Origin of the sequence: Pseudomonas sp. TH10 (assembly GCF_016651255.1) — a bacterium.
Taxonomy (GTDB): Bacteria; Pseudomonadota; Gammaproteobacteria; order Pseudomonadales; family Pseudomonadaceae; genus Aquipseudomonas.
Map to the genome: position 1 here is coordinate 1 of NZ_JAEKEG010000173.1, position 42844 is coordinate 42844.

General features: G+C 61.1%; 35 protein-coding genes and 3 pseudogenes. 9 read left to right on the forward strand and 29 right to left on the reverse strand.

Annotation, left to right across the window (positions count from 1 at the left end; genetic code table 11):
- The 3 genes from JFT80_RS22745 to hemE form a co-directional block, all read left to right on the forward strand.
- Window positions 1–1271, forward strand: a 1271-nt coding sequence (locus JFT80_RS22745) for a glutamate synthase-related protein (protein WP_242483034.1), incomplete at its 5' end; no start/stop codon positions are given.
- 33 nt (window positions 1272–1304) lie between these two features.
- Window positions 1305–2723 (forward strand): FAD-dependent oxidoreductase, encoded by a 1419-nt coding sequence (locus JFT80_RS22750; protein WP_039757038.1) that lies wholly within the window; start codon window positions 1305–1307, stop codon window positions 2721–2723.
- A gap of 248 nt (window positions 2724–2971) precedes the next feature.
- Window positions 2972–4039, forward strand: a complete 1068-nt coding sequence (hemE, locus tag JFT80_RS22755) for a uroporphyrinogen decarboxylase (protein ID WP_007909440.1) — start codon at window positions 2972–2974, stop codon at window positions 4037–4039.
- 124 nt (window positions 4040–4163) lie between these two features.
- Here the strand turns inward: hemE and JFT80_RS22760 are convergent, their stop codons facing one another.
- Window positions 4164–5438 carry an MFS transporter gene (locus tag JFT80_RS22760; protein ID WP_201149582.1) on the reverse strand — a complete coding sequence of 425 codons (1275 nt, stop codon included), beginning with the start codon at window positions 5436–5438 and terminating at the stop codon, window positions 4164–4166.
- Between the two features lie 118 nt (window positions 5439–5556).
- Between JFT80_RS22760 and JFT80_RS22765 the strand changes: the two genes are divergently transcribed.
- On the forward strand, window positions 5557–6459 hold the full coding sequence (locus JFT80_RS22765) for a LysR family transcriptional regulator (protein WP_201149584.1): 903 nt from the start codon (window positions 5557–5559) through the stop codon (window positions 6457–6459).
- A 66-nt stretch (window positions 6460–6525) separates the two neighbouring features.
- On the opposite strand, the gene JFT80_RS22770 is transcribed toward JFT80_RS22765, so the two are convergent.
- The 20 genes and pseudogenes from JFT80_RS22770 to JFT80_RS22865 all read right to left on the reverse strand — a co-directional run bounded on the left by JFT80_RS22770 (window position 6526) and on the right by JFT80_RS22865 (window position 24589).
- A complete protein-coding gene (locus tag JFT80_RS22770; RefSeq protein ID WP_201149586.1) occupies window positions 6526–7752 on the reverse strand; it encodes a beta-ketoacyl-ACP synthase in 1227 nt (408 codons plus the stop codon).
- Complete coding sequence (fabG, locus tag JFT80_RS22775; RefSeq protein WP_201149588.1) at window positions 7752–8480, reverse strand: 3-oxoacyl-ACP reductase FabG; 729 nt, start codon at window positions 8478–8480, stop codon at window positions 7752–7754. The genes JFT80_RS22770 and fabG overlap by 1 nt, the downstream gene beginning before the upstream one ends.
- Window positions 8473–8937, reverse strand: a complete 465-nt coding sequence (locus tag JFT80_RS22780) for a hotdog family protein (RefSeq protein WP_122841495.1) — start codon at window positions 8935–8937, stop codon at window positions 8473–8475. Before JFT80_RS22780 ends, fabG begins: the two co-directional genes overlap by 8 nt.
- Window positions 8934–10130, reverse strand: a complete 1197-nt coding sequence (locus JFT80_RS22785; RefSeq protein ID WP_201149589.1) for a beta-ketoacyl-[acyl-carrier-protein] synthase family protein — start codon at window positions 10128–10130, stop codon at window positions 8934–8936. Before JFT80_RS22785 ends, JFT80_RS22780 begins: the two co-directional genes overlap by 4 nt.
- Window positions 10127–10648, reverse strand: a complete 522-nt coding sequence (locus JFT80_RS22790) for a hypothetical protein (protein ID WP_201149590.1) — start codon at window positions 10646–10648, stop codon at window positions 10127–10129. Before JFT80_RS22790 ends, JFT80_RS22785 begins: the two co-directional genes overlap by 4 nt.
- Window positions 10648–11372 (reverse strand): annotated as a pseudogene (locus JFT80_RS22795) (class I SAM-dependent methyltransferase). The gene JFT80_RS22790 and the pseudogene JFT80_RS22795 overlap by 1 nt, the downstream one beginning before the upstream one ends.
- Window positions 11369–12616 carry an NAD(P)/FAD-dependent oxidoreductase gene (locus JFT80_RS22800; protein WP_201149592.1) on the reverse strand — a complete coding sequence of 416 codons (1248 nt, stop codon included), beginning with the start codon at window positions 12614–12616 and terminating at the stop codon, window positions 11369–11371. The pseudogene JFT80_RS22795 and the gene JFT80_RS22800 overlap by 4 nt, the downstream one beginning before the upstream one ends.
- Complete coding sequence (locus JFT80_RS22805) at window positions 12603–13763, reverse strand: sodium:proton antiporter (RefSeq protein ID WP_201149594.1); 1161 nt, start codon at window positions 13761–13763, stop codon at window positions 12603–12605. Before JFT80_RS22805 ends, JFT80_RS22800 begins: the two co-directional genes overlap by 14 nt.
- Window positions 13760–16102 (reverse strand): MMPL family transporter, encoded by a 2343-nt coding sequence (locus JFT80_RS22810; RefSeq protein WP_201149596.1) that lies wholly within the window; start codon window positions 16100–16102, stop codon window positions 13760–13762. The genes JFT80_RS22805 and JFT80_RS22810 overlap by 4 nt, the downstream gene beginning before the upstream one ends.
- The gene (locus tag JFT80_RS22815) at window positions 16086–16697 is read right to left on the reverse strand and encodes an outer membrane lipoprotein carrier protein LolA (RefSeq protein WP_225569311.1); all 612 of its coding nucleotides are present in this window, start codon (window positions 16695–16697) and stop codon (window positions 16086–16088) included. Before JFT80_RS22815 ends, JFT80_RS22810 begins: the two co-directional genes overlap by 17 nt.
- Window positions 16694–17119: a thioesterase family protein gene (locus JFT80_RS22820; RefSeq protein WP_201149598.1), complete on the reverse strand. Its 426-nt coding sequence runs from the start codon at window positions 17117–17119 to the stop codon at window positions 16694–16696. The genes JFT80_RS22815 and JFT80_RS22820 overlap by 4 nt, the downstream gene beginning before the upstream one ends.
- On the reverse strand, window positions 17112–18656 hold the full coding sequence (gene hutH / locus JFT80_RS22825; protein WP_201149600.1) for a histidine ammonia-lyase: 1545 nt from the start codon (window positions 18654–18656) through the stop codon (window positions 17112–17114). Before hutH ends, JFT80_RS22820 begins: the two co-directional genes overlap by 8 nt.
- Window positions 18637–19578, reverse strand: a complete 942-nt coding sequence (locus tag JFT80_RS22830) for a glycosyl transferase (protein ID WP_201149602.1) — start codon at window positions 19576–19578, stop codon at window positions 18637–18639. The genes hutH and JFT80_RS22830 overlap by 20 nt, the downstream gene beginning before the upstream one ends.
- Window positions 19575–20309, reverse strand: a complete 735-nt coding sequence (locus tag JFT80_RS22835; RefSeq protein WP_122841675.1) for a glycosyltransferase family 2 protein — start codon at window positions 20307–20309, stop codon at window positions 19575–19577. The genes JFT80_RS22830 and JFT80_RS22835 overlap by 4 nt, the downstream gene beginning before the upstream one ends.
- Before the next feature lie 43 nt (window positions 20310–20352).
- A complete protein-coding gene (locus tag JFT80_RS22840) occupies window positions 20353–22035 on the reverse strand; it encodes an acyl-CoA synthetase family protein (protein ID WP_201149604.1) in 1683 nt (560 codons plus the stop codon).
- Entirely contained in the window at window positions 22032–22577 is a 546-nt protein-coding gene (locus JFT80_RS22845) for a hypothetical protein (protein ID WP_201149605.1), read from the reverse strand. Before JFT80_RS22845 ends, JFT80_RS22840 begins: the two co-directional genes overlap by 4 nt.
- A complete protein-coding gene (locus JFT80_RS22850; RefSeq protein WP_201149607.1) occupies window positions 22574–22828 on the reverse strand; it encodes an acyl carrier protein in 255 nt (84 codons plus the stop codon). The genes JFT80_RS22845 and JFT80_RS22850 overlap by 4 nt, the downstream gene beginning before the upstream one ends.
- A 9-nt stretch (window positions 22829–22837) precedes the next feature.
- Window positions 22838–23098: a phosphopantetheine-binding protein gene (locus JFT80_RS22855; protein WP_201149609.1), complete on the reverse strand. Its 261-nt coding sequence runs from the start codon at window positions 23096–23098 to the stop codon at window positions 22838–22840.
- Entirely contained in the window at window positions 23079–23888 is an 810-nt protein-coding gene (locus tag JFT80_RS22860; protein ID WP_201149611.1) for a 1-acyl-sn-glycerol-3-phosphate acyltransferase, read from the reverse strand. Before JFT80_RS22860 ends, JFT80_RS22855 begins: the two co-directional genes overlap by 20 nt.
- Entirely contained in the window at window positions 23864–24589 is a 726-nt protein-coding gene (locus JFT80_RS22865; protein WP_201149613.1) for a beta-ketoacyl synthase chain length factor, read from the reverse strand. The genes JFT80_RS22860 and JFT80_RS22865 overlap by 25 nt, the downstream gene beginning before the upstream one ends.
- Window positions 24590–24944: 355 nt before the next feature.
- On the opposite strand from JFT80_RS22865, the gene JFT80_RS22870 reads away from it, so the two are divergent.
- The gene (locus tag JFT80_RS22870; protein WP_201149615.1) at window positions 24945–25715 is read left to right on the forward strand and encodes a ParA family protein; all 771 of its coding nucleotides are present in this window, start codon (window positions 24945–24947) and stop codon (window positions 25713–25715) included.
- 94 nt (window positions 25716–25809) lie between these two features.
- On the opposite strand, the gene trxC is transcribed toward JFT80_RS22870, so the two are convergent.
- Window positions 25810–26244, reverse strand: a complete 435-nt coding sequence (gene trxC, locus JFT80_RS22875; RefSeq protein WP_201149616.1) for a thioredoxin TrxC — start codon at window positions 26242–26244, stop codon at window positions 25810–25812.
- 112 nt (window positions 26245–26356) lie between these two features.
- Here trxC and JFT80_RS22880 point away from each other — a divergent pair.
- Window positions 26357–26515 (forward strand): annotated as a pseudogene (locus JFT80_RS22880) (type II toxin-antitoxin system HigA family antitoxin); the annotation flags it as partial.
- Window positions 26516–26521: 6 nt separating this feature from the next.
- On the opposite strand, the gene selO reads toward JFT80_RS22880, so the two are convergent.
- The 5 genes and pseudogenes from selO to JFT80_RS25690 form a co-directional block, all read right to left on the reverse strand.
- A complete protein-coding gene (gene selO, locus JFT80_RS22885) occupies window positions 26522–27985 on the reverse strand; it encodes a protein adenylyltransferase SelO (RefSeq protein WP_201149618.1) in 1464 nt (487 codons plus the stop codon).
- A gap of 48 nt (window positions 27986–28033) precedes the next feature.
- On the reverse strand, window positions 28034–31384 hold the full coding sequence (mscK, locus tag JFT80_RS22890) for a mechanosensitive channel MscK (protein ID WP_201149620.1): 3351 nt from the start codon (window positions 31382–31384) through the stop codon (window positions 28034–28036).
- Between the two features lie 34 nt (window positions 31385–31418).
- Window positions 31419–33161 (reverse strand): potassium/proton antiporter, encoded by a 1743-nt coding sequence (locus JFT80_RS22895; RefSeq protein WP_201149622.1) that lies wholly within the window; start codon window positions 33159–33161, stop codon window positions 31419–31421.
- Window positions 33162–33300: 139 nt separating this feature from the next.
- Window positions 33301–34173, reverse strand: a complete 873-nt coding sequence (locus JFT80_RS25685; RefSeq protein WP_374091446.1) for a methyl-accepting chemotaxis protein — start codon at window positions 34171–34173, stop codon at window positions 33301–33303.
- Window positions 34156–35031 (reverse strand): annotated as a pseudogene (locus tag JFT80_RS25690) (MCP four helix bundle domain-containing protein); the annotation flags it as partial. The pseudogene JFT80_RS25690 and the gene JFT80_RS25685, both read right to left, overlap by 18 nt.
- A gap of 281 nt (window positions 35032–35312) precedes the next feature.
- On the opposite strand from JFT80_RS25690, the gene JFT80_RS22905 reads away from it, so the two are divergent.
- The 3 genes from JFT80_RS22905 to JFT80_RS22915 all read left to right on the forward strand — a co-directional run bounded on the left by JFT80_RS22905 (window position 35313) and on the right by JFT80_RS22915 (window position 37879).
- A complete protein-coding gene (locus JFT80_RS22905) occupies window positions 35313–35543 on the forward strand; it encodes a hypothetical protein (RefSeq protein ID WP_201149626.1) in 231 nt (76 codons plus the stop codon).
- Entirely contained in the window at window positions 35540–35842 is a 303-nt protein-coding gene (locus JFT80_RS22910) for a cell division protein ZapA (RefSeq protein ID WP_201149628.1), read from the forward strand. Before JFT80_RS22905 ends, JFT80_RS22910 begins: the two co-directional genes overlap by 4 nt.
- 99 nt (window positions 35843–35941) lie before the next feature.
- Window positions 35942–37879: a methyl-accepting chemotaxis protein gene (locus JFT80_RS22915; RefSeq protein WP_201149630.1), complete on the forward strand. Its 1938-nt coding sequence runs from the start codon at window positions 35942–35944 to the stop codon at window positions 37877–37879.
- A 201-nt stretch (window positions 37880–38080) separates the two neighbouring features.
- On the opposite strand, the gene JFT80_RS22920 is transcribed toward JFT80_RS22915, so the two are convergent.
- Together JFT80_RS22920 and putA are read right to left on the reverse strand one after the other, a co-directional pair.
- The gene (locus tag JFT80_RS22920; RefSeq protein ID WP_201149631.1) at window positions 38081–39883 is read right to left on the reverse strand and encodes an acyl-CoA dehydrogenase; all 1803 of its coding nucleotides are present in this window, start codon (window positions 39881–39883) and stop codon (window positions 38081–38083) included.
- A 213-nt stretch (window positions 39884–40096) separates the two neighbouring features.
- Window positions 40097–42844: bifunctional proline dehydrogenase/L-glutamate gamma-semialdehyde dehydrogenase PutA (gene putA, locus JFT80_RS22925; protein WP_201149633.1), on the reverse strand; the 2748-nt coding region annotated here is incomplete at its 5' end.

Here is a 42844-nt window from a genome sequence, read left to right on the forward strand (position 1 = left end):
ACCTGCGCGGAAAAGTGCGGGTACAAACCGACGGCGGCCTGAAAACCGGGCTCGACGTGATCAAGGCCGCAATCCTCGGCGCTGAAAGCTTTGGCTTCGGTACCGCGCCAATGATCGCCCTGGGCTGCAAATACCTGCGCATCTGCCACTTGAACAACTGCGCCACCGGCGTCGCGACCCAAAACGAGAAGCTGCGCAAGGATCACTACATCGGCACCGTCGACATGGTGGTGAACTTCTTCACCTACGTCGCCGAAGAAACCCGTGAGTGGCTGGCCAAGCTGGGCGTGCGCTCCCTCGAAGAGCTGATCGGTCGTACCGATCTGCTGGACATCCTCGAAGGCCAGACCGCCAAGCAGCAACACCTGGACCTGACCCCGTTGCTCGGCAGCGATCACATCCCGGCGGACAAGCCTCAGTTCTGCGGTGTTGAGCGCAACCCGCCATTCGACCAAGGCCTGCTGGCCGAGAAAATGGTCGAGATGGCGACCTCGGCGATCAACGACATGAGCGGTGCCGAGTTCGACCTGGACATCTGCAACTGCGACCGTTCGATCGGCGCGCGGATCTCCGGCGAAATCGCGCGCAAGCACGGCAACCAGGGCATGGCCAAGGCGCCGATCACCTTCCGCTTCAAAGGCACTGCGGGTCAGAGCTTCGGCGTGTGGAACGCCGGTGGCCTGAACATGTACCTCGAAGGCGACGCCAACGACTACGTCGGCAAAGGCATGACTGGCGGCAAACTGACCATCGTGCCGCCCAAGGGCAGCGTTTATAAGACTCAGGAAAGCGCCATCATCGGCAACACCTGCCTGTACGGCGCCACGGGCGGCAAGCTGTTCGCCGCCGGCACCGCAGGCGAGCGTTTTGCGGTGCGTAACTCCGGTGCTCATACCGTAGTCGAAGGCACGGGCGATCACTGCTGCGAGTACATGACCGGCGGTTTCGTCTGCGTCCTGGGCAAGACCGGCTACAACTTCGGTTCAGGCATGACCGGCGGTTTCGCCTACGTGCTTGACCAGGACAACAGCTTCGTTGACCGGGTCAACCACGAACTGGTGGAAATCCAGCGCATCAGCGGCGAAGCGATGGAAGCCTATCGCAGCCACCTGCAAAACGTGCTGAACGAGTACGTCGCGGAAACCGACAGCGAGTGGGGTCGTGAACTCGCCGAAAACCTCGATGACTACTTGCGCCGTTTCTGGCTGGTCAAACCGAAGGCGGCGAGTCTGAAATCTCTGCTCTCCAGTACTCGTGCCAACCCGCAGTGATATGCGCCTGAAGAGTTTGATGAGGTTTTGAAGATGGCCGAACGTCTCAGTAACGACTTTCAATTCATCGATGTCGGGCGCAAAGATCCGAAGAAGAAACTGTTGCGTCAACGCAAGAAAGAGTTCGTCGAAATCTACGAACCGTTCAAACCCCAGCAGTCGGCCGATCAGGCTCACCGCTGCCTGGGTTGCGGCAACCCGTATTGCGAATGGAAGTGCCCGGTGCACAACTTCATTCCCAACTGGCTGAAATTGGTGGCCGAGGGCAACATCCTCCAGGCCGCCGAGCTGTCGCACCAGACCAACACCTTGCCGGAAGTCTGCGGCCGGGTGTGCCCGCAGGATCGTCTGTGCGAGGGTGCGTGCACCCTCAACGACGGCTTCGGCGCGGTGACCATCGGTTCGGTCGAGAAGTACATCACCGACACCGCATTCGCCATGGGCTGGCGCCCGGACATGTCCAAGGTCAAGCCGACCGGCAAGCGTGTTGCGATTATCGGCGCGGGCCCGGCCGGTCTGGGCTGTGCCGACGTACTGGTGCGTGGCGGCGTGACCCCGGTGGTATTCGACAAGAACCCGGAAATCGGCGGCCTGCTGACCTTCGGTATTCCCGAGTTCAAGCTGGAAAAGACTGTGTTGAGCAATCGCCGCGAAGTCTTCACCGGCATGGGCATCGAGTTCCGTCTCAACACCGAAGTCGGCAAAGACGTGACCATGGAGCAACTGCTCGCCGAATACGATGCGGTGTTCATGGGCATGGGTACTTACACCTACATGAAGGGCGGCTTTGCCGGTGAGGACCTGCCGGGCGTTTATGACGCACTGGACTTCCTGATTGCCAACGTCAATCGCAACCTGGGCTTTGAAAAGTCGCCGGAAGATTTCGTCGACATGAAAGGCAAGAAGGTTGTGGTACTCGGCGGCGGCGACACGGCGATGGACTGCAACCGCACGTCGATCCGTCAGGGCGCCAAGTCGGTGACCTGTGCCTATCGTCGTGACGAAGCGAACATGCCCGGCTCGCGCAAAGAGGTGAAGAACGCCAAGGAAGAAGGCGTGAAATTCCTCTACAACCGCCAGCCAATCGCCATCGTCGGCGAAGACAAGGTTGAAGGCGTGAAGGTGGTCGAGACCCGTCTCGGCGAACCGGACGCCCGTGGCCGTCGCAGCCCTGAGCCGATCCCGGGCTCCGAAGAGATCATCCCGGCTGACGCCGTGGTCATCGCCTTCGGTTTCCGCCCGAGCCCGGCGCCGTGGTTCGAACAGTTCGAGATCCAGACCGACAGCCAGGGTCGCGTCGTTGCGCCTGAGCAAGGTCAGTACAAGCACCAGACCAGCAACCCGAAAATCTTTGCCGGTGGCGACATGGTGCGCGGTTCCGACCTGGTGGTGACGGCAATCTTCGAAGGCCGCAATGCCGCCGAAGGGATCCTCGACTACCTGGGCGTCTGATCACTTTCCAATAGCTTGAAATGCAATACCTGTGGGAGCTGGCTTGCCAGCGATGCAGACACCTCGGTTTGTCAGATTGACCGAGATGGCGCAATCGCTGGCAAGCCAGCTCCCACAGTGTTTTTTGGTGTGGCCAAAACCGCACTCCAGCGCGACAAATTGACCCGATAGACAAAAGGCTGACCTGCAACCGTGCCTTTTGCGTCGCGCTCTGAGAAAATGCCCGCACTTTTTTTCCGGATGCCGACATGACTGCCCTGAAGAACGACCGTTTCCTCCGCGCCCTGCTCAAGCAACCCGTAGACGTCACCCCCGTGTGGATGATGCGCCAGGCCGGCCGCTACTTGCCGGAATACCGCGCCAGCCGTGCCCACGCCGGTGATTTCATGAGCCTGTGCATGAATCCGGAATTCGCCTGCGAAGTCACCATGCAACCGCTCGACCGCTATCCCCAACTGGACGCGGCGATCCTGTTTTCCGACATCCTCACCATCCCCGACGCGATGGGCCAAGGCCTGTACTTCGAGACTGGTGAAGGCCCGCGCTTCAAAAAAGTCGTCAGCACCCTCGCTGATATCGAAGCCTTGCCGATTCCTGATCCGCACAAAGACCTTGGCTACGTGATGGACGCCGTCAGCACCATTCGCCGCGAGCTGAATGGCCGTGTGCCGCTGATCGGCTTCTCCGGCAGCCCGTGGACGCTGGCCACTTACATGGTCGAAGGCGGTTCGTCGAAAGATTTCCGCAAGACCAAAGCGATGCTCTACGACAACCCGCAAGCCATGCACCTGCTGCTGGATAAACTGGCGCAGTCGGTGACCTCGTACCTCAACGGCCAGATCATGGCCGGCGCGCAAGCGGTGCAGATCTTCGATACCTGGGGCGGCAACCTGTCGGCGGCGGCATATCAGGAGTTCTCGCTGGCCTACATGAAGAAAATCGTCAGCGGCCTGATCCGCGAAAACGACGGTCGCAAGGTGCCGGTGATCCTCTTCACCAAAAACGGCGGCCTGTGGCTGGAAAGTATCGCCGAGGCTGGCGCCGACGCGCTGGGCCTGGACTGGACCTGCGACATCGGCAACGCCCGCGCCCGCGTTGGCGACAAGGTTGCCCTGCAAGGCAACATGGACCCGACCGTGCTCTACGCAAAACCGGAAGCGATCCGCACCGAAGTCGGACGCATTCTGGCCAGCTACGGCAAGGGCAGCGGCCACGTGTTCAACCTCGGCCACGGCATCACCCCTGAGGTTGATCCTGAGCATGCCGGTGCGTTCCTGCGCGCGGTGCATGAACTGTCGGCGCAGTATCACGAGTGATCGCCACACCATAAAACACGCCCGGCCAAATGCCGGGCGTTTTTGTTTGGAACACGATCAAAAGATCGCAGCCTGCGGCAGCTCCCATACTGTAGGAGTTGCCGAAGGCTGCGATCTTCTGCTTTTAAGCTTTAACACCACCCAGCGGCGGCAATTTCGCCAACTTCAATGCCACCAGCAGCGCAATCACCAGCAAGGTACCCACGAACAACCCGATCCCGTTCCAGCCACCCAGGTGCCAGAACACCCCACCCGCCGTGCCGGCAATGCTCGACCCAGCGTAATAACTGAACAGATACAACGACGACGCCTGCCCCTTGGCCTTGGTCGCGCGGCGGCCGATCCAGCTGCTCGCCACCGAATGCGCGCCGAAGAAGCCAAAGGTGAAGATCAGCATGCCGATGATCACCAGCGGTAAAGGTGTGAACATGGTCAGGGCGAGGCCGACGAACATCAGCGCAATCGTCGCCCACAGCACCTTGCGCCGCCCCAGCTTATCGGCCAGCGAACCGATCTTCGCTGAGCTGTAGATCCCCGACAGATACACCACTGACAGCAAACCGACGAACACCTGATCAAGCTGATATGGCGCAGCCAGCAAGCGGTAACCGATGTAGTTGAACAGGGTGACGAACGCGCCCATCAGCACGAACGCTTCAAGGAACAGCAGCGGTAGGCCGGCATCGCGAAAGTGCATGGTGAAGCCATCAAGCAGGCTGCGCGGGTGCAGCGAGCGCGAGCGGAAGTTGCGTGACTCCGGAAGAATTTTCCAGAACACCGCCGCCGCAATCATCGCCAGACCGCCGATCACCAGCATCGCCGTGTGCCAACTGACGAAGTCGATCAGCACGCCGGTGATCAAGCGCCCGCTCATCCCGCCAATGGCGTTGCCGCCGATGTACAAACCCATCGCCAGGCCAATGTGCTGCGGGTGAATCTCTTCGCTCAGGTAGGTCATGGCCACCGCCGCCAGGCCGCTCAACGACAGGCCGATCAACGCGCGCATGATCAGTACGCCTTCCCAGCTCGGCATCATGGCACTGGCCATGGTGCACAGCGCCGCTGCGAACAGTGCGGTGACCATCACCGGCTTGCGTCCGACCCGATCGGAAATGGGCCCGGTGATCAGCAGGCCGATGGCGAGCATGCCAGTGGCCACCGAGAGAATCAGGCTGCTCTGGGCTGCATTGATCGAATATTCGTGGGACAGCAGCGGCATCATCGGCTGCACGCAATACAGCAGGGCAAAGGTCGCGAAACCGCCGCTGAACAACGCCAGCACCGTGCGCATGAACATCGGCGTGCCTTTTTCGATGTAGATCTCTTGCAGCTCGGCGACGACATCGTCCACCGCAGCAGGCGGGACTTCATGGGCCAGGGGGGCGACAGCTGTTTTCACTTCAGACCTCGGAGGACACGGCCAGGCAGGCAATGAAAAAATCATATAGCTGGCTAATGTTTCTATCCAATATATTGTTCGACCTGTTTGATAGCTTTAACGACCTAATGGGGTTTTCATGGAATTGCGTCATCTGCGCTACTTCATCGCCGTTGCCGAAGAACTGCATTTCGGCCGCGCCGCACAGGTGCTGGGCATCTCGCAACCGCCCTTGAGCCAGCAGATTCAGGCACTGGAGCAAGAGGTCGGCGCGCGGTTGTTTGAACGTACCAATCGTCGGGTCGAACTCAGCGAGGCGGGTCGGTTGTTTCTGCAGGAGGCGCGGCTGGTGCTGGCGCAGGTCGATAAAGCTGCCGACGTCGCCCGTCGGGCGCAATTGGGCGAGCTGGGGGAGCTGAAAATCGGCTTTACCTCATCGGCGCCATTCAACTCGACCATCCCCCAGGCGATTTTCGCATTCCGCCAGCGCTTCCCGGCGGTGCATTTGAACCTGCGGGAAATGAGCAGCACCCAGGTGGCGGACGCGCTGGTGGATGAGTCGATTGAAGTCGGCATCATGCGCCCGCTGGGGCTGCCGGATTCCCTGAGCGTAGTCGAGCTGATGAGTGAACCGCTGGTGGCGGTACTCAGCTCCAAACATCCGCTGGTGAACGGCAGCGAGGAGGGGTTGTTCCTGTCAGCCTTGGCCCTCGAACCTTTCGTGTTTTTCCCGCGCAGCTACGGCAGCGGCCTTTACGCGCAACTGCTGAGCCTGGCCCGCGACTCCGGTTTCAGTCCGCACTTCGCCCAGGAGGCTGGCGAGGCAATGACCATTATCGGGTTGGTGGCTGCAGGGTTGGGCGTCTCGGTGCTGCCGGCGTCTTATCAGCGGATGCGGATTGACGGAGTGGTGTACCGGCCCTTGCTCGATCCGGCGGCGGTGTCGGCGGTCTGGCTGGTGCAGCGCAAGGACCAGAAATCGCCGATGGCGCGGGCGTTTGTGGAGTTGTTGACGAGGAAGGTCGAGCCGCTGCAAGCGTGACTGCCTTGGCTTGAGTTCACTCCGTAGGAGCTGCCGAAGGCTGCGATCTTTTGATCTATATGTGTTTCAAGACCACCGCCGAAAAATCAGCGAAGTATTCACCCCGCCAAACGCAAAATTATTGTTCATCACATACTGATTACTCATCTGCCGGAATTCGCCGCGCAGGTAATCGAGCTTGCCGCAGTGCGGGTCGATGTCGTCCAGATTGAAGGTGTGGGCATACAGGTCGCGGTTGAGCATTTCAATGCTGAACCACGACTCCAGCGCCCCGCAGGCCCCAAGGGTGTGACCGAGAAAGCTTTTCTGCGAGCTGATCGGCATGTGTTCGCCGAACAAACTGCTGGTCGCCAGTGTTTCGGCAATGTCGCCCTGTTCTGTAGCGGTGCCGTGGCCGTTGACGTAGCCGATGGCGTCCGGCGTCAGCCCGGCGTCTTCCAGCGCCAGTTCCATTGCGCGGCGCATGGTGACTTGCTCGGGGCGGGTGGTGTGCTGTCCGTCGGCGTTGCTGCCGAAACCGACAAGCTCAGCGTGTATGTGCGCGCCGCGGGCGAGGGCGTGCTCCAGCTCCTCGAGCACCAGCATGCCGCCGCCTTCACCGATCACCAGGCCGTCGCGGCCTTTGTCGTAGGGGCGCGGGCTGGTCTGTGGGGCATCATTTTTCAGGCTGGTCGCATAGAGCGCGTCGAAGACCATGGCTTCGGTCGGGCACAGTTCTTCGGCGCCACCGGCGAGCATCAACGGCAGGCGACCGAACTTGATCGCCTCGTAGGCGTAACCGATGCCCTGACTGCCACTGGTGCAGGCGCTGGACGTCGGGATCAGACGCCCGGTGAGGCCGAAGAAGATGCTGATATTGGCGGCAGTGGTGTGCGGCATCATCCGCACGTACGAGTTGGCGTTGAGGCCCTCGGCCACCGAGTTGAGCAGCATGTTGCCGAACGCTTTGATCTCGTCGGTGCTGCCAGTGGACGAGCCGCATGCCACGCCCATGCGTCCGTCCTTGATCGATTCATCGCCCAGCAGCCCGGCATCGGCCAGCGCCTGCTCCGCAGCACCGACCGCCAGCCGCGAGACCCGGCCCATGCTGCGCAGCTGCTTGCGCGTCCAGTGCGACGGCACGACAAAATCATCGATCGGTCCGGCCAGACGCGTGTTGAGTTCACTGAAGCGATCCCACTCATCCATCCGGCGGATGCCGCTGCGGTTGGCCGCAAAGTTGCCGGCGATGGTCTCCCAGTCGCTGCCCAGCGAGGTGATGCCGGCCATGCCGGTGACGACGACGCGCTTCATCAGCACAAGCCTCCATTGACGGCCAGAACCTGGCGGGTGATGTACGACGCTTCCGCCGACATCAGGAAATTCACCGCACCAGCGACCTCTTCAGGGGTGCCCATGCGTTGCGCGGGGATCATTTTCATCAGTTCTTCCACCGGCACGTTTTCATCGAGCATCGCTGTGTCGATCAGACCCGGCGCGACGCAGTTCACGGTGATTTTGCGCTTGCCCAGCTCAATCGCCAACGCTTTCGCCGCGCCGATCACGCCGGCTTTCGAGGCGCTGTAATTGACCTGGCCACGGTTGCCGATCAGCCCCGAGACGGACGTGATGCAGACAATCCGCCCCGCGGCGCGGCGACGAATCATCGGCATCATCACCGGATGCAGGACGTTGTAGAAACCATCGAGGTTGGTGCGCATCACCACATCCCAATCATCCTCGCTCAGCGCCGGAAAAGCACCGTCGCGGGTCAGTCCGGCGTTGAGCACCACGCCATAATAGGCACCGTGAGTTTCTACGTCCGCTTCAAGGATCACCTTGCAGCTGGGGCGGTCGGACACATCGAATTGCAGTATGCGGGCTTTTCGCCCCAAGGCTTCGACCTCTTTCTTGACCGCGCCAGCTTCCGCCAGGCCACTGCGGCAATGCAGCACGATGTCATGGCCGGCCTGGGCCAGGCGCAGGGCAATGGCGCGGCCGATACCACGGCTGGAGCCGGTGACCAGTATGGATTCAGTCATGACTGGACTCCTTTGATTCATCAAGATATTGCGCGGCCTGAGGCGGGCGGAACACGTTCAGACGAGCGGTGGCGTGGATGCCGGGGGCATTGATATGACATTCGAATACACCCATGCCGTTCTCATCTTCCAGTGAGCGCAGCCCGTGTATGGTCAGCTCGGTGCCAACCGGGAAGTGTTCGACATTGCATTCGAACTTGCGGGTACCGAGCAGGAAACCCAGCTCGACCGCATCGCCGCGCTGGCGGGCGTGGCAACCGGCATAGGCGGCGACGCTCTGGGCCATCAGCTCGATGCCGACCCAGGCCGGCAAGCTGCCGTCGGGGCGGCTGAACAGGCCTTCAGGCCTGACCACCAGGCGGGTGTGGATCTGCTCCTCGTCGAACGACAGGATCTGTTCGATCAGGATCATGTCGCCAGCGTGCGGCAGCAGTTCGGCGAGCGGCCAGTCGATCATGGTGCGTCTCCGATTATCAGGCTGACGTTGTTGCCACCGAAGGCGAAGGAATTGCTCATCAGGTAGCGCGGTGCAATGGACGACAGGCGATCCGTGCCGGTCACCCAATTCAGCGGTGGCAGGTCCGGGTCGGGTTGGCCATCCCAGACATGCGGCGCCAAGGCGTGCTGCAGATTTTCCTTGCACAGGCTCAGCCAGCAGAACGCAGCTTCCAGGGCGCCCGCTGCGCCGAGGGTGTGGCCGGTAAGCGGTTTGGTCGACGAGCAGGGCACGCCCGCCGGGAACAGGGTGGTCACCGCCAGGCTTTCCATCGAATCATTATGGTGTGTGGCCGTGCCGTGCAGGTTCAGGTAGGCAATCTGGCCCGGTTGCAGATTCGCACGATCCAGGGCCTTGCGCATGGCCTGCAGGGCGCCGCGGCCAGCCGGTTCCGGCGCGGAAATATGGTGTGCATCGGAACTTGCACCGCTGCCCAGCAGCGCAATCGACGGGCTGCCGCCGGGCTGTCTGGTCATCAGGAACAGTACGGCCGCTTCGCCGATGTTGATGCCGTTGCGATTGACTGAAAAGGGGTTGCAGCGCTGACCGGACACGGCCTCCAGCGCAGAGAAACCGTTGAGGGTCAGTTTGCACAGGCTGTCGACCCCGCCGCACAGCACCGCATCGCACAACCCCATGTTCAACAGGCGCTGGGCGCTCATCAGTGCCCGGGCACTGGAGGTGCACGCGGTAGAGATGACATAGGCCGGACCGCTGGTTTGCAACCAGTCGGCGAGGAAATTCGCCGGCGCGCCGAGTTCCTGTTGCTGGTAGTTGTAGTCAGCGGGAAACACGTCCTCGCGAATGTAATGGGCCAGGCCGCGGCTGGCTTCGTCTATGCCTGAAGTGCTGGTGCCCAGGACCACGCCAATGCGATGGCGGCCGTAGGTCGCAATCGCCTGGTCAATGTCCTCGCGAATCTGCAGGGCGGCTTCCAGCAGCAGCTGATTGTTGCGGCTGGCTTGCTCCGTGAGTTCGACAGGGATGGCCGCGAGTTCGCCGCGCACAGCCGCCACCGGCACCGTACGATCGACAATCCAGCCGGCTTCGTCGCGCATGCCGGAGCAGTCGCCGGCAAACAGGTTGCGGCTGACTTCCTCCTTGCCCCGACCCAGGGCGCAGATCACCCCGAGGGCATTCAAATAGGCAGTCATGGCGTATCCCCGCTCAGGGGCGTGACCTGGTATTTCGGACCTTTGGGCAGGGTCAGATCGAAGTTTTGCGGTTGCGTGTAGCGCACGTCCCAACGCTCGGGCAATGACCGTTGCGGACCGTGTTGCCAGGCGGTCGGATAGTTGCCTTGCAATTGATCCCTGGGGGTCAGCGCAAACAGCAAGGCAGCGAACAGTTCCCGCGCTTCGGCATTGGGTGGCAGCAGGCCGTCGGCGTGCCAGGCGCCGTCGACCAGTTTCTGCCGGGCCTGGGGAATGCCCAGCAGGTCCATCATCGACCAGCGAATGCCCGGCCCTTCGCGCTGGATCACCAGCACCCAGTCCAGGCGCTGGTCGGCTTGCAGGCGCTGGATATGCAGTTGCATGGGCAGTGCCAGGTCAGGCGTTTGCTCGGGCAGCGGCGCCCGGCTGGTGCAGGCGCTCAGCAGCAGTGTACCGAGCAGCAAACATGTGGGAGCCAGCCTGCAGGAGGTGAATTGCGCGGTGTTGAAAATACTCATCAAACGGCACCTTCAAGCGGTTTGCGCGCAACCACATTGACCAGGGTTTCTTCTCGCTCACCAACGGCTTTTGGCCGTTGCAGGCCCAGGCGCTCCAGCAGGCCGAAATCCCTGGCGCGACTCCACCACAGGTAGGGGTAGGACACGTTCTGCGGGCCGAACTCGAAACCCTGTTGGCGAATCATCTGCAGATACCCGGCGGCACTTTTTGCACATGCATGGGATGGCGAAACAACCAGCGAATCACCCAGGTATCAATGTAAGCCTCGGTGGATTCGGCGAACAGCAGATACCCTCCAGGTTTCAATACCCGATAGAACTCGGCCAGGGCCAGGTCCTGCTCTACCAGATGATGGAACGTCTGGTGACAGAACAACAGGTCGACACTGGCGTCCGGCAGTTGAATGCTCGCGCAGTCACTGCCGATCAATTCCACTTCGATGCACTGGCGAGCGGCTTCTTCACGGCTGAGTTCGAGACTGTGAGGGTCTGCATCCAGGCCGGTCAGGCGTTGTGGTGCAAAGGTCTGGTGCAACAGCTGGAACGACTTACCCTGGCCACAACCGGCATCGAGCAGCACGGGATGAGCGGGTGGTGGTTCGCTGAACAGGCTGCGCAGGTCATTGATCGCCACCCGCAACACGTGGTGCTGCCAGGTGTGGCTGCGCAGGAACCAGAAACCGAAGCGGGTTTCCTCGACGTAATTGTCGCTCAGGAAACTCATGTGGCGTCCCTTGCACACAGTTCCGAGAGCATCCGCAGCCGGCGTTTGGGTTCGGCGACGAACGGGTTGCGTTCGTCCCAGGCATAACCGGCGAGGATCGCGCTGATCATGCGGCGAATGTCCGGTGAACTGCCCGGATGGTAGATCACGTCCTGGAAGGTTCCGGCATACCAGCCTTCCACGTAGCAGCGAAACGTATCGACGCCGCGCTTGAGCGGGGCGGCGAACTCGCTTTCCCAGTCGACATTTTCACCCTGCAGTTGGCGGTGCAGTACCGCAGCGGCCATGCTCGCCGAGCGCATGGCAATGGTCACGCCCGAGGAAAACACCGGGTCCAGGAATTCGGCGGCGTTGCCCAGCAGCGCGTAGCCGGGCCCGTGCAGGGATTTGACGTTGGCCGAATAACCACCAATGGTGCGCGCGGGGGTATCCCAGACTGCGTTGTCGAGCACGGCCGACAGGCTTGGGGTTTCGGCGATAAAACCGCGCAGGCAGTCGTCCAGATTGTCCGCGCGCCCCGCGAAATGTTCCGCCGCCGCGACCACGCCCACAGAGCACCGGCCATTGCTGAACGGGATGGTCCAGAACCAGATATCGCGCCGGGTCGGATGGGTGGTGACGAGGATTTTGCTGCGATCGAAGGCCGGGTTGTCGATATGGTCTTCGACATGGGTGAACACGGCCTGGCGCACCGGAAAATTCGACGGTGCTTCGAGGTCGAGCAGGCGCGGCAGGACCCGCCCGTAGCCGCTGGCGTCGAGGATGAATTGGGCTTCGATGCGGTACTCACTGCCATCTTCGCGCAGCACGCCGAGCTGCGGTTTGGCCGGGTCGGGCACCACGCTGACGATGGTTTCACCGTAGCGGATTTCGACGCCTTGCAGCGCTGCCTGGTCCGCCAGCAGCTTGTCGAAATCGGCACGCAGTACCTGGAAGGTGGTCGGTTTGCCGTTGCTGAAGGTGTCGCCAAAATCGAACGCGCTGTACTGCTCGCCCCAGGCGAAGGCCGCACCGGTTTTCAGTTGGAAGCCGGCGGCGTTTACTGCATCGAGCATGCCCGCTTCCTCGACGAAGTCCAGGCAGTGGGACAGCAGGCTTTCGCCAATGGAAAACCTCGGGAAATGCTGACGCTCGATCATCAGCACATCATGCCCTTTGCGTTTAAGCAAAGCGGCGGCGATGGCACCCGAAGGGCCTGCGCCGATGACAACCACCTGGCGACATTCCGTTTCAACTGTTGGCATGGGGGTTCCTTGCCGGGGCGGCGATGTTCATGGGGATTCGGTGCATGCCGACCAGTGCCGGCAGCAATGTCGCGATCAGTCCCATCAGCATCAGCGCAAAATACAGCGCCGGGCTGATGAGATGTTGTTGCAGCAGCAGGTTGAGAAAGACGATCTCGCTCAAACCGCGAATATTCAGCAGGACGCTTTCCCGCCAGCGACTGGCGCCTTCAAACGAAGCACCGGCCCAGCCCAGGCCCAGCCAGTTGCCCAGCAATTTGCTGGCTATCGGCAACACCAGCAATGCTGCCAGCTGCCCCCAGCCAAGGCTGGCCATGGCGCTATGGACGTCGATTTGCACGATGCCGAACGTGAGAATGAGCGGAATCGCGATGTTCGTCTGCAACCGGCTCATCCAGGCCGCCGGTAGCGGAAGGACTAATGGCACTTTCAAGGCCGCCATGCACAGCAGGTAGCCGATGCCGAGAATCAGTGCATTGAGCTTGAAGTGTTCGGCAACCACCAGCAGCGCGAAGAAACAGCCGCTGTGCAACAACGGTTGGCGCATGCCGAGCAGGCTCAGCAGTAACGGCAGGCAGGCTCCTGCCAATGGCAGCAGCAGACTGCTCAAGTGCAGGCTGCCCTGGGCGATGGCGAACAGGGTCCAGCACGTGAGGTCGATCAGGATGGCGGTCTGCACCAGGCGCCGCGTTGCAGTGCTCGGGTAGTTGATGTGCCGCAAGTAGAGGTACAGCACCGGGATCGCGGTAATGGCAAACACCAGGCCGATGGCCAGCGAGTTTAGCCACGGTTGCGCCGGCAGCAGCCAGCCTGCGACGGCGACGCCGCAGACAAACGGCACGGCAAAACTGGGCAGCGCGATTTTCACGCTCTGGCGATCCAGGCGCAGGTCGATCACGTCACTGAGGATGTGCCCGAGCAGCAGGGCAAAACTCAGGCTGTAGAGGTTCTTCAGCCACTCGGGGGCGATCAATTGTGCGCCGCTGAGTTGCCAGCCCGGCTCGATCCAGAAATACATCAGCAGTGGCAAGCCGAAGCTCGCCAGCAGTAACTGGCTGACAATCGGAATCAGACCCAAGTGACGGCCGATGCGGGTGGCCACGGCGAATAACGCCAGGGCCAGCAGCCAGAATCCGACGACCATCATGTTGTCGGCTCCGCAGCACTGACGCGCTGTTCATGGCGCCCGGCCCACGGCGCGAGCATGAAGCTGAACGCCAGACCGAGGCTGACCGACAAGCCGAAATTGCTCACCGCCGGTGTGCTGGAAACCGCCAGGAGCCCGAACGACAGCCATGTGGTCAGCGCCGCCAACAGCGTGCCGAGCAGACTCACCGCCGCACCGCCGACTTGCTCGCGCATGAGAATCGCGTAATCGACGCTGATCGCCGTGACCAGCAGCAGGCCGAACAGGCTGAACAAGGTCAGCGGCTGACCGAGCCAGCCAAGGCTGGCGAGACTGCACACCGCGGCCAGCAGCGGCAGAGTGACAATGCGCAAGGCGCCGCCAAGGCCGAACGGCAGGATCAGCACCAGCACTATCAGCACGCAGGAGGCCAGTTTCAACTCGGCGGCGCTGATCTGGGTCGCGGCGAAGACGCTGTTCAATTCACCCAGGCGATCGACCAGCTCCACACCCGGCAGGTCCAGGGCCTGAACCTGCAGCAACGCGGGGTTATTCAAGCCTTGCAGGCTCACCATAGCCGCTACGCCTCCGTCATCGGTCGAACCCAGCCACAGGGCGCGATAGGGCTCTGCCAGCGGGCCGCGTAGCGCCGTGTCGACATCCTGGATCGGCAACGCGCGCAAGCTTTCGATTTCGGCTTGCAGTGCTGCCACCGGCACGCCGAGATCAAGCAACGGCTGCCAGTGTTGCGCCAGTTTGTTCAGCGCTTCGCGAACCTGTACCTGTTCGCTGGGCGGGCTGACCAGTTGATTGAGGGACAGGTAACCCTGGAGTTTCTCCAGGTTGACCAGTTGATCGAGTCGCTCGCTCAGCGCGTTCTGGCGTTCGAGTAATTGCTGCTGATCGGCCGCGCGCACCAGGAAGAACTGGCTGGTGGGCTGATAACCGGTGATCCGGGCAATGGTCTGGGCTTCGTCCGTCAGCTGCTGGGGCGCGCCGACCCATTGGCGAATATCGTTCTTGCTGTCGAGCTGTAGCAGGCCGGCGACGCAGAAGGCGACCAGCACTGCCAGCAATACCGGGGTGCTGGCCCGCTTGAGCAGTGCTTCGCGGCACAGCAGCAAGCTTTCGCAAACCCTTAACGGCCATTGAGCAGGGCGCAATTGCACCCCCTTCAGCAATGCCGGTAGCAGGCATACCGCGCACAAGTAGGCGCCGATCAGACCCGCTGCGGAGAACACCGCGATCTGGGTCAGCGCTGGAAACGGAGTCCAGGCCAGGGCGAGGTAACCGATGCAACTGGTGATCAGGCTCAGCGTCAGGCCGGGCAAGGTCAGGCGCAGGGCTGGCCAGCTGCGCCAGGGTTTCAGGCTCCAGCTTTTGGACAGGTAATGCAGCGGGTAGTCGACCGCCACGCCGATCAGGCTCGAACCGAGCACCAGCGTCATCACATGCATATGGCCGAACAGGGCGACGCAGGCCACTGCACCGAAGAGCATGCCCACCAGCACCGGGACAAAGGCGAGCAAGACGCGCCAGCGCCGGAAGGCCAGCAGTAGCAATAATAGAATGCCGATCGTTGCGCCGCCGCCGACCCAGGTCATCTCGCGAGTGGCTTGCTGCTGGCCGTTTGCGGCATAGAGCAGGCCGCTCGCCGCCAACAGTTGTACCTTGGCCTGGGCGGCTTCGGCACGACTGTGCTGGAGCAAATCCGCGACTTTCAGTGGCAGGTTCATGTCGAAGGCATTGCCAGTGGTGCGTGCGCGCAGCAGCACCCAACTCTTGCCGTCGGCATCGGCGACCAACGCGCCGCTGCCGATGTCCAGTTGCACCGAACCGTGCTGCGGCTGGCTGTTCTGGATGCGTCCGGTCAGGCCCAGCCAATCGTCCTGGCTCGGCACCAGACTGAAACCGCTGAACGGATCGAACAGCGCTTGCACGCGTTGCTGAATAAAGACGTCGGGATGTTCGATCAGCAGTTGCCGATCATCCGCCGAGAGCATCGCCAGTCGTCCTTGCAGCAGTTGCGTGCGCAGGGCCGGGAGATCCGCTTGCAGGTTCCACTGCACTTTCTCGAACAATCCGCTGGCTTGCCATTGCTCGCCCAGGGTTTGCGCCATGGCCACCGCCTGCTGGCGATCAGCGTGGCCGACCAGCACCAGCATTTCGCGGTTCAAGGGTTCCTGCATGCGCTGCTCGGCGCGTGACTCCAGTGCATCCGGTGCCGTGCCTGGTACCAGCTCCATGAGGTTCGCCGACAGCGGCGCACCGTCGCGCCATTGCCAACCGGCCAGCGCACCGACTGCCAGTAGCAGCATCAGGAATAGCCAAGGCAGCCTGCGTTCACTCGGCAAAGTCATGTTGCTCCGAGTCGCTCAACGGTTGCGCGGCGGTACTGTCCTGCATGCGTAAAAGGGTGCTGTCGCCTTGGGTTTCCAGCAGTTCGATACTGTGCACCAACTCGGCCCCGGTAATGTTGATCTGGTTGAACACCTGCTTTAACAGCAGCGAACGCGGGATCAGGGTCAACTTCCAGTCCTTTGCATCGCCACTGAGCGACAGGTCGAAGTCTCGTTGCAGCCCGCTGCTGTCACCTTGCAGTACCGCGAGGAACAATCGGTTCTGCTCGGCTCCGGCGCTCTTGCCCGGCAGCATTTGCCAGCCGTTGCCGTCGCGCCGGGCGATGCCCTTGGCGGTGATCCGATAATCCTGCTGCAGCGGTGTTCTGAGCAGCCAGAGCAGGCCGTGGTTTTTCGCCAGGACGAATGTGCCCTTGCTGGTCAGCGGCTGGGGCAGGGCGCGCAGGTGTTTTTCCTGGATGAAACTGCCGTGGATCACGTCAGGTTTGCCCAGTTGATCGCTGAGCTGCTGCAGATCAAAAGCCTGGGCCAGTGAAGTACCCAGCAGCATGACGCCTGCCACCAGAAATTTGCAGCAGGTTGTCCGCCAGTTCATTCGAGCACCTTTTCCACTGCATCTGTAAAGATCTTCGGTGAAGCCAGTTGCATTTCGCGATTGCTCATATCGACGGCGACCTGTACGGATACGGCACGGGTCAGGCGTTCGCCGGTTTGCAGGTCAGTGATCAGGTAGTTGATCTTCAGGCGGTTTTCCCACTCGACCAGATTGGCCCGCACATTGAGCCGCTGACCGAACACCGCGCCACGTACATACCGCAGCTGCAGGTCGATCACCGGCCAGGCGTAGCCCGACTCGACCATGGCGCTGTAGTTGTGGCCGATGCGGTCCAGCAACGCACAGCGGGCGACTTCCAGGTATTTGATGTAATGGCCGTGCCAGACGACGTGCATGGTGTCGACGTCGAAAAACGGCACGAGGATTTGCGTATCGATGTGAAGCACGCCCTTGCTACGCATGCAGCCTCCAGTGTTGTTCGGCGATACGCTGCAGGCACAGGCGCAACTCGCTCTCCAGGGCCCGGTCCTCGATGACCGGCGGGAAATCTTCAGCCAGCTGCGCGTGCATGGCGGCAAGTGCCGGCGGCAATGTGCGCGCGTCCTCGGCTTTACTGCGTAACCAGACGCCCTGGTTGGCGGCCAGCAGCGTCGCGGCAGCCACTTGTTCGGTCAGCTCCAGCACGCGAATGGCATCCCGTGCAGCGATGGTGCCCATGCTCACCTTGTCCTGATTGTGACACTCGGTGGAGCGGGAAAAGACGCTGGCCGGCATGGTGTTCTTCAGGGCTTCTGCGGTCCACGCGCTCGTACCGATCTGCACCGCCTTGAAGCCGTGATTGAGCATCGCCCGATCAGCCGTGGCACCCGACAGATTACTCGGCAAGCCATGGTTGTAGCGCTCGTCGACCAATAGCGCGAGCTGACGATCGAGCAGGTCGGCGACGTTGGCAACCAGATTCTTCAGGCTGTCCATGGCGAACGCGATGTGGCCGCCATAGAAGTGCCCGCCGTGCAGCACGCGCTCGGCTTCGGCGTCGATGATCGGATTGTCATTGGCGCTGTTGAGTTCGGTTTCGATGAACGAACGCAGCCAGTTCAGGCTGTCGGCCAAGACGCCGAGCACGTGCGGCGCGCAACGCAGCGAGTAGCGATCCTGCAAGCGGTGCAGCGGTGCGGTTGGCGCGTCGATGGCCAGATCCTTGCGCAACCATGCTGCGACCTGCATTTGCCCCGGGTGCGGTTTGGCGGCGAACAGACGCTCATCGAAGTGTTCCGGATTGCCTTGCAGCGCGACCACATTGAGTGCGGTGATGCGGGTGGCCAGTTGCAGCAGGTAATCGGCTCGCGCGTAGGCCAGGCAGGCCAGGCCCGTCATGACGGCGGTACCGTTCATCAATGCCAGGGCTTCCTTGGGCCTGAGCACCAGGGGTTCCCAGCCCAGTTCGCGATGGACGTCGGCCGCTGGCCGGCGTTCGCCACGAAACATGACCTCGCGCTCGCCGGATAACGTCGCGGCGACATACGACAACGGAGTCAGGTCGCCGCTGGCGCCCACCGAGCCTTCCTCCGGTATCAGCGGCAGGATGTCGTGTGCAAGGAAGGCCTGGAGGCGTTCCAGCAGTTCCACGCGAACCCCCGACACACCCTGGCACAGCGACTGCAAGCGTGCAGCGAGCACCGCACGGGTGGCTTGCGCGTCGAGCAGTTTGCCCAGCCCGCAACCATGAAAGGTGTAGAGGTGACGCGGCAACGCTTCGACGTGATGCAGCGGCACCGCGACCACGCAGGAATCGCCGTAACCGGTGGTCACGCCGTAGATCACGCCTTCCTTGTCCAGCAACGAATCAAGAAACCGCGCGCCCTTGGCGATGCGCTCGCGATAGTCGGCGTCGCTCTGTAATTGCACGGGTGCCTGACGGTTGGCCAGGGCCAGCACGTCTTCGATGCGCAAAGGGCGTTCGCCGAAGGTTACCGGCTCATGGGTTGGCGTGGTCATCGGTCTTCCAGAAAGGGTAAAAGTTGAACCATTGTTGCGGCGCTTCGAGGCAATAGTGACTCAGACGCTGCGCATAGCGGGTGGCCCACTGATGAATGACCTGCTCGCGCTCGCTGCGCTTCCACACCACGGCGTCGGCGAAGGGTTCGAGGGTCAGGCGATAGTGGCCGTCCGGTTGTTTCAGGCACATCAGCAGATTGACCGGGCATTTCAGCAGGCCGGCCAGCAGCCACGGCCCTTGTGGGAGCGGTGCGGGGTGGCCGAGAAAATCGACGGTCACGCTGCGCCCGCCGTGCAGCGGCACGCGGTCGCCGGCGATCGCCAGCCACTCGCCGCGCTCGAGGCGTTCGTGCAGTTGCAGCATGATCACCGGGTCGAGTTCGCTGACCTGAATCAAGCGCAGGTTGGTCGCGCCGGCCTCGCCCAGTAAACGGTTGAACTGCTCGGCGTGCTTGGTGTGTACCAGCACGTTCATGGTGACTTTTTCGCCGATCTCCGCCAGTGCCCGGCAGACTTCAAGGTTGCCCAGATGTGCGCCGACCAGCAGTTGCCCGCGACTGCCGCGCAACTGCTTGCGCAGCAGCGCCGGGTCGATGATTTCGATCTGTTCGATACGCAGCTTGCCGTTCCATACGTCGAGCTTGTCGAGCATCGAATCGGCGAAAGCCATGAACTGGCCAAATACCCGCCAATGAGTCGGGCGCAAATCTTCGCGTTGACTGCAGACGGCCAGCCGTTGCTGATACTGCCAAGCGCTACGGCGCGCCGTGCGGCCGAACAGGAAAAAGTACAGGACGATGCCGTACAGCAACGGGCTGAGCAGACGCCGGCCAAGGACTTTGGCGGCGAACGCGGTGAATTTCATCAGCAGGAAACTGCCGCGCTCTTCGCGATCGGCCCAGTGCGCCTTGTTGTTGCTCATGTGCGCCACCGCTGCCAGAGCATCGCCGGCGCGCGCAACAACATGCCGAAAAACAGCCGCGTGTGCATGCTCGAAATCAGTACGTTGTCGTGGAGCAGGCGAAAGTGTGACACGCCATCCAGCGGATAATGCACCCGGGTGGGCCGCCACAGCATCGGTTGATTGCGCCAGGCCAGGCGCACCAGGATGTCCGAGTCGAAATCCATTCGCTTGCCGATTTTCGCCGAGTCGATCAAGGCCAGCACGGGCGGCAACGGATACACGCGAAAGCCGCACATCGAGTCGCGAATCTGCAGCGACAGGGTGTTGATCCAGACCATCACGTGGGTCAGGTAGCGGGCATACAGGCGGCCCTTGGGGACGCTGGCGTCGTATTGCGGGTAACCGCAGATCACCGCCTCGGGGTGGGCGCGAGACTGCTCGATGAAGGTGCCGATGTCCTGCAGGTCGTGCTGGCCGTCGGCGTCCACCTGCAATGCGTGAGTAAAACCCAGGCGCGCCGCTTCGCGCAGACCGGTCATGACCGCACCGCCCTTGCCCTGATTGGCGGCGAGGCGAATCAGGAATACCTTTTCGCGCAGCGCCAGGTGATCGAGCACTTTTGCACAGGACGGGGCACTGGCGTCGTCCACCAGGATGCAGGGAAGACCGCTGCCAAGTACCGCCTCGACCACGGTGGTAATCGCGGTTTCGTGGTTGTAGACCGGGATGACGGCGCAAGGGTTATGCATGAGCACGTCCCCTGGGCGATTGAGTGCGCAGCACTTGCCATAATCAGGCATCGCTCGCCGCCTCCAGCAGAATCCGTCCACTGGAACAGGTCGCGGTTTCATTGCGATAAGCGAAATACAGCTTGCCGCGCACCGGATCAAAACGCAGGTGCAACTGGACCTGATCCCCCGGGCGCACCAGTTGCTGGAATTTCAGGACTTCCATACCGGCGAATTTTTCCGGCAGGTTCATCAATCGTTGGCCCAGGGCGAGGGCCCAATCGACCTGCACCACACCGGGCAACACCGGTGCCTTGGGGAAATGGCCGCTGAAGAACGCCAGGTCCGGTGGCACCGCCAATTGCAGGCTCCACTCGCCATCGTCTTCGATCTGTTGCAGTACTTCTGGCAATTTCGGTCGAGCAGCCAGCAATAACCCCTCGACATCCGCTTGCGGCAGCTTGCCCTGGCTGTTGAACGGCAGTTGTCGCAGAAAACGCCAGCGTCGCGGCAACGCCAGGGTTTCGCAGTGCAGGCCCAGGTGCTGGCGCAGCTCCTCGGTAACGGCGCGCCGGCCCTGGTTGCGCAACGCGTGCAAGCCTGACTCGCTCAAGACCAGCAGCGCGCCCAGCGACGCGCGGTTTTCCTGCACCACACCCATGCGTGCTTCAGTCACCCAATCATGGGTGCTCAACGCCTGTTCGAGCATTGGAAGCGAGATACGTTTTTCTTCCAGTTTGACGATTCGGTCCAGCCGCCCCTGTAGCTCAAAACGGCCGTCGGCGGCAATTTGCGCGGCATCGGCGGTATGTTCAACGTGGCCTGGGGGCATGTAGGGAGAGCTGACAAGCAACGCACCGTCACTGTCCAGCGCCAGTTCAACGTCGGCAAATGGCTGCCAGGGCTCATCGGCCTGGCGCCAGGCAATACCGCCGGTTTCCGAGCTGCCGAGGATTTCCGTCGGCCATTGCTGCAGGCGCTGGTGCAGGCTTCGCGCCGCTTCGGCCGGCAAGGCGCCACCAGAAGAAAATACCCGGCGAACCGCACTCAGGGCGGGCCAGTCAAGGTTGTCGCCCATGCGCTTGAGCAGCGCCGGGCTGGCGACCCAGGCGAAGGTCGGGCACTCGCGGCTGGCGCGCTGCAGATCTTCCGGAAACGCCAGCTGCTTGCGCACGAACGGCCGACCGGCGCACAGCGGCCACAGCACCCGGAAGAGCAACCCATAGATGTGCTGGGTGGCGACGCTGCCGATGATGCAGGCCTGGCCAAGGTCGGCACCCCAGAGGGTCTCCAGGGCCTGCACTTCATTGGCCAACTGGCCCAGGGTTTTGTCGATGCGCTTGGGCTCGCCACTGGAACCTGAAGTGCACAGGCTGAGTTGGCATTGGTCCAGGTCGAACTCGACTGCACCCAGGGGCGCGCCCCGGTAATCCTCCAGATGGGCGTCGTCGGCCAGGTCGGTCAGCCACAGGTCGACTTCCGTGGACCAGCGTTGCCGGGTAACGGGTTGCAGGTCGGCCGGAAGTAGCACGCTGGCGCCGGCGCGCCAGGCGCCAAGCAGGGCGACGGCCAGGTCGGCGGCGTCTTCCAGGTGCACGGCAACGCGCCGTATGCCCTGGCTTTCGAGGCCGGCAGCCAGGCGCAGTGCGCGTTCGCACAGCTGGGCGTGGGTCAGCACCGGCCCGGCCGTCACGGCGCGCTCTGGTTGAGCCTTGAGCAGCAGTTGCTCAAGTTTAATCCAGTTCATGGGTGGCCTCGTACCCGTTGTCGTATCAGCCATTCAATGGCAAACATCAGGCCGATCAATCCATAGGAGATCAGGCCGGTGTACAACATCCACCAATTCAGCGGCGCCCACAGGGTCAGCAGGGCGGCGCACAAACCGTTGCAGAAGAAAAACACGCTCCAGGCCACCGTGACCTTTCGGGTGTAGCGAATCGCAATGTCCGGCAGTTCCGGCTCGCGCAACCGCGCGAGTCGCTCGACCATTGGCGGGCCGTATTTCAGGCTCAGGCCGAACAGCACCAGCATGAAGCCGCTGATCAGCACCGGATACCAGCGCAGCAACAGTGGACTGTCGAACAATGCCAGCAGCAGGCAAAAAATGATCGCGGTGACGGCCATCCACAGGCTGCCGGGTTTGCGTTCGCCGCTCAGCGCCCGCGCCAGCCACAGGCTGCCCAGCAGCAGACCGAACTGCCACGGAGCGAAGTGCTCCATGCCGAAATACACCGCAAAGGGGTAAAGCAGACCGGCCAGCAGCAGGCCGAGGCCGATCAATCGGCTCATGCGGCCGGTTGAACCAGGCGGTAGACCGCCTCGACCACGTCACCGACAGTGCGCACCGATTTGAATTCTTCGGCAGCGATTTTCTTGCCGGTCTGACGCTTGATGTGATCGATCAGATCGACCGCATCGATGCTGTCGATTTCCAGATCCTGATACAGATTGGACTCCAGGCTCACACGCGCCGGATCGAGTTCGAACAGCTCGACCAGGGCATCGCGCAGGGTGTTGAAAATGTCTTCACGAGTTTGCATGGTCCGGTCTCAAGCTGCCTGTTTTGCCGTGACGAACGCCGCAAGGCTCGCCACGTTGGTGAAATGGTTGCGGGTGTCTTTGGCGTCGGCGTCGATCTTGATGCCGTACTTTTTCTGGATCGCCAGACCCAGTTCCAGCGCGTCGACAGAATCCAGGCCCAGGCCTTCGCCGAACAGCGTCTGCTCGTCGCCGATGTCGTCGACGCTGATGTCTTCGAGGCCGAGGGCGTCGATGATCAGCGTTTTAATGTCACGATTCAGATCGCTCATCTTCGGCGAGCTCCTTAATAAAGTAAGAGTGCAAATAATCGTTGAGCTTGCGCGAGGCTTGCGGTGCAGGCCCCTGCGCGGCAAAGGTCTGTGGGTCTATATCGGCCCCGACCTGAAAACTGAAGTGCACGCGGCGATTGGGGATCCGATACCACGGTTCGGCTTTGGTCAGCGTGGTCGGGTTGACCTTGATGATCACTGGCGTGAGGATTTTCGCACCGCGCAGGGCAATCGCCGCCGCACCCCGATGAAAGGCTGGCGCCTGCCCCGGCTGGGTGCGCGTGCCTTCGGGGAAAATGATCAGAGTCTGGCCGTTTTGCAGGGACTCGGCGGCGGCATCGAGCATGTCCATGCTGCCGTCGTTGCTGATGTATTCGGTGCTGCGCAAGGGGCCACGGGTAAAAGGGTTTTCCCAGAGGCTTTTCTTCACCACGCAATTGGCCTGGCGCACCAGGCCGATAAGAAACACCACGTCGATCAGCGACGGGTGGTTGGCGATGATCATCTGCCCAGGACGGCCCAAGCGCTCGGCGCCTTGAATGTCATAGGTCAGCACACCGGTGCGGGCCATGAACCGTACGAAAAACCAGAACAGGCGACTGACGGTTTGCCGTGCGCGTTGGCGCTGTTTTAGCGCATCACCGGGCAGGCAGCCAAGCAGCGGAAACACCAACACACGCAGGCACAGCCCGCCAAGCCCGAACAGCGCGAAGCTGGCGGCGGTGGCGAGCAGGCGCCAGTAATAGGCGTCGCGGTGTTTCTCGGTCACGGGTTGCGTTGCCAGGTCCATACACGATTTTTCCACGCATGTTGGCAGGTAGTCTGCTGGCCGAGCAGGGTATGCAAGAGATTCAGGGCATGGGGCCAGTGAGCGTTTGACACTGTATCCGTAGCGCTGTTCAGGGACAGCTGCCAATCGTTGCCGGGTGTGATCAGAAGGCCCAGTGCATAAGGGAACGGCACGTCGTCGATCCACTGTGAATAGGCGGCCGGTGGTTGTTCTTCGCTGATCACCAGCAGTACCGCAGGTGCGCCTTCATTGAGCAGCGCTGCGGCTTCCAGCATGCCGTGCTCGAGGCCGTCGCCAGCCGCGGCGAGGGCGGTCATTTCGCTGGTTTCGCCGCGCATGATCGACCACAGGCCAATGATCGCGTTGTGCACGGAAAGGCTGAACTGAGTCGGTGACAGCGGCTGCTCGGTCGCTAGATCGCTGAGGATCTCGTAGGTGCGTGGGGTTTCGCCATGGCGAGAGACGAACACCAGCGGCAGGTTTTCCCGTCCGTCGGCCAGCGGCCAGCCGACACTGAACGCCATGCGTGCCAGGCGACTGAGACGGCGGCGTTGCATGGCCGGCAAGAATGACACATCGGGCGCGGCTTCACTGCTCTGGAGCGCGACTGGCTGTCTGCTCCAGGCCTGCCAGTCGTCCACGCTGTCGAGCCCAGGGGCCCACGCGCGCCATTGGGCGATGTTGAAGTTGATCACGGACATTCATCCCGCCCCTGCGGGCTTTCATTGACGCGGTGAGTCACGGAACCAGCGACAAGCATGGCGCGGCGTCAAGCGCCAGGTGGCGCGCATTATCCCGGTGCAGCCAGCGGGTAGCAAATGCTGGTTACATTTTGCTCAAGGAAAATGGACCGGCTGGTTCCTCGGTAAATATCATTTGGCATTATCCATATCGGCACCAGCGTGTATGTCGGCTCAATCCGATCATCCTGTCTGATCTTGGCCCTTTTTTATTCAGAGTTTTCGCATGACCCTGTAGTCCAATTCCCAACGAGGTAGCGAAGCGACGCTTGGGACCACTACACTCGGTCATTCTTTGATACACGGAGGTTTCGACATGCGGCGCGTGGTGTTCAATCAGAAAGGTGGCGTAGGCAAATCCAGCATTGCCTGCAATCTGGCGGCGGTCAGCGCCAGCGAGGGCTATCGCACCCTGTTGGTGGATCTCGATGCGCAGGCCAACTCCACTCAGTATCTGACCGGGCTCACTGGCGACGACATCCCGATGGGGATTGCCGATTTTTTCAAGCAGACGCTGTCCTCGGGGCCGTTCTCGAAGAAGAATCAGGCAGACATCTACGAAACACCGTTCGACAACCTGCACATCATCACGGCGACCGCCGAGTTGGCCGACTTGCAACCCAAGCTTGAGGCCAAGCACAAGATCAACAAGTTGCGGAAGTTGCTTGATGAGCTGTCCGAAGACTACGACCGAATTTACCTCGATACGCCGCCGGCGCTGAATTTCTATGCGGTATCAGCGCTGATTGCCGCTGATCGTGTGCTCATTCCCTTCGATTGCGACAGCTTCTCGCGCCAAGCCTTGTACGGCTTGCTTGCGGAAATCGAAGAATTGAAGGAAGACCACAACGAAGGTCTGGAAGTTGAAGGCATCGTGGTCAACCAATTCCAGGCCCGCGCCAGTCTGCCGCAGCAAATTCTTGATGAGTTGATTGCCGAAGGTTTGCCGGTGCTGCCGGTGTACCTGACCAGTTCGGTGCGGATGCGTGAGTCGCACCAGGCCAATACGCCGCTGATTCATCTGGACCCACGGCACAAGTTGACCCGGCAGTTTGTGGAGCTGCATAACCTGCTGGAAAACGCCTGAAGATCAAGATCGCAGCCTCGGCAGCTCCTGCAGGGTCCGATATGGACCATGGTTCTGTAGGAGCTGCCGAAGGCTGCGATCTTTTAGGCGGTGGTCAGATCCCCTGGCTACGCAACCAGCTCATCAACTGTGGCAATGCAAACGCCCCGCTCTGGCGCGCCACTTCCCGCCCGTTCTTGAACAGAATCAAGCTGGGAATCGAGCGAATCCCCAGTTGAGCCGACAACTGCTGGTTGGCCTCGCTGTCCAGCTTGGCCAGCCGGCATTTGCCTGCCAGCTGCGCGGCCGCCTGTTCGAACACCGGCGCAAATGACTTGCACGGGCCACACCAGTCGGCCCAGACGTCTACCAACAATGGCAAATCACCCTTGATCTGGCTGGCGTAATCTCCTTGCTTGAGTTCAAAAGGGCTCTTCAACAACACTGGCGCTTTGCAGCGACCGCATTTCGGCTGATCAGCCAGGCGCCCGGCCGGGATCCGATTGAGCCCGTTGCAATGGGGGCAGGGGATGAGCAGTGGTTCGGTCATGAGCAAGGATCCTGATAAGAAGCCGATTTGACTGATTTGGAGACGTTTACTCCTGTTTTCAATCGTGCAGCGTATTTCGGTGAAACCAGGCTGATTCAAACCGCAGCAGACTTATTTGATGCGCGAGCACGGCCTGAGTCAGAGCGAACGTGCGGGTGTGGGAGCGCAGTCGGTCGTGTCGGAAATCCTGAGCGGCAAGCGTCAGCTCAACCTGCGGCAGGTCCGCTGGCTGGCTGAACGCTTCGGGGTGTCGATCGAAACGTTTATCTGACAACCATCACGAAGAGCAACTGATCTCCAGATGCTTGCCCCACTCCGGTGGTCGCTCGGCATAACCCTCCATCCCCGGCTGCTCCTCAAACGGTTTGCTCAACACCGCATGCAGCCGACGCACCTCCGAATAATCCCCCTGCTCAGCCGCATCGATGGCTTTTTGCGCCAGATAATTGCGCAGGATGTACAGCGGATTGACCGCATGCATCCGCGCTCGGCGCTGTTCCTGATCAGCATCACCATCGCGGGCAACCCGGGCAACGTAGCGTTCGCCCCAGGCATCAAAACCCTTGATGTCGACGAAGTCGTCACGCAAACGGGCGACGGATTTTTCTGCTGATTCCTCTCCGAGTCGGCGGAAAAACAGCGTGTAGTCGACGCCGCTGTTCTGCATCAGTTGCAGCAAGTCTTCCAGCAGTTTCTGGTCATCTTCTTCTGCGGTGGTGAAACCGAAGCGCCGGCGCATCAGGTCGAGGTAATGCGCTTGGAACAGTGGCAAGTACAAACCCAGCGTTTCGCGCAGCGCTTCAACACTGATGAACGGTGTCAGCGCCTGGGCCAGCGCGCTGAGGTTCCACTGACCAATCGGCACCTGATTGCTGAACGAGTAGCGGCCCTGATCATCCGAATGGTTACAGATGAAGTTGGCGTCGAAGTCGTCGAGGAAGGCGAATGGGCCGAAGTCGAAGGTGATGCCGAGGATCGACATGTTGTCGGTGTTCATCACGCCGTGGCAGAAGCCGTAGGCCTGCCACTTGGCGATCAGCTCGGCATTGCGCTCGACGATCTCGCGGAACATCGCCAGATACGGTTCCGGCTGCTCCAGGCATTCCGGGAAGTGCATCGCCAGCACGTGCTCGCCGAGTGCTTTCTGCTGCTCGGGGCGCTTGGTGTAGTAGAAATATTCGAAGTGGCCGAAACGGATGTGGCTCGGCGCCAGGCGCAGCACCATCGCCGCGCGTTCCTGTTTTTCGCGCCAGACCGGGGTGTCGGAGCCGATCACGCAGGCGGCGCGCGAGGAGGGAATGTTCAGTCCGTACAAAGCTTCGGAGGCGAGGAACTCACGGATCGACGAACGCAGCACTGCACGGCCATCGCCCATGCGCGAAAACGGCGTCTGCCCGGCGCCTTTGAGATGCAGGTCCCAATGCTCGCCAGCCGCGTTGTACACCTCGCCCAGCAGCAAACCGCGGCCATCGCCCAGTTGCGGTGTATAGCCGCCGAACTGATGCCCGGAATAGACCATCGCCCGTGGCTCGGCATCGGCCCACAGTTTGTGGCCACCGAACAGTTCGGCGAATTCCCGGGTTTCGGCGGTTGCCGGGTCGAGATCGAGCAAAGCCATGGCCGCCGGGCTTGCCACTACCAGACGCGGGTTGTCGATCGGCTCGGGCAGCACGTGAGCGGAGAACGCATCGCCGAGGCGGGCGAAGCGATTATCGAAGGTCAGTTCGTCGAGGGCTTTCACCGGCCATCTCCAGCAGAATGTCCGAGCATTCTGCTAGGGATAGGCGGGTTAGTCGAGCTTGGCGGCAGGCGGTTCTTGCGGCGGTTTGCCATCGACCAGCGGCACAATGGTTTTGGCTTCCGGTTCAATCGGCACCATCTTGTATTCCTGGCCGTGCAGGTTCTTCAAGTAAACCTCCATCTGGCGGAAGGAGATATTGATGTGCTGCTTCTTGAACTCACGGTTGATGAAGCGGTTGACCTCGTCGATCACCGGGTTGCGGTCACCGAGGTCGCGCACGTGCATGCGCAATTCATGGTCGAGGGTGCTTTCACCGAAGTTGAGGAAGTACACGTGCGGCTCGGGTTCCTTGAGCACGCGCGGGTTCTCGCGGGCGGCCTTGAGCAGCAGCTCTTTGACCAGATCGAGATCCGAACCGTAGTCGACCCCCAGTTTCAGCGTCACGCGGGTAATGGTGTCGGTCAGCGACCAGTTGATCAGTTGTCCGGTAATGAACGTCTTGTTCGGGACAATGATGTCCTTGCGGTCGAAGTCGGTGATGGTCGTCGCGCGGATGCGGATCTTGCTCACCGTGCCCGAGAGGTTGCCGATGGTGATGGTGTCGCCGATGCGTACCGGGCGCTCGAAGAGAATCATGATGCCGGAGATGAAGTTGGCGAAGATCTCCTGCATACCGAAACCAAGGCCGACCGACAGTGCCGCCACCAGCCATTGCAACTTGTCCCAACTGACGCCGAGGGTCGACAGGGTCGAGACGAAACCGACACCGGCGATCACATAGGACAGCAACGTCGTGGTCGCATAGGCACTGCCTTGCGCCAGATTGAGCTTGGACAGCACAAACACTTCAAGCAGGCCCGGCAAGTTGCGTGCGAGGGCGAAGGTGATGCCGATGATGATCAGCGCGCCGAGCATGTCGCCAATGCTGATCGGCACCATGCTCATGTTGGCGCCGGTGCCGCTGGTGTATTCGTAGAGGGTGATGTTGTCGAGGTAGGAGAACACTGAAATCAGATCCGACCAGACCCAGTACAGCGCGGCGATGAAACCGCCGAGCAAGGCCAGACGGATCAGGCGCAGAGACTGTTCATTGACCTTTTCGATGTCCAGGGTTGGCTCTTCGATTACCGCCTCGCCATCGCCGGCCTCTTTTGCTGCCTGACGTTTGGCCAGGGCGCGTTGATAGGCCAGGCGCCGTGCCGCGACCGCGAGACCGCGGACGAAAGTGGCTTCGATCACCAGCCAGAACATCAGCAGGTAGAGGGTGTTGATCAGGCGGTCGCTGAGTTTCAGTGCCGTGTAGTAGTAGCCGAAGCACACCGCGACGAACAGCGCGATGGGCAGCGCGGTAAACAGGATGCCCACGGCCTTGCGGAACAGCGAGGCGTTCTGGTGAGTCGGGCTGCTGATCAGCAGGCGGCTGAGCAACCAGGCCATCAGCGCATAACAGGTCAGCACCACCGGCATGCCCAATACGTCGTCGGCCAATGCCGCCGGTTGCAATTCAGCCACTGCGACCACGGCCACCAGCGCCAAAACCACCAGCCCCAGTCGACGCACCCAGCCCTGGAGGAATTCGACCTGGGGTTTTTCCCAGCGGAAGTGCAGTTCTGCCACGCCACCCGGCGCCAGAATCCGGTAGGCGGTGTAGAACACCAGCCACGCCTGCCCCATTTGCAGCAGTGCCGCGCCCATGTTGGCGTTCTGCCCTCGGGCGTCGATTTGCAAGGCCAGACCACACAGCGCCAGACCCAGCGCCACCGGCATCGCCAGCAGAATGTTGATCAGGATCGCCTGCGGCGTGTGCCACTGGCTGTCACGCTTGAAGTGACCGATGTCCTGGTGAACCTTGTTGAGTTTCCCGTAGAGACTTTTGCGCCGCCACAGCAGTGCACCGATCAGCAGTGCCAGTGGCAGGAACAGCAGCGGTCGCTGGATCAGGCCGTCGGTCAGTTCGCTCAGGCTCGAGGCCCACGGCAGGGTGTCGACCTGACGCTTGAGGCGCTCCGGCACACCGCGCATCCATTCGAAGTCCAGCGGCTTGTTGCTGGGAATCCAGAACATCTGCTCATCGAGGGTCGCGCGCAGACTTTGCGCAGTGCTCAGCAACTGCTTCTGATTGAGTTGCAGGGTGATCGATTCGTTGAGTACCGCGCTTAGCTCGCGGTTCAGCCGCTCGAGCAAGTCAGCGCGGGTATTGGCCAGATCCAGCAGGCTTTTGCGCAGTTGCGGGGTGACTTGTTCCGGCGGCTGTGTGGCGAGCAGGTTATCGACGTAGGTCGAAGGATTGCTGAGCAATTCACGCTGCTGGCTGACTTCGAACTGATACAGACGAATGTCGGCGATCTGGTCCGCCAGGTCGCGGTCGACCTTGAGGCGCGGCAGGGCTTGTTTCTGTTTGTAGAGAATCTTCGACAGCAGCAGGCTGCCCTTGAGCACGTTGATCTGCTCGTCCAGAGCGGAATCGCTCTGGGTGACGCTGTCGAGTTGCTGTTTGGTCTGCAGGTTCTGTTGGGTGACGATGTTGAGACGGTCGGTGGTTTTGAGCAGGTAGTCGGACAGCTTCAAGTTGATCGAGCTTTCCGTGGCCAGCAAACTGCTGCCCCCGGCTTTTTGTGCCTCGATGGACTGTTGCGTCACCGTCTCCTGGGACTGTGCCAGGCGCTTCTGGTTGATCAGGTTCTGCAGCTCCTGGATTTCCTGATCCAGGCGATCCGATTTCTCGGTAAGCAAGTCATGCTGGCTGTTACCCAGGTCCTGCAACTGGCTGTTGCCCGCCAATTCCTGGCGACGCAGGGGGATCAGCGCGTTGAGTGCCGCAAGTTCGGCGTTGAGCTGGTCGCGCTGTTCGCCGCTCAGGGTTTTACCCGCGTCCTTGCCGGCCTTGAGGATGTTGTTGATCTGCTGGATGCGGGTCTGGCTGGCGGAAATCTCCGCCTGGGCGCGCTCGGGGCGCGTCTGCGCGGTGATGATCAGGCTGTTGGCGTCGGCCAGGGCCTTTTGCAGATCACTTTGCTGAGTGGAGCGATCGGTGAGGATTTGCTCCAGTTGCTGGATTGATTCCCTGGGGAAACGCTGCGCCACCGGCACCACGCTGCTGGCCTTGAGGCGCGTCAGCTCGCGGGCGTTTTCAATCGTCTGCTTGGGTGCCGTGGCCAGTTGCTGCTTGAGGTCGACCAGCTTCTGCTCGTAATCATTCTTGTTGTTGAGCTGGTTGAGCGTGTTCTGCAGAACGGTTTGCAGGGTCTTTTTATCAGCGTCCGGCAGTTTGCTGTCGGCGAGTTTGTCCAGACTGGCCTGCACGGCTTCGCTGGACGGTGGTTCGGCGGCGTAAAGCGGGCCGACAGTAAGACTCAGGCCCAGCAGGGCCGCAGCAAAAAAGGAGCGCAGGGTAGGCATAGAGACCGGTCGAGCAAGTGAGAGTGGACGCAGTTTAGAGGAAGAGTCCGGGGCCCGGGCGACTTCCTTCGGGGAATCTGACGCCGACTTTGCCGATCTTGTTCCCGTCCATGACCGCGACCGTCCAGTGGGTGTTGTTCCACTCGACCTGGTCACCAACGATCGGTGCACCACCGACCTTGTGGGCGATAAAGGCGCCCAGCGTCGTGTCCGGATCGATGCCCTCGGTCGGCAAGCCATAAAGCGCCGCAACCGCTTTAAGCTGGGCGTCTCCTTCGAGTACGAAGTCGCCGAAGAAACGCAGATCGAGGCCGCGTTGCGGTGCCTGGCTGAAGAGTTTTCCGAGGGCCGACAAGTTGTGTTCATGGCCGATAACACACAGCAAATCATCGACTTCCAATACCGTACTACCCGACGGATGGAGCAATTGTTGGCCACGAAACAGCGCGGCGATGCGTGTGCCTTCGGGCATTTTCAGCTCGCGCAGGGGTGAACCGATGCACCATTTCTCTGCGCCGAGCTTGTAAACGAACAGCTCCCACTCACTGGTGATGTGCACTTCCAGCGCGGATCGGGAGATCGGCGCGGGCTCCGGCGGCACCGTCACCTTCAACAGTTTGGCGACCCACGGCAGGCTTGTGCCCTGCACCAGCAGCGACACCAACACAATGAAGAAGGCGAGGTTGAAGTACAGCTGCGCATTCGGCAGCCCGGCCATCAGCGGGAACACCGCGAGAATGATCGGTACCGCACCACGCAGACCCACCCAGGAGATGAAGGCTTTTTCACGGCCGTGGAACGCCTTGAATGGCAGCAAACCGACGATTACCGACAACGGCCGCGCGAACAGAATCATCCACAGCGCCAGACCGAGGGCGGGCAGGGCGATTGGCAGCAAATCGTGCGGCGTGACCAGCAGCCCCAACACCAGGAACATGCCGATCTGCGCCAGCCAGGCCATGCCGTCGAGCATGTGCAGAATGCCGTGGCGGCTGCGCACCGGACGGTTGCCGATCACCAGACCGCACAGGTACACCGCGAGGAAGCCACTGCCATGCAGGGCGTTGGTCAGGGCAAACACCAGCAGACCGCCGGCGATCACCAGAATCGGATAGAGACCGGCAGCGAGATTGATCCGGTTGACCAACTGCAGCATCAGCCAGCCGCCGCCGAGACCGATCACGCCACCGATACCGAATTCGCGGATCAGGTGCGTCAGCAGGCTCCAGTGCAGTCCGGTCTGGCCGCTGGCGAGCATGTCGATCAGGGTCACGGTGAGAAACACCGCCATCGGGTCGTTACTGCCGGATTCGATTTCCAGGCTGGCGGTGACCCGTTCGTTGAGGCCTTTGCCGCCCAGCAGCGAGAACACCGCAGCGGCGTCTGTCGAACCGACGATGGCGCCGATCAGCAGGCCCTGAATCATGTTGAGGTCGAACAGCCACGCGGCCGCCATGCCGGTCAGCCCGGTGGTGATCAACACGCCGACCGTGGCCAGCGACAACGCTGGCCATAACGCCACGCGGAAACTCGACACCCGTGTGCGCAAACCACCGTCGAGGAGGATCACCGCAAGTGCGAGGTTGCCGACCAGATAGGCCGTTGGGTAGTTATCGAAAATGATCCCGCCGCCATCAACCCCGGCGGCCATGCCGACGGCAAGGATAATGACCAGAATCGGAATGCCGAGACGGGAGGAAAGTGAACTGACAAGAATGCTCGCACCTACCAGCAACGCGCCGATCAAGAACAGGCTGTTGATGGTCGTCGCATTCAAAGGCAGTACTCCAGGGACGTAAAGACGGGCACAAACTGACCATGCAGTCTGCGTGCCAGCGATTCTAACCTGTTGAAATGTGATGCTGTCAAAAAGGTTTTGCGGATCAATGCCCAACAGCTGAATCCGCCTTGGCGTGTTAAAGGTGGAAGCGTCCCACCATTCCATTCAGATCCAGCGCCAGGCGCGACAGCTCATTACTCGCTGCACTGGTCTGATTCGCCCCTGTCGCCGATTGCACCGACAGATCCCGGATGTTCACCAGGTTGCGATCCACTTCCCGCGCCACCTGCGCCTGTTCTTCCGCCGCGCTGGCGATCACCAGGTTGCGCTCGTTGATCTCTACGATCGCCGTGTTGATGGTGTCCAGCGACAGTCCGGCTCCGCGGGCAATGTTCAGGGTCGATTCGGCACGCTCGGTGCTGTTGCGCATCGAATTCACCGCATGCTCGGTACCGCTCTGAATGCTGCCGATCATCCGCTCGATTTCGCTGGTCGACTGCTGAGTGCGATGCGCCAATGCGCGAACTTCATCCGCCACCACCGCAAAACCGCGACCGGCCTCACCGGCGCGCGCCGCTTCAATCGCCGCGTTCAGCGCCAGCAGATTGGTTTGATCAGCCAGCCCACGAATCACATCCAGGACTTTGCCGATATCCCTGGACTCGTTGGCCAGGTCGCCGATCAGGCTTGCGGTGCTCTGCACGTCGGCGCTCATGCGTTCAATGGCGCTGACGGTTTCCTGAACCAGGTCGCGGCCGTCGCCGGCAGAGGTGGTGGCGTTTTTCGACGCTTCGGAGGTGCTGACCGCGTTGCGTGCAACTTCTTCAACGGCGCTGGTCATTTCGTTCACCGCAGTGGCGGCCTGTTCGATTTCGTTGTTCTGCTGGGTCAGGCCGCGGGCGCTTTCATCGGTGACGCTGTTGAGCTCTTCAGCGGCGGAGGCCAGTTGAGTCGCCGAACCGGAAATTCGCTGCAACGTGTCGCGCAGTTTTTCCTGCATCTTCGACATGGCCAGCAACAGGCGGCCGGCTTCATCTTCGCCATCGACGGTGATCGGGCGAGTCAGGTTGCCCTCGGCGATGGCTTCGGCAGCCTCCAGGGCATTGGCGATCGGCTTGGTAATGCTGTTGGTCAACAACCAGGCGAACAGCAGCGTCAGGCCTGAGGCCAGGACCAGCAGCCCGACAACCAGGTTGAATGCTGAGGAATACTGCTCGGCAGCTTCGTGGCTCGTTTCAGCGATCTGCTGGGTATTGATCTCCAGCAACCTGGCGAGTGCCGTGTTGACCGCCTCGGAATTGGCCAGCAATTCGGTGTTGAGCATTTTGCGCAGGTCTTCGACCTGATTGTTGCGCGACAGGCTCTTCATCTGCTCCTCAAGCTGACGGTATTGCCCCAGCAGTTGCAGGTACTGGTCGTAGGCTGCCCGCTCGACCGGCCCGTCGATCAGCGGTTCATAGACTTTCTGCGCCGCGCGGATCTGCTGATGACGCAGCTCGAACAGCTCATAGGTTTTCTGCTGCACGTCGGGTTCGCGGTTGGTCAGCAAGCGGTAGGACAGGACCCGCAGGCGCAGCGTCAATTGCGTGAACTCGTCGAGGCTTTTCACGCTAGGCACGCTGGCGGAGGCGATGTCTTCGCCCGCCGCGCGGATCTTGCTCATCTGGTTCAAGGCAAACACCCCCAGAACCAGCATCAAACCGCCAATCAGGGCAAAACCGAGGAAGGCCCGCGGAGCGATATTCATATTACGAAGAGACATGGTGTGTACCGGAAAAGGCGCATCCATGCGGCGCTGAGACTGTCGTATGGAGGGCTTATCGGTCATCAGACTGAAGTCTTGAGTGCCTGTGCGTATTTGTCGCATCCACAGCACACTTCCTGTAGGAGCTCGCTCGCGATGGTCGTGAACGATGACGCGAGCATCGAGGGATATGCGGTGGTCTTTCGTTCGTTGCGAGCAAGCTCGTGCCTGCAACAAGGGTTATCGACGAAGTGCAGGAACCAGATCCGCCAATCACAGTCTTTAAAGCTCGCGAGAAGGGTCGCCCGCCAGGAAAATCAAGGCCTTGCGCCTGAATAACCCTGGCATCCGTGGTGACTTTTCTTTATCGTACGCGCCCTTTGAAAAACGCTTGGAAGATCAAAATGTTGGAAGCATCCCTCAGCCAATTGGAACAGCTCGTCAGCGACCTGGTGCAACAGAACCAGACCCTGGCACACACCAACCAGACCCTGACCACGGAACTGGCCCAGGCCAAGGATGAAAACGAAAGCCTGCAACTGAACCTGATGGAACAGGAAGAAAAGCACGGCGCCACCGCCGCGCGCATTCAGGCCCTGGTTGATCGCGTCAACGCCGGTCCTGTCAGCGCATGAACCACGGCACAGCAGGGGTAAAAGTCATCTCCATTCTTGGGGAGGACTATTCGATCAAGGCACCGGCCGGGGAGGAGCAAACCCTGCTGGACGCCGCCATGATGTTGAAGGCTGCACTGGCTGACACGAAGAAGAGGTACCCGACGCTGATCGGTGACCGGCTGCTCGTGCTGGCGGCGATGAACCTGTGCTCTCAGCAGATCGAGATGCGCAAGCAGCACCAGGAAGAACTCGACCGTTACCAAGAGCAAGTCAGCGCCACGGTCGACACCATCGCCAAGACCATCAATCAGGGCTGATGGGTTTGCGCACAACCAAAGAATAGATTGTTGATTGAGTTGTATACAATCGGCACGGCTGTTGCATCGTTTCGGCCACTTATTCTTTGGGGGTGCTCCATGCAGTTGTGGCGACGCAGTATTCAATGGCAGCTGATCCTCAGCATGGGCACCGCCCTGCTGGTCAGCATCCTGATCGTGGTTGGCATTTATACCCTGGTGGTCAACCGCCTCGCCCAGAGCTATCTGGTCGAGCAAGCATTGCCGTCGAGCATCGAAGCGACGCGCAACGACATCGAACGCATCCTCGTGCAACCGCTAACGGCGGCCAAAGACATTGCCAGCAACACCATGGTTCGCGACTGGCTCGCGTCGGGTGAAGACAGCGGCAAAACAGCAGCCTTTGCGCAATATCTGGAAGGCATCCGCGCCGAACACAAAGCTTTTACGGCGTTGATCATCGGCACCGAATCCAATCATTACATCACCGAAAAAGGCCTGGATCGCACGCTCAGTCGCGCCAAACCTGCCGATGCCTGGTTCTACTCTTTCCTCGACAGTCAGCAGCCGCGCACCCTCAATATCGACAACGATGGCGCGACCGGCGAGTTGGCGCTGTTCATTGACTTGAAGGTCGAGCAGGCTGGCAAAGTGGTCGGCGTTGCCGGACTCGGCTTGAGCATGAAAGAGCTGTCCGAGCTGATCCACAACTTCAGTTTCGGCGAGCGCGGCAAGGTCTATCTCGTGCGTTCCGATGGTTTGATCCAGGTGCATCCCGAGGCGCAGTTCAGCGGTAAACGCACCCTTACAGAGCAGATCGGTGCCTCGGCCGCGCAGGCCGTCATGGGTCAAAAAATTGCCGTAAGCAGCAGTTTCCAAAGAGCGGGAGAGGATTTCCTCGCCTTCAGCCTGCCCTTGCGTGATCTGGGCTGGACCCTGGTGGCCGAAGTGCCGCAGTCGCAGATCTATGCCGAAGCCCGCAAAGCGATGTGGATGAGCGGCGGCATCGGTCTGGCCGTGGCGCTGGTGTGCCTGGCGTTGGTGGTCTGGCTGGCGCAGGGTTTGGTGCGGCCGATTCGTCAGGTAACAGCCGCGCTGGTAGCAATCGGTAGCGGTGGGGGAGATTTGACCCATCGGTTAGATTCCAGTCGCGCTGATGAACTGGGCGATCTGGCGCGGGGCTTCAATCGCTTCCTCGATAGCCAGCGGGGGATGATTGCCGAAGTGCTGACCACCAGCGAGCGTTTGCGCACGGCTGTCGGGCAAGTGGCCAAGGTTGTCGATAACACTGCCGAGCGCTCCGGCCGTCAGCAGGAAATGACCGACATGGTTGCCACAGCCGTTCATGAAATGGGCCTGACCGTGCAGGAAATCGCGCAGAACGCCGGCAACGCGGCGCTCGCCTCGCAAACCGCGCGGGATGAGGCCATGCAGGCGCGGGAAGTGGTTGGTGGTTCGATTCGGCACATTGAAAGCATGTCCGATGAGATTGGCTTGGCAGCGGGCGCGGTGGGTGAGCTGGCGCATCAGGTAGGGTCTATCGATCAGGTGTTGGCGGTGATTCGCGGGGTGTCCGAACAGACGAATTTGCTGGCTTTGAACGCAGCTATCGAAGCCGCGCGTGCCGGAGATATGGGGCGTGGTTTTGCAGTTGTTGCTGATGAAGTCCGAACGTTGGCACGGCGGACTCAGGCGTCCACTGACGAGATTCAGCAGATGATCGGCAGCCTCAAGCAGGGAGCGGAAAACGCCGTGTCATCGATGCGCACGGGGCAGGCGGCGACGGGCACCGGGGTTGAGTCGAGCCAACGCACCGGGGCGTCGTTGACGGCGATTACCGGGCAGGTCGAGCGCATCAGCGACATGAACCATCAGGTGGCGACAGCGACGGAAGAACAGTCGGCGGTGACTGAAGAGATCAACCGCAACGTGCAGGGCATTTCCGATCTGGCGCGGGCGACGGCGGGGGAGGTTCGGGCGTGTCGTGAGGATTGTCAGATGTTGCAGCGACTAGCGGATGATCTGGCGCGGCAGATGGGTGGGTTCAAGCTGAGCTAAGTGTTCAATCAGAAAAGCCCCTCACCCTAGCCCTCTCCCAGAGGGAGAGGGGACTGAATGTGGGATGCTTGAGAAATACACCGACCTGAAAGTACTGTACTGAATCCATAGTCGACGCGGTTTTTCAGGTCGATGTATAGCGTCTGACACCTCGGTCGGCCCCCTCTCCCAGAGGGAGAGGGCTGGGGTGAGGGTAGGTTTTCAGAACCACGCATCCTGCATCGCCAGACACGTATCATCCCGCGCCTCCAGCAACGCCAGCTCATGATGGCAGCCCGGCACTTCCCACGTCAGAAAATAGCGCGCCGCCTGCAACTTGCCTTTATAGAAGTCGACGTCCGCCGCTTTGCCCTTGGCCAACCCTTCCTCCGCACGAATCGCCTGCTCCAGCCAGCGCCAGCCAATCACCGTGTGCCCGAACACTTTCAGGTACAACGCCGAATTCGCCAGGCTGCTGTTGACCTTGCCCTGTGCCAGATCGGTCAGCAAGCCAAGGGTCACCGTTTGCAGGCGAGCTACCAGTTTCTCCAGTGGCTCACGCAATGCGGTCAGCGATTCGTACGCGGTTGCGCGCTCTGCGGTGTTGGCGATCAGACGAATCAATTGCTTCAGTCCCGCGCCACCGTTCTGCGCCAGTTTGCGCCCGAGCAAGTCCAGTGACTGAATGCCGTGAGTGCCCTCGTGGATCGGGTTCAGCCGGTTGTCGCGGTAATACTGCTCAACCGGGTATTCGCGGGTGTAACCGTGGCCGCCAAGAATCTGGATCGCCAGTTCGTTGGCCTTGAGGCAAAACTCAGACGGCCAGGATTTGACGATGGGCGTCAGCAAATCCAGCAACTCATGCGCCTGTTTGCGCTCGGCTTCGGTCTCAAGCGTCGTGGTGTCATCGAACAGTCGCGCCGCATACAGCCCGAGGTCAAACGCCCCTTCGACGTAGGATTTTTGCGTCAGCAGCATGCGTCTTACGTCGGCGTGCTGAATGATCGCCACCGGCGCGGTGCTTGGGTCTTTGCTGTCCGGCACTCGACCTTGCGGACGCTCGCGGGCGTATTCCAGCGAGTACAGATAACCGGCGTAACCGAGCATGACTGCGCCCATGCCCACGCCGATCCGCGCCTCGTTCATCATCTGGAACATGTAGCTCAAACCGTGATGCGCCTTGCCCACCAGATAGCCGACGCATTCACCGTTATCGCCGAAGTTCAGCGCTGTGGAAGTGGTGCCGCGCCAACCCATCTTGTGGAACAGTCCGGCGAGCAGTACGTCATTGCGTTGGCCGAGGCTGCCGTCATCGTTGACCAGAAACTTCGGCACGATGAACAGAGAAATGCCCTTCACCCCCGGCGGCGCGTCCGGCAGTTTGGCCAGGACCATGTGCACGATGTTTTCCGAGAGCGGGTGATCGCCGCCGGAAATGAAGATCTTGTTGCCCTTGAGCCGATACGTGCCGTCGGACGCCGGCTCGGCGCGCGTACGAATATCCGACAGCGATGAACCGGCGTGCGGTTCGGTCAATGCCATGGTGCCGAAGAAACGGCCGTCGATCATCGGCTGCAGAAAACGCCGCTTTTGCTCGTCGGTGCCGAAGCTTTCGATCAGGTTGGCTGCGCCCATGGTCAGGAACGGGTAAGAGGTGGACGCCGCGTTTGCCGACTGGAAGTGTGCGAAGCAGGCCTGGGACAACAGCGTGGGCAATTGCATGCCACCGGCTTCGAAACTGCGCGCGGCATTGAGGAAACCGGCTTCGAGGAAGGCATCGACTGCCGGTTTTACTTCGGGGATCAGAATCGCTTTGCCATCTTCATAGCGCGGCTCGTTCTCGTCGCCCTTGCGGTTGTGCGGCGCGAAGTACTTTTCGGCGATGTTGCGCGCAGTGCCGATGGCGGCATCGAAGGTCTCGCGGTTGTGCTCGGCAAAGCGCTCGCGCCGGGTCAGGCCCTCGGCATCAAGGACTTCATACAGCTCGAAAGCCAGATTGCGGGAACTGAGCAGCGTCTCGGACATGGCGGCTTACCTTTTTTTGGATTGGGCCGAGTCTAGGCGTGGGGAGGGCGGGGTGAACAGGAAGATTGATTCTGGTGATGGACAAGCAAAAGATCGCAGCCTTCGGCAGCTCCTGCATGAGAATGCATTTCCCTGTAGGAGCTGCCGAAGGCTGCGATCTTTTGATCTTGCTTCCAAACACCAGGCACCCCCAAAGGGTGCCCGGCTTATCGGTTAACCGATCGTCATCAGGCTGGCGTTACCACCTGCCGCGGCGGTGTTGACGCTCAACGCCCGCTCGATCACCAGACGCTCCAGGGCAATGCTGGTTTCGCCCTGGGACAACCCATGAACGCCAACAATCGCGCCTGCACGCTTGGCCACCTGCTGGCAGACCGCACGCAGCTGGTCGGAATGGCCGTGATGCAGAACCGCATCAAACACCACTTCGTCCTTGCTCCAGTCGGAAACCAGCTTGATGCGAGCCTGTACGTCCTTCGGCAGGCGTGCGAACACGGCCCTCGTCAATTCGGCTTCCGGCCACACGGCCGAACCACCGACTGCCAGCACGGCCGCCAGTTGAGTCAGCAGGTCGCCTTCGACTTCCGCCAGGCACAGTACGTGTTCGCGCGGCAGGATGGCGTAGCTGTTGCGCTCGCCGGTCGGGCCCGCCAGAACACGGGTAATACCGCTCTGCGATTGCGTCGCGAACTGCACGCACAAGGTTGTCAGGTCGGCGAACTTGTTGCTGTCGGCCCAGGCTTTCAGGGCTGTCAGCGGCTTGCTCATGGCGTCACGCAGGCGAACGTCCGGTGCTGCGAGAGCATCGCCCCGAGCAAAGGATTGTTCGATCGCGTCGGTAGGACGAGTCGACAGTAGGCGGTACAGGTACAGCGGACCACCGGCTTTCGGGCCAGTGCCCGACAAGCCTTCGCCGCCGAATGGCTGCACGCCGACCACAGCACCAACGATGTTGCGGTTAACGTAGACGTTACCGGCGTTGACGTTGTCGATCACCTTGGCGATGGTCTCGTCGATGCGGGTGTGCACGCCGAGGGTCAGGCCGTAACCGGAAGCGTTGATCTGGCCGATCAGTTGATCGATTTCTTTACGCTTGTAGCGGACCACGTGCAGCACCGGACCGAAGATCTCGCGTTGCAGTTCGTCGAAGCTTTCCAGTTCGATCAGGGTCGGCATGACGAAGGTGCCGCGTTTGACTTCTTCGGTGTCGGCAATCGCCACCTGGTACACGTTGCGACCTTTGTCGCGCATGCCCTGGATGTGCTTGTCGATGCCAGCCTTGGCTTCGGCGTCGATCACCGGGCCAATGTCCACGGACAGACGCTCAGGGTTGCCGAGACGGCTTTCAGCCATGGCACCTTTGAGCATTTCGATGACGCGATCAGCGGAATCTTCCTGCAAGCACAGTACGCGCAGTGCCGAGCAACGCTGACCAGCGCTGTCGAAGGCCGAGGACACCACGTCGATCACCACTTGTTCGGTGAGTGCCGAGGAGTCGACGATCATCGCGTTCTGGCCACCGGTTTCGGCGATCAGCGGAATCGGGCGGCCCTGGCTGTCGAGACGGCCAGCGATGTTGCGTTGCAGCAGACGCGCAACTTCGGTGGAACCGGTGAACATCACGCCTTTGACGCGCTCATCACCAACCAGACCGGCACCGACGGTTTCACCGCGCCCCGGCAGTAGTTGCAGCACGCCTTCCGGAATCCCGGCTTCGAGCAGCAAACGCACGGCTTGTGCGGCAACCAGCGGAGTTTGCTCTGCAGGTTTGGCCAAAACCGGGTTACCGGCAGCCAGTGCCGCAGCGACTTGGCCGCTGAAGATTGCCAGCGGGAAGTTCCACGGGCTGATGCACACCACCGGACCCAGTGGGCGGTGGGCGTCGTTGCTGAAATCGTTGCGTGCCTGCACCGCGTAATAACGCAGGAAGTCGACGGCTTCGCGGACTTCGGCGATGGCGTTGGCGAAGGTCTTGCCGGCTTCGCGAGCCAGCAGGCCCATCAACGGCTGGATCTCGCCTTCCATCAAATCAGCGGCGCGTTCCAGAATCGCGGCGCGTTCGGCCGGCGGGGTGGCCTGCCAGATCGGTGCAGCGTTGAGGGCGCATTGAATGGCGTTGTCGACGTCTTCAACCGTGGCTTCTTGAACGTGGCCGACCACATCACGGTGGTCTGCCGGGTTCAGCACAGGTGCAGGTGTTTCGGTGCTGGAAGCGCAACCGAGCATCGGCGCGGCTTTCCAGTCGTTGTGAGCGGTGGCGAGCAATGCGCAGGACAACGAGGCCAGACGATGTTCGTTGGCCATGTCGATGCCGCTGGAGTTGGCGCGTTCAGAACCGTACAAGTCACGCGGCAGCGGAATGCGCGGGTGCGGCAGGCCGAAACCACCTTCCACGGTCGCCATCTGCTCGATCTGCGCTACCGGATCGGCCACCAATTCCTGAATCGAAATCGACTGGTCGGCGATACGGTTGACGAACGAAGTGTTCGCGCCGTTTTCCAGCAGGCGACGCACGAGGTACGCCAGCAGGGTTTCGTGGGTGCCGACCGGCGCGTACACGCGGCACGGACGATTCAGCTTGCCTTCGGAAACTTTGCCTACAACCTGCTCGTACAAAGGTTCGCCCATGCCGTGCAGGCACTGGAATTCGTACTGGCCGGGGTAATAGTTCTGACCGGCAATGTGGTAAATGGCCGACAGCGTATGGGCGTTATGCGTGGCGAACTGCGGGTAGATGACTTCCGGCACCGACAGCAGTTTGCGTGCGCAGGCGATGTAGGAAACGTCGGTGTACACCTTGCGGGTGTAGACCGGATAGCCTTCCAGGCCCTCGACCTGAGCGCGCTTGATTTCGCTGTCCCAGTACGCGCCTTTCACCAGACGAATCATCAGGCGATGACGGCTGCGGCGAGCCAGGTCGATCACGTAGTCGATCACGTATGGGCAACGCTTCTGGTAAGC

Bases quoted from the DNA above. Each gene is read 5' to 3' on its own strand.
- JFT80_RS22750 (WP_039757038.1), top strand. From the start codon at position 1,305: ATGGCCGAACGTCTCAGTAACGACTTTCAATTCATCGATGTCGGGCGC.
- hemE (WP_007909440.1), top strand. From the start codon at position 2,972: ATGACTGCCCTGAAGAACGACCGTTTCCTCCGCGCCCTGCTCAAGCAA.
- JFT80_RS22765 (WP_201149584.1), top strand. From the start codon at position 5,557: ATGGAATTGCGTCATCTGCGCTACTTCATCGCCGTTGCCGAAGAACTG.
- JFT80_RS22770 (WP_201149586.1), bottom strand. From the start codon at position 7,752: ATGAAGCGCGTCGTCGTCACCGGCATGGCCGGCATCACCTCGCTGGGC.
- fabG (WP_201149588.1), bottom strand. From the start codon at position 8,480: ATGACTGAATCCATACTGGTCACCGGCTCCAGCCGTGGTATCGGCCGC.
- JFT80_RS22780 (WP_122841495.1), bottom strand. From the start codon at position 8,937: ATGATCGACTGGCCGCTCGCCGAACTGCTGCCGCACGCTGGCGACATG.
- JFT80_RS22785 (WP_201149589.1), bottom strand. From the start codon at position 10,130: ATGACTGCCTATTTGAATGCCCTCGGGGTGATCTGCGCCCTGGGTCGG.
- JFT80_RS22790 (WP_201149590.1), bottom strand. From the start codon at position 10,648: ATGAGTATTTTCAACACCGCGCAATTCACCTCCTGCAGGCTGGCTCCC.
- JFT80_RS22800 (WP_201149592.1), bottom strand. From the start codon at position 12,616: ATGCCAACAGTTGAAACGGAATGTCGCCAGGTGGTTGTCATCGGCGCA.
- JFT80_RS22805 (WP_201149594.1), bottom strand. From the start codon at position 13,763: ATGATGGTCGTCGGATTCTGGCTGCTGGCCCTGGCGTTATTCGCCGTG.
- JFT80_RS22810 (WP_201149596.1), bottom strand. From the start codon at position 16,102: ATGACTTTGCCGAGTGAACGCAGGCTGCCTTGGCTATTCCTGATGCTG.
- JFT80_RS22815 (WP_225569311.1), bottom strand. From the start codon at position 16,697: ATGAACTGGCGGACAACCTGCTGCAAATTTCTGGTGGCAGGCGTCATG.
- JFT80_RS22820 (WP_201149598.1), bottom strand. From the start codon at position 17,119: ATGCGTAGCAAGGGCGTGCTTCACATCGATACGCAAATCCTCGTGCCG.
- hutH (WP_201149600.1), bottom strand. From the start codon at position 18,656: ATGACCACGCCAACCCATGAGCCGGTAACCTTCGGCGAACGCCCTTTG.
- JFT80_RS22830 (WP_201149602.1), bottom strand. From the start codon at position 19,578: ATGAGCAACAACAAGGCGCACTGGGCCGATCGCGAAGAGCGCGGCAGT.
- JFT80_RS22835 (WP_122841675.1), bottom strand. From the start codon at position 20,309: ATGCATAACCCTTGCGCCGTCATCCCGGTCTACAACCACGAAACCGCG.
- JFT80_RS22840 (WP_201149604.1), bottom strand. From the start codon at position 22,035: ATGAACTGGATTAAACTTGAGCAACTGCTGCTCAAGGCTCAACCAGAG.
- JFT80_RS22845 (WP_201149605.1), bottom strand. From the start codon at position 22,577: ATGAGCCGATTGATCGGCCTCGGCCTGCTGCTGGCCGGTCTGCTTTAC.
- JFT80_RS22850 (WP_201149607.1), bottom strand. From the start codon at position 22,828: ATGCAAACTCGTGAAGACATTTTCAACACCCTGCGCGATGCCCTGGTC.
- JFT80_RS22855 (WP_201149609.1), bottom strand. From the start codon at position 23,098: ATGAGCGATCTGAATCGTGACATTAAAACGCTGATCATCGACGCCCTC.
- JFT80_RS22860 (WP_201149611.1), bottom strand. From the start codon at position 23,888: ATGGACCTGGCAACGCAACCCGTGACCGAGAAACACCGCGACGCCTAT.
- JFT80_RS22865 (WP_201149613.1), bottom strand. From the start codon at position 24,589: ATGTCCGTGATCAACTTCAACATCGCCCAATGGCGCGCGTGGGCCCCT.
- JFT80_RS22870 (WP_201149615.1), top strand. From the start codon at position 24,945: ATGCGGCGCGTGGTGTTCAATCAGAAAGGTGGCGTAGGCAAATCCAGC.
- trxC (WP_201149616.1), bottom strand. From the start codon at position 26,244: ATGACCGAACCACTGCTCATCCCCTGCCCCCATTGCAACGGGCTCAAT.
- mscK (WP_201149620.1), bottom strand. From the start codon at position 31,384: ATGCCTACCCTGCGCTCCTTTTTTGCTGCGGCCCTGCTGGGCCTGAGT.
- JFT80_RS25685 (WP_374091446.1), bottom strand. From the start codon at position 34,173: ATGTCGAAGATGCAGGAAAAACTGCGCGACACGTTGCAGCGAATTTCC.
- JFT80_RS22905 (WP_201149626.1), top strand. From the start codon at position 35,313: ATGTTGGAAGCATCCCTCAGCCAATTGGAACAGCTCGTCAGCGACCTG.
- JFT80_RS22910 (WP_201149628.1), top strand. From the start codon at position 35,540: ATGAACCACGGCACAGCAGGGGTAAAAGTCATCTCCATTCTTGGGGAG.
- JFT80_RS22915 (WP_201149630.1), top strand. From the start codon at position 35,942: ATGCAGTTGTGGCGACGCAGTATTCAATGGCAGCTGATCCTCAGCATG.
- JFT80_RS22920 (WP_201149631.1), bottom strand. From the start codon at position 39,883: ATGTCCGAGACGCTGCTCAGTTCCCGCAATCTGGCTTTCGAGCTGTAT.